40 protein-coding genes, 1 tRNA gene and 1 pseudogene are annotated in these 57,671 nt (G+C 53.3%); 18 read left to right on the plus strand and 24 right to left on the minus strand.

All coding sequences use genetic code 11. The features are described from left to right. The 18 genes from JK231_RS06090 to wbaP all read right to left on the minus strand — a co-directional run. A partial coding sequence (locus JK231_RS06090; RefSeq protein WP_211728210.1) for a methyltransferase domain-containing protein occupies nt 1-597 on the minus strand: 597 nt, incomplete at its 3' end. A 9-nt stretch (nt 598-606) separates the two neighbouring features. Next, a complete protein-coding gene (locus tag JK231_RS06095; RefSeq protein ID WP_211728211.1) occupies nt 607-1,905 on the minus strand; it encodes an ABC transporter ATP-binding protein in 1,299 nt (432 codons plus the stop codon). Next, on the minus strand, nt 1,902-2,699 hold the full coding sequence (locus JK231_RS06100) for an ABC transporter permease (RefSeq protein WP_211728212.1): 798 nt from the start codon (nt 2,697-2,699) through the stop codon (nt 1,902-1,904). The genes JK231_RS06095 and JK231_RS06100 overlap by 4 nt, the downstream gene beginning before the upstream one ends. Nucleotides 2,700-2,702: 3 nt before the next feature. Further along, a complete protein-coding gene (gene cpsG, locus JK231_RS06105; protein WP_211728213.1) occupies nt 2,703-4,079 on the minus strand; it encodes a phosphomannomutase CpsG in 1,377 nt (458 codons plus the stop codon). Nucleotides 4,080-4,093: 14 nt separating this feature from the next. Further along, the gene (locus JK231_RS06110) at nt 4,094-5,509 is read right to left on the minus strand and encodes a mannose-1-phosphate guanylyltransferase/mannose-6-phosphate isomerase (protein ID WP_211728214.1); all 1,416 of its coding nucleotides are present in this window, start codon (nt 5,507-5,509) and stop codon (nt 4,094-4,096) included. A 531-nt stretch (nt 5,510-6,040) separates the two neighbouring features. Next, nucleotides 6,041-7,054, minus strand: coding sequence for a UDP-glucose 4-epimerase GalE (gene galE, locus JK231_RS06115; protein ID WP_211728215.1), 1,014 nt, complete (start codon nt 7,052-7,054; stop codon nt 6,041-6,043). A gap of 44 nt (nt 7,055-7,098) precedes the next feature. Beyond that, a complete protein-coding gene (gene galF / locus JK231_RS06120) occupies nt 7,099-7,992 on the minus strand; it encodes a UTP--glucose-1-phosphate uridylyltransferase GalF (protein ID WP_166932058.1) in 894 nt (297 codons plus the stop codon). Between the two features lie 310 nt (nt 7,993-8,302). Next, entirely contained in the window at nt 8,303-9,643 is a 1,341-nt protein-coding gene (locus tag JK231_RS06125) for an MOP flippase family protein (RefSeq protein ID WP_211728216.1), read from the minus strand. Further along, on the minus strand, nt 9,640-10,863 hold the full coding sequence (locus JK231_RS06130) for a glycosyltransferase (protein WP_034824779.1): 1,224 nt from the start codon (nt 10,861-10,863) through the stop codon (nt 9,640-9,642). The genes JK231_RS06125 and JK231_RS06130 overlap by 4 nt, the downstream gene beginning before the upstream one ends. Before the next feature lie 3 nt (nt 10,864-10,866). After that, nucleotides 10,867-12,129, minus strand: a complete 1,263-nt coding sequence (gene wcaK / locus JK231_RS06135; protein WP_097116651.1) for a colanic acid biosynthesis pyruvyl transferase WcaK — start codon at nt 12,127-12,129, stop codon at nt 10,867-10,869. A 197-nt stretch (nt 12,130-12,326) separates the two neighbouring features. Next, entirely contained in the window at nt 12,327-14,537 is a 2,211-nt protein-coding gene (locus JK231_RS06140; protein ID WP_034825254.1) for a phage tailspike protein, read from the minus strand. A 179-nt stretch (nt 14,538-14,716) separates the two neighbouring features. Beyond that, a complete protein-coding gene (locus JK231_RS06145; protein ID WP_034824783.1) occupies nt 14,717-15,751 on the minus strand; it encodes a glycosyltransferase in 1,035 nt (344 codons plus the stop codon). An 85-nt stretch (nt 15,752-15,836) separates the two neighbouring features. Next, nucleotides 15,837-16,589, minus strand: a complete 753-nt coding sequence (locus JK231_RS06150; protein ID WP_160832702.1) for a glycosyltransferase family 2 protein — start codon at nt 16,587-16,589, stop codon at nt 15,837-15,839. Nucleotides 16,590-16,662: 73 nt separating this feature from the next. Further along, a complete protein-coding gene (locus JK231_RS06155; protein WP_166932054.1) occupies nt 16,663-17,580 on the minus strand; it encodes a glycosyltransferase family 2 protein in 918 nt (305 codons plus the stop codon). 219 nt (nt 17,581-17,799) lie between these two features. Next, complete coding sequence (gene wzc, locus JK231_RS06160; RefSeq protein WP_160832700.1) at nt 17,800-19,977, minus strand: tyrosine-protein kinase Wzc; 2,178 nt, start codon at nt 19,975-19,977, stop codon at nt 17,800-17,802. 12 nt (nt 19,978-19,989) lie between these two features. After that, on the minus strand, nt 19,990-20,424 hold the full coding sequence (locus tag JK231_RS06165) for a protein tyrosine phosphatase (protein WP_211728217.1): 435 nt from the start codon (nt 20,422-20,424) through the stop codon (nt 19,990-19,992). Between the two features lie 9 nt (nt 20,425-20,433). Next, nucleotides 20,434-21,564: a polysaccharide export protein gene (locus JK231_RS06170; RefSeq protein ID WP_153012318.1), complete on the minus strand. Its 1,131-nt coding sequence runs from the start codon at nt 21,562-21,564 to the stop codon at nt 20,434-20,436. Between the two features lie 298 nt (nt 21,565-21,862). Continuing rightward, nucleotides 21,863-23,296 carry an undecaprenyl-phosphate galactose phosphotransferase WbaP gene (gene wbaP, locus JK231_RS06175; RefSeq protein ID WP_160832698.1) on the minus strand — a complete coding sequence of 478 codons (1,434 nt, stop codon included), beginning with the start codon at nt 23,294-23,296 and terminating at the stop codon, nt 21,863-21,865. 791 nt (nt 23,297-24,087) lie between these two features. On the opposite strand from wbaP, the gene JK231_RS06180 reads away from it, so the two are divergent. Next, entirely contained in the window at nt 24,088-25,653 is a 1,566-nt protein-coding gene (locus JK231_RS06180) for a TerC family protein (protein ID WP_160832697.1), read from the plus strand. Between the two features lie 50 nt (nt 25,654-25,703). Here JK231_RS06180 and asmA read toward each other — a convergent pair whose 3' ends face one another. From asmA to udk, 3 genes are all read right to left on the minus strand, one after another. After that, nucleotides 25,704-27,506 carry an outer membrane assembly protein AsmA gene (asmA, locus tag JK231_RS06185; RefSeq protein WP_211728218.1) on the minus strand — a complete coding sequence of 601 codons (1,803 nt, stop codon included), beginning with the start codon at nt 27,504-27,506 and terminating at the stop codon, nt 25,704-25,706. 135 nt (nt 27,507-27,641) lie between these two features. Beyond that, entirely contained in the window at nt 27,642-28,223 is a 582-nt protein-coding gene (gene dcd, locus JK231_RS06190; RefSeq protein WP_034824828.1) for a dCTP deaminase, read from the minus strand. An 87-nt stretch (nt 28,224-28,310) separates the two neighbouring features. Further along, complete coding sequence (gene udk, locus JK231_RS06195; RefSeq protein ID WP_034824830.1) at nt 28,311-28,949, minus strand: uridine kinase; 639 nt, start codon at nt 28,947-28,949, stop codon at nt 28,311-28,313. A 229-nt stretch (nt 28,950-29,178) separates the two neighbouring features. Here udk and JK231_RS06200 point away from each other — a divergent pair, with 229 nt between their 5' ends. The 3 genes from JK231_RS06200 to yegD all read left to right on the plus strand — a co-directional run bounded on the left by JK231_RS06200 (nt 29,179) and on the right by yegD (nt 33,921). Beyond that, nucleotides 29,179-29,793, plus strand: a complete 615-nt coding sequence (locus JK231_RS06200; RefSeq protein WP_211728219.1) for a phosphatase PAP2 family protein — start codon at nt 29,179-29,181, stop codon at nt 29,791-29,793. Between the two features lie 148 nt (nt 29,794-29,941). Beyond that, on the plus strand, nt 29,942-32,506 hold the full coding sequence (locus JK231_RS06205) for a diguanylate cyclase (protein WP_211728220.1): 2,565 nt from the start codon (nt 29,942-29,944) through the stop codon (nt 32,504-32,506). Nucleotides 32,507-32,568: 62 nt separating this feature from the next. After that, a complete protein-coding gene (yegD, locus tag JK231_RS06210; protein WP_211728221.1) occupies nt 32,569-33,921 on the plus strand; it encodes a molecular chaperone in 1,353 nt (450 codons plus the stop codon). Nucleotides 33,922-34,051: 130 nt separating this feature from the next. On the opposite strand, the gene JK231_RS06215 is transcribed toward yegD, so the two are convergent. Beyond that, nucleotides 34,052-35,392 (minus strand): carbohydrate porin, encoded by a 1,341-nt coding sequence (locus JK231_RS06215; protein ID WP_034824836.1) that lies wholly within the window; start codon nt 35,390-35,392, stop codon nt 34,052-34,054. Between the two features lie 213 nt (nt 35,393-35,605). Beyond that, nucleotides 35,606-36,568 carry an aldo/keto reductase gene (locus JK231_RS06220; protein ID WP_211728222.1) on the minus strand — a complete coding sequence of 321 codons (963 nt, stop codon included), beginning with the start codon at nt 36,566-36,568 and terminating at the stop codon, nt 35,606-35,608. A 240-nt stretch (nt 36,569-36,808) separates the two neighbouring features. Here JK231_RS06220 and JK231_RS06225 point away from each other — a divergent pair, with 240 nt between their 5' ends. The 10 genes and pseudogenes from JK231_RS06225 (at nt 36,809) to yegS (ending at nt 51,086) form a co-directional block, all read left to right on the plus strand. Continuing rightward, complete coding sequence (locus tag JK231_RS06225) at nt 36,809-38,035, plus strand: MdtA/MuxA family multidrug efflux RND transporter periplasmic adaptor subunit (RefSeq protein WP_160832691.1); 1,227 nt, start codon at nt 36,809-36,811, stop codon at nt 38,033-38,035. Beyond that, nucleotides 38,035-41,157: an MdtB/MuxB family multidrug efflux RND transporter permease subunit gene (locus tag JK231_RS06230; RefSeq protein WP_211728223.1), complete on the plus strand. Its 3,123-nt coding sequence runs from the start codon at nt 38,035-38,037 to the stop codon at nt 41,155-41,157. The genes JK231_RS06225 and JK231_RS06230 overlap by 1 nt, the downstream gene beginning before the upstream one ends. Next, a pseudogene (gene mdtC / locus JK231_RS06235) lies at nt 41,154-44,222 on the plus strand (multidrug efflux RND transporter permease subunit MdtC). Before JK231_RS06230 ends, mdtC begins: the two are co-directional and overlap by 4 nt. A gap of 71 nt (nt 44,223-44,293) precedes the next feature. After that, nucleotides 44,294-44,527 carry a type II toxin-antitoxin system VapB family antitoxin gene (gene vapB, locus JK231_RS06240; protein ID WP_034824846.1) on the plus strand — a complete coding sequence of 78 codons (234 nt, stop codon included), beginning with the start codon at nt 44,294-44,296 and terminating at the stop codon, nt 44,525-44,527. Then, on the plus strand, nt 44,527-44,925 hold the full coding sequence (locus tag JK231_RS06245; protein WP_097116633.1) for a type II toxin-antitoxin system VapC family toxin: 399 nt from the start codon (nt 44,527-44,529) through the stop codon (nt 44,923-44,925). Before vapB ends, JK231_RS06245 begins: the two co-directional genes overlap by 1 nt. A gap of 16 nt (nt 44,926-44,941) precedes the next feature. Then, nucleotides 44,942-46,348: an MFS transporter gene (locus JK231_RS06250; protein WP_160868022.1), complete on the plus strand. Its 1,407-nt coding sequence runs from the start codon at nt 44,942-44,944 to the stop codon at nt 46,346-46,348. Next, nucleotides 46,345-47,736 (plus strand): two-component system sensor histidine kinase BaeS, encoded by a 1,392-nt coding sequence (baeS, locus tag JK231_RS06255; protein WP_211728224.1) that lies wholly within the window; start codon nt 46,345-46,347, stop codon nt 47,734-47,736. The genes JK231_RS06250 and baeS overlap by 4 nt, the downstream gene beginning before the upstream one ends. A 3-nt stretch (nt 47,737-47,739) precedes the next feature. Next, nucleotides 47,740-48,447: a two-component system response regulator BaeR gene (baeR, locus tag JK231_RS06260; protein WP_097116631.1), complete on the plus strand. Its 708-nt coding sequence runs from the start codon at nt 47,740-47,742 to the stop codon at nt 48,445-48,447. A gap of 139 nt (nt 48,448-48,586) precedes the next feature. Further along, nucleotides 48,587-49,954 carry a tRNA 5-hydroxyuridine modification protein YegQ gene (gene yegQ / locus JK231_RS06265; RefSeq protein WP_160833496.1) on the plus strand — a complete coding sequence of 456 codons (1,368 nt, stop codon included), beginning with the start codon at nt 48,587-48,589 and terminating at the stop codon, nt 49,952-49,954. A gap of 232 nt (nt 49,955-50,186) precedes the next feature. Then, entirely contained in the window at nt 50,187-51,086 is a 900-nt protein-coding gene (gene yegS / locus JK231_RS06270; RefSeq protein ID WP_211728225.1) for a lipid kinase YegS, read from the plus strand. A 520-nt stretch (nt 51,087-51,606) separates the two neighbouring features. Here the strand turns inward: yegS and JK231_RS06275 are convergent. Then, on the minus strand, nt 51,607-52,728 hold the full coding sequence (locus JK231_RS06275; RefSeq protein WP_058961411.1) for a Gfo/Idh/MocA family oxidoreductase: 1,122 nt from the start codon (nt 52,726-52,728) through the stop codon (nt 51,607-51,609). A 308-nt stretch (nt 52,729-53,036) separates the two neighbouring features. Here JK231_RS06275 and JK231_RS06280 point away from each other — a divergent pair. The 4 genes from JK231_RS06280 to JK231_RS06295 all read left to right on the plus strand — a co-directional run bounded on the left by JK231_RS06280 (nt 53,037) and on the right by JK231_RS06295 (nt 57,600). Next, nucleotides 53,037-53,112: transfer RNA gene (locus tag JK231_RS06280), tRNA-Asn, on the plus strand. Nucleotides 53,113-53,619: 507 nt separating this feature from the next. Next, nucleotides 53,620-54,630, plus strand: a complete 1,011-nt coding sequence (locus tag JK231_RS06285; protein WP_211728226.1) for a Zn-dependent oxidoreductase — start codon at nt 53,620-53,622, stop codon at nt 54,628-54,630. Nucleotides 54,631-54,803: 173 nt separating this feature from the next. Beyond that, the gene (locus JK231_RS06290) at nt 54,804-56,087 is read left to right on the plus strand and encodes an MFS transporter (protein ID WP_034824866.1); all 1,284 of its coding nucleotides are present in this window, start codon (nt 54,804-54,806) and stop codon (nt 56,085-56,087) included. Nucleotides 56,088-56,139: 52 nt separating this feature from the next. Beyond that, a complete protein-coding gene (locus JK231_RS06295) occupies nt 56,140-57,600 on the plus strand; it encodes a mannitol dehydrogenase family protein (protein ID WP_211728227.1) in 1,461 nt (486 codons plus the stop codon). The last annotated feature ends 71 nt before the right edge of the window (nt 57,601-57,671 follow it).

Genomic DNA, 57,671 nt, shown 5'->3' on the forward strand with positions numbered 1-57,671 from the left:
TGATAAGTGAGTTTGATATTCAGCAATAATTCTATAAAATTTGCAACTTTCAATTAATTCTTCAGGTTGCTCGGGGAGAGAGGGCCCCCAATAAAGTGGTTCCTCTTTCAACGCAAGTTCAAGTATTAATGCATGAACAGAGTCTGCCAATTTTGATAGTAAATTCCTGACTTTTTCAACGCCATGTTCATGGACTAAGTGGTGGAATACGCTTAAACCTATTACCAAATCATAATTTCTGGGCTCAATGTTATCAATAACATCTTCTATGCGCCCCGTATCGAATTCAACATTTAAGTTTTCGTTTTCTTCAGCTAGTTTACGGCAAACATCAATGTTTTTATCTAGAAAATCAATACCTTTAACTGTCGCTCCCTTATTTGCAAGACTCAGACTAAAGAAGCCCTGAGCACAACCGAGATCTAAAACTTTTAAGGGACGCCCTAATTTATTTGAGAGAGTTGTATAAACTTCATAAATAACATCAAGTCTCTCGTTACAATTACGAGAAACATTATCATCCCACTCAGGATGGCCGAAGATTGTTTGATAGACTTCAGGTAATGCTGTTATCAGGTCGTGTAGATTATTATTCATGCTTAAAACTTACCTTTTGTCATAGCTTTCGAAAGATGATTTAAGATCGATAATGCCCCAAAGTTTCATGGGTTTACTCACATGAATGATTATTGAATCATATCTTCGATCTAACGGAATCATTTCAAATTCAGGGTTACCTGACGAAACACCAAATGAAATTAAATATTGACCCTCATTCAAATTCATCGGAAATGTAAACCTGAATATTCTGACATCACCTTTTCTAACAGAAATATTTTCTTTTCCCTCAGAAGCTAAAAAGGAATTAGTACCATACAAAAAGAGGCCATCTAACGTTTTGATTAAGATTCCTGGAACAACATTATCATGATCATCTTCGAAAATGGTCTTGAAATATAAATCAGTTTCTTCATTGCTTATAATGTTTGAAGGGTAGCTTTTACCTTTAACCTGAATGTCATAATCTATTATTTTCGCCCCACCCTGTCCCCAGCGATATTCTTCTTGCCGGTATCCAGGTCGTGTATGAAAAATATCATTGTCGGATTCACTAATGAGACTGAGATTTATGGAGATATCGTCGTTAAGAGCTTCATTTTTTTCAATTAGTGACTTTCCAAAAAGCTCATCAAGATAGCGATTTGTCACTTCACGTGCAGATGCATCCAGAGCAATTTCGCCGTTTTTTAAGAAGATGGCACGATCACAATGTCTAACAATATCACCCGCGCTATGTGATACTAATAAAAGTGTTGTACCTTGTGACTTGAAATCTGCAATACGTGAATAACATTTTGCCTGAAACCTTGAATCGCCTACTGATAGAGCTTCATCAACAATTAATATATCCGGTCTCGAAGACGTAGCGACTGCAAAAGCTAGTCTCATTTGCATACCACTTGAATAAATGCGAACCGGTTGATCGATATAAGCACCTATATCAGCAAATTTTTCAATATCTGGCAACAAATCTGAAATTTCATCCCGACTTAGTCCCATCATCAAACCAGACATGAATACGTTCTGCCTGCCTGTAAAATCGGGGTGAAAACCCATTCCTAATTCAAGCAATGCTGCAACCCGTCCGGATATAGAAACAGTACCAAGTGTTGATTTGGTGGTGCCGGTTAACAACTTTAATAGCGTGCTTTTCCCAGCACCGTTAACACCCACAATCCCAACAGATTCACCTGGCGCTACATCAAATGAAATATTTTTCAGAACCCACTTTTTTTCATGGAGAGGTTTATTTTCAGGAAGAAATTTTTCAATCACCCGGCTCCATTTAGAAGAGTAAAACTTATATGCTTTTGATAGGTTTTTAACAGAAATACTTTTAGTCATAATTCATCCACAATATCAGCAGCATGTTTTCTAAACATGGCCCATCCCAATATAAATAAAGCAATTGAAATTATTGCCATTGGCCATAGAGTTACCCACTCCGGTGGTTGTTTATAAACAAAGATATTGTGGTAAGCTTTGATTATTGTTGCCATTGGATTATATACTAACGCACCCTGAACCCACTCAGGTAATGTGTTACTTACATAAACAATTGGCGTAAACCAAAACCAGAACTGTAATAAAATTGACGTTAGCTGCCCCACATCTCTCACGAATACATTCATTACACCTAAAATGATACCCACGCCAACTGTAAAAATCATTTGAAGGATTAGTACAGGCAACATGCTCAGAATTACTATCCCTGGAAAGTTGTCTGTTAAAACAAGAAATACCAAAAAGAGTGTGAATATAATTAGAAAATTTAGTATTGATGAGCACGTTACAATAATAGGAAGACATATACGTGGAAAACTTAACTTCTTAAGTATATTAGAATTGCTTAAAAAAACATTAATCAACCCGTTAAGTGTTTCTGCAAACAGCCCCCATGTTAAAACACCTGAGCATAGATAAATACTATATGCATAAGGTGATGACATATCCGAGAGCCTGGCACGCATAAGTTCAGAAAAAACTAATGTATAAACCGAAATCATGGCGACAGGTTGTAATACAAGCCATATCGCTCCCAGAAAACTGCTTTGATAGCGCGATTGGAAATCGCGCTTAATACTATCAAAAATAAATCCGCGGTAGCGATTTATTCCAGTTAATAAACCATTAATCATGCGTTATTCACCATTTAAAGCATCCATTAGCTCTGCAGTTTTTTCTTTCATCAATTTTGTACTTTCTACAGTTTCAACGTTAAGCCTTACGAGTGGCTCTGTATTCGATGTTCTCAAATTGAAGCGCCATGTTGAAAACTCCATACTGATCCCATCAGTCGTATCAACAGCAGCTCCCTGTTGAGTGTAGCGTTGCTTTATTTTCTCAATCTTTTCTTTAGCATTAGCGACTTTAGAGTTGATCTCACCACTGCATGGAAACGCCTTCATTCTTTCCGAAACCAGCCCGGATAGCGTCTCACCTTTCACCGCTAGTAGTTCCGCTACAAGTAACCACGGAATCATACCGCTGTCGCAATAGGCGAAATCTCGGAAATAGTGATGCGCGCTCATCTCGCCACCATAAACCGCATCTTCTTCGCGCATGCGCTCTTTGATAAAGGCATGACCGGTTTTAGACATTACCGGATTTCCACCCGCTTTAGTTACCACATCAATCGTGTTCCATGTCAGACGCGGATCATGAATGATTTTCGCACCTGACTCTTTCTTAAGGAACGCTTCGGCTAACAGACCAACGATGTAGTAACCTTCAATGAACTCAGCATTCTCATTAAACAGGAAACAGCGGTCAAAATCCCCGTCGAACGCGATACCCATATCTGCCTGGTGTTCACGCACTGCATCTGAAGTATCTTTGCGACATTCCGGTAAGAGCGGATTAGGAATACCGTTCGGGAAGTTCCCGTTTGCTTCATGATGCACTTTAATAAACGACACAGGCGCATTCGCCTGCTTAAAGCGTTTTTCAATTTCATCGATGATATGACCTGCAGCACCGTTACCTGAGTTGATCACAAGCTTCATCGGCTTAGTGAAATTATTCAGGTTGATGTAGCCCATCAGATGATCGACATAGGCGTCTAGCACAGAGATCTGTTTATAACTGCCGCGTTTATCCTCATCTATTGGAGCAAAATCATTGGCTTCTGCTAGTCGCTGAACGTCGCGCAGACCAGTGTCACCGCTTACCGGGCGCGCACCTTCTCTTACCAGTTTCATCCCGTTGTAGTTCATCGGATTATGGCTGGCCGTTACTTCAATACCGCCATCGATACCTAAATGAAATGTGGCAAAGTAGATTTCTTCTGTTCCGCTCATACCAATGTCCAGAACATGAGTACCCGCATCCCGCAGCCCATTTGCTAGTGCCAGCTTTAACGATTCGCTGGTCAGTCGGACATCACCGCCCACCACGATCGTTTTCGGGCGGATAAATTCGCCATAGGCGCGGCCAATGCGGTAGGCAATATCTTCGTTCAGTTCAGTGCCTAATTCGCCACGGATGTCATAAGCTTTAAAACAGGTCAGTGCTGCCATGATCGTGTCTGTCCTTACTTACTTGCAAACTGTTGTTTAATCAAAATGAGGTCGTCATCACCGAGGTATGAACCAGACTGGATTTCCAATAGCTCCAAAGGAATTTTGCCAGGGTTTTCCAACGTGTGCTGGTGACCAATAGGAATGAAGGTAGATTGGTTTTCGGTTAACAACAGGGTCTTATCCTGAATCGTCACCTTCGCGGTACCAGACAGAATCACCCAGTGTTCAGTGCGATGGTAATGCATCTGTAATTCGAAGGATTCACCCGGTTTCACCGTAATACGATTTACGTTAAAACGTCCGGTGTTAACGATAAGATCGCAACGTCCCCATGGCCAATAGGTTTCACGATGACGGCGATACTCACTACGACATTCTGCCTTCAGGAATTCGACGACACGTTTAACGTCCTGCACCTGATCTTTACGCGCGACTAGTACGGCATCTTTGGTGTTTACGATCACAAGATCTTCTACACCAATGGCTGCAACCAACTGGTCTTCACTGTTGATATAGCAATTTTTAGTGTTGTGCAGGAAAGTGTCGCCCTTCAGTGAGTTACCCGCAGCATCCTTCTCATTCACTTCCCACAGCGCTGACCATGAACCTACATCACTCCAACCCGCATCCAATGGTACAACCACAGCCGCGTCGGTTTGTTCCATTACTGCGTAATCTACGGATTCATCAGGACAAGCAATAAAATCTTCTTTATCAATACTGATGAAGTCGCTGCCTTCTTTCACGTTTGCCATTGCACGCTGACAGGCTTCAAGAATATCAGGGCGGAATTTTTCCAGCTCTTGCAGGTAACGTTTTGCGCGGAACATAAACATGCCGCTGTTCCAGTAATATTCACCGGATGCGAGGTAATCTTTCGCTGTTTTAAGATTAGGTTTTTCGACAAAGCGTTGTACGCCGAATGGGGCGTTCAAATCATCCGAAATCTGGCTTCCACGATGGATATAACCGTAGCCTGTCTCAGGACCTGTCGGCACAATACCAAAGGTGACTAAATGGCCTTGCTTGGCATATTTAGTAGCTGTAGTAATCGCCTGATGGAATGCCGCACGATTTTCAATGACATGATCTGCAGCCAACACCAGCAGTACAGGGTCATCCCCCTGCTCAATCGCATTCAGCGCAGCGAGAGCAATGGCTGGGGCAGTATTACGGCCAACCGGTTCAAGGATGATGTTGTGAGAAAGCTTGTTGATTTGGCGAAGCTGTTCGGCGACCAGGAAGCGGTGCTCTTCGTTACAGATAACCAAAGGAGCGCGTGCTTCAACTCCGGTTAAGCGGTTGACGGTTTCCTGCAGCATTGAGTGCTGCCCATGCAAACTGATGAATTGCTTTGGATATAGTTCGCGTGAAAGGGGCCACAAACGACTGCCGGTTCCTCCGGCCATAATTACGGGAAGTAACATTCCTCAACCTCTAATGTGTCATTTAAAACTGCTTTATCAATTTAGAGCGGGTTATTTTTTCAACGCATTATAAAAAACAGCCACGCTACCGCCCTTGGCTTGTAGCAACCAATATGCTGTGTAACAAGTCAATTTTGTGTGCTCCGCCTCTCTTACATGAGACGGGTAATTATTCGTCAAGCCTCAGCCAACACCAAAGCCAGCACAAATAATACATTTTGTGCTGATGAAATAACATGGTTATCGTCTTATGCGATTGTTACTAACCTTTATGTCACGCAAGCGTTTCGCTTAAATCCAACCCATTGACCTGATTCAATATAGTTTCTTTTACTGGCAGTTAATGCTCGAATTTCCTTAATGGACAAACAAGGGTATATGGAGTTCGAACATTAATCATCTCTATGGGGGTTTAGGAATAATCTGTGTCTAAAATCACTCGATTGATTAAAAAATAGGCACCCATAATGTTAGATAATTTAGCCATAAAAAAACCCGGCAGATGCCGGGTTTTGATCAATTCATCGAGAGTTACTTAAACCCATCCGGATTCTTACTCTGCCAGTTCCACGTGTCGCGCATCATCGCGTCAATCCCACGCGTTACCCGCCAGTCCAGCTCGGTGTTCGCCAGACTTGCATCCGCCCAGAACGCCGGCAGATCGCCATCACGACGCGGCTTAAACTCAAACGGAATCGCCTTACCAGAAGCCTTCTCGAACGCTTTAATCATTTCCAGCACCGAGAACCCTACCCCGCCGCCAAGATTATACGCCTTGTAACCGGTGACTTTCGGCAGATGATCCAGCGCCTTCAGGTGGCCTTCGGCCAAATCCACTACGTGGATGTAGTCGCGCTGTGCGGTGCCGTCTGGCGTGTCGTAATCATCACCAAACACGCCAAGCTTCTCCAGGCGACCAATCGCCACCTGCGCGATATATGGCAGCAGGTTGTTAGGGATGCCGGTTGGGTCTTCACCAATCTCGCCAGACTCATGCGCGCCAACCGGGTTAAAGTAGCGCAGCGCGATGGCTTTGAAATTCGGGTCAGCTTTAGCGAAGTCGCGCATCACGAATTCGATCATCAGCTTAGAGGTGCCGTAAGGGCTGGTGGTGCCACCGATTGGCGTGGTTTCCACGTAAGGAACCGGTGCATCGGCGCCGTACACGGTCGCTGAGGAGCTGAAGATAAAGTTCCACACGCCAGCGGCGCGCATCTCTTCCAACAGCACCACGGTGCCTGCCACGTTGTTCTCGTAGTATTCCAGCGGCATGCGCGTGGATTCGCCCACGGCTTTCAATGCTGCGAAGTGAATGACTGCCGAGATGTCGTTAGCCGCAAACAGGTCACGCAAGCAGGCGCGATCGCGGATGTCGCCTTTAACGAACACCGCTTTCTTGCCAGACAGCTTCTCCACGCGGTTAACCGCTTCGCGCGAAGCGTTGCAAAGGTTATCCAGGACTACAACGTCGTCACCGCGCTCTAACAGCGCCAGCACCGTATGGGAGCCGATGTACCCTGCTCCGCCCGTTACCAAAATAGCCATGTGTACTCCTTTAAACCGCGCAAGCGGCGCGGCATGAGAATGGATTATTTCGCCAGAATTTTCTGGATAGCTTCGCGGAAATCACGACCCTGTGCGTTGTTACGCAGACCGTAAGAAACGAATGCCTGCATGTAGCCCATTTTTTTACCACAGTCGAAGCTTGTACCCGTCAGCAATTGTGCATCTACCGGTTTTTTCTTGCTGAGAGACGCGATGGCATCGGTCAGCTGAATACGGTCCCAAGCACCCGGCTTGGTGTTTTCCAGCTCTTGCCAGATATCCGCAGACAGCACATAACGACCGACCGCAGTCAGATCTGAGTCCAGCTGGCCCGCTTCTGGTTTCTCAACAATGTTAGTAATAGTGCTGATGTCGCCAGGGTTTTCAATTGGCTGCTCGGTGGTCAGAACACCGTATTCGGTCAGGTCTTCGCCCGGCATGTGTTTCGCCAGCACCTGAGAGTGACCGGTTTCTTCGAAACGAGCCACCATCGCCGCGAGGTTATAACGCAGGTGGTCAGCGGTTGAGTCATCCAGCAGCACATCTGGCAGTACCACCACGAACGGGTTATCCCCGATCATCGGGCGTGCACACAGCACAGAGTGGCCGAGACCCAGTGGGTTCGCCTGACGCACGTTCATGATGGTTACGCCAGGAGGACAGATTGATTGCACTTCACTCAGCAGCTGACGTTTTACGCGCGCTTCAAGCAGCGCTTCCAGCTCATAAGTGGTGTCGAAGTGGTTTTCCACTGCATTTTTGGAAGCATGGGTGACCAGCACAATCTCCTTGATGCCCGCCGCTACGCACTCGTCAACGATGTATTGAATCATCGGTTTATCGACGATTGGCAGCATCTCTTTCGGGATAGCTTTTGTTGCAGGGAGCATATGCATACCGAGACCCGCAACCGGGATTACTGCTTTAAGCTTGGTCATATTTATTCCATTTCATGAAGTGAATACGTGGGGTCGATTATGCAGGATCGGCCGGTGCAGCAAGTATAATCTTTATCTGAAAATCCGACACTAACTCTCTGTCACGACATCAAAAATCGCCAAAACGCCTGGCTGCCGCTTCGCCTGAGACACGGAAAATGAACCGGCTAAACTGCTGAAAAACAGTGGGAGATTGATGGAAAAAGCACTGGGGATAAGACCATTGATTTGCAGAATGGATGAGGGGGATTTTGGCGCGGGCACTCGCTCAAAGCTCATACCCGCGCTGATAGCGTCGTTATCCTAAAACTTACAGCCAGCCCTCAAACCATTCCGGCATCACGAACAGATTGAAGTGATTCACCAGCATCATCAGGCCGACAAACACCACCGACACCGAAACCCACTGGCGGGCATACGGCATAAAGCGGATACCAATCACCGGCTTGATAAAGAACGGATGGGCGAAAGCAGAAATCAGCACCTGCGAGATGGAGAGCGTCAACGCCACATACAGCACGTTCGGCCAGATGTAGGTTGTCGCCAGTACCACGACCACCACCAGACTCGCTACAATATTCCAGTAAAACTCGACGTTAGTCTTGCCGTTCGCCTGGGAAATCGCGCCGGTTAAGCCCCCCATCGGACGCAGCATGCCGAACAGCAGCATCAGCGGAATCAGATGGTAAACCTGCTCATGCGATGCGCCATACAGCACGCGTACGATGACCGGAGAGAGAATGCCAATCGCCAGATACATCGCGCTGCTGAACAACATGATGACGAAGGTGCCTTTCAGGAACAGATTTTTCAGCTGCTCCGGATCGTGCTGCTTCTCGGCGAAACGCGGCAGTGCCAGACGGTTAATCACCGGCGATACCAGTTTCAGTGGCTGCAGAATCAACTCTTTTGCCAGCGAGTAGATCCCCAGCATCTCCGCGCCCATCACTTTACCCACAATCAGTGCATCCGCCTGGGTACGCAGTTGGTTGATGGTCTGAGAACCGAGCTGATAGATACCGTAACGCACCGCGCTGATGAAGGTCGCCCCTTCAAACTCCCACGTTGGACGCCACGACTTCTCCCCGAAGTAGATCATGCACAGGATGCGCGTTAAGGCATTGATGAACAGCCCAAGGATGGCCGCTGCCACCGTGAGCGAAGTGAAGTAGAGCATCGCCACGGTACAGATGAACGCGAACAACTTGGTGGCCATCTCAATCTTCGCCAGCGTCACCATACGTTTGGATTTCACATAGTGCGCCTGATACTGCGACAGATGTCCCAGCACGAGGAAGTTGAGGCTGGTGAGCATGATCAGCCCGGTCAATTCAGGCAGGTGATAGAACCACGCCACCGGGAAGGCAATTGCCAGCATAATCAAGCCGGTACACAAGCTGAGTGAGACGTTGACCCAATAAATCGTACTCTGCTGGCGGCGGTTGATGTCCTGGCGATGCACGATGTAGCTGCTCATCCCCATATCCTGCAACACCGTTGCCACCGCCAGAATGGCGTTGATAATGGCTAATAAACCCAACTCATGCGCTTCCAGTTTTCGCGCCAGAACGCTGAGCTGTAACACCTGCAGCAATGCCGCGAAGCAGGTACTGCCAAACAGCCAGACGGCCTGTTTTTTTAATCCGCTCACACCATGCGCTCCAGAATTTTAGCCAGCTCGCCATAAGCGATGTGCTGATTGAACTCGGTTTCCACTTTGTGTCGCGCAGCAGCCACGACCGGCGCGACATCGACATCACCGCGTGACAGACGCAGCAGCGTGTCAGCCAACTCTTCGGCATCGTTTTCGGAGACCAGCCAGCCGCTGACGTTGTTCTGAATCAGCTCCGGGATGCCGCTGTGATAGGTCGAAACCACCGGCAGCCCCACCGCCATCGCTTCCATCAACGCCACCGGAATGCCTTCCATGTCGCCATCGGCTGCGGTTTTCGACGGTAGCAGGAAGATATCAGCATCATTCAACGCCTGACGAATCTCCTCCTGCGGCTTGAAACCAGGCATAGTGACAAAGGCTTCCAGTCCGGCACGCGCGATGTGTTCACGCATCATGCCGTCCTGCTCACCGTTGCCGATGATGGTGAACTCGAACTGCCCACCGTTGTTGCGCAGAATTTCGCTGGCTTTTACCGCCACGTCTAAGCCCTTTTTCTCGGTCAAACGCGCGACCGAAACAATTCGCAGCGGCTGATGAAACGCCTCACGCGGCCTGAAGTTAAACTTCTCAGGCTCGATGCCCATGCGCGTCACGTGCACCTTCTCGCGTGGACAACCCATCTCAATCAGCTTGTTCTCCCACAAATGGCTGATGGGTAACATCAACTCGCTCTGTTTGAACAGGTTGACGTAATCGAGCTTGTGCTCTTCGAGAATGTGACGGCGCGAAATATCCGCGCCGTGGAACACCGTCGCCTGCTTGCCTTTCAGCACGCCGAGCTCACGCAGTTTGTTGGCCAGCGCACCGGCATAACCAAAGTGCACCAGAAACACATCCGCGGTGAAGGTTTGCTTCGCGTTAGCAACAATCGCCGGCAGCAGCAGCTTTTTCGCCTGCTGGCCGTAGCGGCCGACGTTGAGTGATTTGATTAACGCCGGCTTCGCGATTTTCGGCAGCATCAAACCAATGCGCTGCGTCAGCTTATCGAGATTCGAAACTTTCTCTTCCGGCAGTAAATAGTGAGTTTTCGCCGCCAGATTGTAATCATCGAACGCGGCGTGGCGATTGATCATATCGCCCGGAAACACGGAGATGATCTCCACGTCATAGCCTGCATCGATGAAATGCGTTACCTGATTGAGGACAAACGTCTCAGAGGCAACCGGAAAACGCATGGTGAAAAAGGTCAGCTTCATCACTTACCCCAGCACGTTGAGAATTTCTGCCGTAATGCGGTTACCAATTTCACGCTCCTGCGCCACCGCGGTGTCCACTTTGCGTTTCACGTTGTCGTAGTCCGCCAGTACGGTTTGTACTTTATCGATCAGCGAACCATCCATCAGGCTCTGCACGTCGGTGGCCATCTGCGGCAATCCAAGCTGTTTCATCACGCCGAGCGATTTGTGCTCATAGTTGATGGCCACGGCTGGGGTACCGAAGTTCATGGAAATGATGGCGGAGTGCAGGCGGGTGCCAATAGTCAGGTGACAATGGCTTAGCAGGATGCCGAGTTCGAGGTCGTTGAACTCGTCCATGATGACATGGTAATGATCGGGATTATCGACGTGATCACGCAGCGTCAGCGCGACCATGCGGTCGTCTTTGGCGTAGCTGTCGATGCCGGTACAGGTAGAGAAAGCCACCACCTGATAGCCCTCGGCAATCATCGCGTTGATGACTTTCCCAAAGGCCGCTTCGTACTCTTTCTGCGTCACGCCGAGACGTTTATCGAACGGTGCCAGTTCACGCACGGTGATGGCGATGGTTTTGCGTGCGCTGATGATGTTTTTCCAGTGTAGCAGGTTGTGGCTCGGATTCTCCACATCACGCGCTTTCACCAGGAAGGCGGTATCGACGCCCTTCTTCACGCGGCTGGTGGTGACGCCGTCTTGTTTCAGGCGATCGAAGCTGACCTCTTCACGCAGCACCAGGCTATCGACGCGATCAAACACGAAATTGGCCAGCGCATTCACGCGGGGGTTCTCAAAGGGTCCCACGGAGTGACCGACCATGTGCAGCGGCTTTTTCGCCATCAATGCACAGAGCGCGTGGTCAAACTGCGTCACACCATAAAGATCGACGAAGAACGAACCGCCCACCTGAATGATGGCGTCATACTGTTCCAGACTTTTGGTGAACTGCGCCAGATGGGGCGGCACAGAGAACGATTTGTACAGGCCACCCTTGCCCAGATGCGCCATCATGATTTCGGGCATCAGGCGGTTGGCCACTTTACGTTTAACGCTGCCCACCAGCCCTTTCGCTGATTTGCTGTTATGCAGAAACAAGGAATCCTGCTGGATATCCTGTTGCAATAAGTACCCGGAGCTTGTTGGATAACGACTGATCACATCAATATCGAGGTCGCCACGCGCAGACTGCAAAGAGTCGATCAGTCCACGTAAAATCGCGCCATCCCCACGATTTCCACAGGTATGGTTTCCCACCAATAAAATCTTCATAAACACTCCAGAAAAATTTTTTTAATTTTTTACAAGCCACGTCATTTCCTGCACGGGCAAAGTGAACTCTGTGTTAAAAAACTGCAATGGGAACAATGCCCAAAATAGAAAATCTGTCCTCAAACGGGCGACCTGCAGGCCGCTCCCAACCTTTCCCGGAGAGGGCGCAAACGGCTGCGCCCTCTCCGGTTACTGCATTACGACTTCACCGCAAAATAGGGTAACGCCACCTGTTCGCCGTTAATCACCACCGAGACAAATCCTTTCGGCTCACGCGTATCTACCTGCTCCGGTTTCAGCGCGCGCGAGGCCAGCAGCAGATCGCCCTGCTCGTTACCGCCTATACCCGCTTTACCGTTGTGCAGACTGAAGCGCTGCGGTGCTTGCTGGCTGCCGCTGGCAGGACTGCCCTGCGCCATGGTGGCATCCACACGCGCACAGCGTCCGGTAAGGAAGCGGTCCTTGGCGGTGCTTTTAATCAAAATAGCGGTGGTGGGTGTCCAACCAGCCAGCTTGACGAACACTTTCGTGTCCGTCTCTGAGCGCGGTTCAAAGCGGACATCCACCACGGGTGAACTGCCTTCGGCAGACCAGCTGGCTTCCGCATTTTTGGTTTTGCGTTGCAGATGAATAACCGCACGACCGCCGGTGCCTTTACCATCAATGACGTTCATTAAGGGCTGATTAGCCGTGCCATTATTGAATTGCGATTGACCAAACACCTCGATCTCCCAGCTGTCTCCCACCGTAGGTGAGTAGAAGTTGCCGAGTTCAAACCAGGTTTCCTGGTTGGTGTTATTCGCCAGGCGGAAGCGTGAGGTGATGTAGTTGTATTTCAGGCTGCCATCGATGGCGACACCGTAAGATTCCACGCGCGTTGATCCCATCTCCCAGATGTTGAGCCAACGCTCGCCTTCCATCGAGTTGTCGATCCAACTCCCCGCCTGCAGGTTGGTCTGGCGCATGTTCAGTCGCGAGTTGTGCGCAATCAGCGGATTTTTACAGTCTTCAATGCTGAGCGCATCGATAATCCACTGCCCATTGGAAATGTCACCGGGAAACTCACTGTGCTCGATCCAGCCGTTATGAATGATCGACTGGCTGCAACGTGGCAGATTCAACACCTTACCGCCTTTACAGTGCTGGGCGTTGAAGTTGGAAAGTTCAATCGCCGTGCTGTGATCCCAGGCGCCCGCCTTTTGGCCCGACCAACTGGCTTTGATCACATCACCGGTACAGGCATTGGCGTACCACTGGTCGATTTTACAATCCAGCGTATCCAGTAAGCTCAACGACACCCCGCCAACCTGATTGAGTCGCAGGCAGGCACCACGGAAAAATTGCCCGCCGGGACACGTGTTGCGGAACAGCCCCTGCTTATTCGGTCGCTTGTCGTTTTGACCGTTGAAAATCAGATTGGAGATTTCAGTCCAACGCGCGTTCACCTGGAACAGGAATTCAGAGCGACCGTCTGAAGTCAGCGTGGTCGCCGGGAAATAGCCAAAATTGACCATCGCGCCGGAGATACGGAAGTAGCGTCGTTCTTCATTACCGAAATCGCACTCGGTGACGAAGAAATTGCCTGCCGGGAACTGCACACAGATCTGCTGATTGGCATCAATTGACCATTGATACATGGCTTTTATCGCCGGTGCGGCATCGGTTTTGGCATCGGCAATAGCGCCAAAATCGAACAGCGTCAGGCGGTTAAAATCTTCAACCACGCGACGCCAATAGAAGCCTTTACCACTGAAGATAACGCCGCCATCATCTTTGCCGTCACCAAAAGCGCCAACGAATTCCCCGCCGCCCACTTCTAAGCCTTCATGCCAGCTTTTCAGCTTGATTTTGGCACCCGCGAACAGCGGACGCGTTTTCCTTAACTCCTCAACCGACGGGATTTCGCCAATCAGCTGATAGCCATTCGGCTGCGCCAGACGCTGGCTAAAGTTACTCGGATTCGGTCGTGAAACATCTGCAATCGAAAACAGCGTATTCCCTTGATCGTCTTCCACCACCATGGAGTGAGCAGGATTGGCGATCAACGCTGCATTATCGTGGATGAATTGCGCGAAGTTGCCCTTATTTAGCGCAATGGGCTGGCTGATTTGTGACACTTTACCGCTGGCATCGCGCAGGAAGACCGGAATCTGATTGCCCGCTTTGCTGGCATCCTGACCGGCCTGCCCGATCCACAATTTGCCCTCAAAGTTCTGCCAAAACTGTGGTGGCATGGTGTAGACATTTTCTGGCGTTAAAATTGGTACATCGCCCTGCGGTACGCTGGACGGATCGACAGCTTTCAAAGCCGGTTGACCACTTTTTGCCGCATAGCTGGAAAATGCGCTCACTGAGAGCGCGGCAACAATGGAGGAGGCTGCAGTTTGCAAGACTTCTCTTCTTTTCATGCTTTCAATCCCGTGGTCATGGGGCTGCGTAACAGCCATAAATGTGATCCCGGAGGCATTTAGCCGTCATACTTCACGCCACAGGGGCGTTGGCTGCCTACCTTCGCCCCTGTCACTTACTAGAGTAAGCTCACGGGGACTCAAGCACTTGCCGCCTTCCTGCGGCATGAAATATTTGGCTAAACCAAGGCTAGCCAGCTTTGTTTGATCTGGTTACCGTCAAACTTCAGCGCAGTTTCTTTGGTTTTTTCGCTCATGGCGTAAAACAGGCTATCGTCACTGGCCAGCTGTTCCATGCGCGCCAGGAACGTTGATTTGTCATTCATCGGCACCAGGAACCCATCTTCACCGTGATTGATAATCTCCTGCGGGCCGGTTGGGCAGTCATAAGCCACCACCGGCAATGACCAGGATTTCGCTTCGAGCAGCACCAGTGGCAAGCCCTCATAACGCGAGGTCATCAGCGCCATGTCGCTGTCACGGTAGTAATCGTTGATGTTGCTGACTTTGCCGACGAAGTTAACGCTATGGGTAATGCCCAACGCCGCAGCCTGATCGTGCAGTTGCTGACGCAGTTCGCCGTCACCCGCGATCACCAGCTTCCATTCAGGATGGGTTTTACTGAAGTCGGCCCAGATATCCAGCAGCAGGTCGAAGCCTTTTTGATTATCCAGACGCCCCACCGCCAGCGCCTGACGGCTGCGGCTTTGGCGCTGAAAGGCCTTGTACACCACCGGATTGGGGATCTGCTTGCTGGCGATATTCCAGCGGCTGAACACCTGATGATCTTTGTCCGTCAGCACGATGACCTGGTCGTAATAGCGCAGCAGCATCCATTTCAGCGCTTTGATCGGCTTGCTGAAGGAGTTAATCGCGATGTGTTCACAGGCGTAGGCTTTAAAGCGTTTTTTCTTCATCGCCATCAGGTTCCAGAAGGCGAACATCACGCTCAGGCGACCCATGCTGATCAGAAATACGCTGTCGAAGCCTTGCTGATGAATGCTTGCCACAGCGCTTTTAATCGGGTTGCTGTGCCCTTCAAAACTGACGATCTCTTTCACGCGATCGAACGGATAAAAGGTTTTGCCGTGTCCTTCCAGCGAATAAATGGTGACGGCGTGCTGCTCTCCGAGGCACTCCGACATGAAATTACAGATGTTTTCTGTGCCCGCGTAGGAGTAGGCATCCTTAATCACTAAAACAATCTTTTTCATAAAACGCTTTCCACCTCAAAATGTGAACTTAAGGCCCAACGCCTTCGTGCTGCTCACGTCGTAACAACACGAAGGATGCCGGGTCTTAACGATGCTTCAGGGTGAAGAGAACGCCGTTCACCATATACCAGCCGTAATAGTAATAGATTTTTAACGGATTGTTTTTATAGATAATTCTTAATAATTCGAGGTGCCATTTCGCCGCTTTATTCTTATTGCGCGAGAGTGAGTCGCCCAGCTCGTAATAGTTGACCAGCGTCTTCTGGATCACCCGAGCTTGCTTGTAGCGGAGGAACAGTTCGTAGAGGAACAGGAAATCTTCATGCCCTTTACGCTGGAAGAAGATGCCCTGAGGGGGACGGCGGAAACACACGGAAGAGAAGCAGACGCGATACTGCTTCTTCACGAAGTTTTCCTGCTGCAGATAGGGTTTGCTGTAGAGAATATCGTGGTCGGCGGTTTTGGTTTTGTAGTGATAATGCGTGATGACAAAATCATCACCCGCCGCGATCGCCGCAGTCTGTTCGGCAAGTTTATCGACGTGCCATTCGTCGTCACTGTCGAGAAACGCAATAATCTCTTCTTGCGCGGCACGCAGACCCACGTTACGTGTTTCCGCCGCACCGAGGTTGACTTCATTGTTAAGAATGGTGATGCGCGCATCAGTGCAGTGTTCGCGTACATAGGCCAGCGAATCATCGGTGGACTGATCATTTATTAAATAAAGATGCCAGTCGCTATAGGTCTGATTGACGATCGACTCTACCGCACGCAATACCGTTTTACGCGCGTTATACATCGGCATCACAATACCGACGGTGCCAACATGATTTGTCATTTGCATACCCGGAGTGTCAGGAACCAAAAAATTGCTCCCGGTGCGGGAGCAAGTGAAAATTTTATAAAGTGAATCAGGAGACGGCTCGCCCGCCAGAGAAGCGAGACTTCACCTTATCGAACAGTCGATTCAGGAAATAAGCCCGGTTATCACGGTTGGTCAGGAAGAAGTAGCGCGCGAAACTGAGGCTCGCCTGCAGTGATTTACCATCCATCTTGTAGCGCAGCGGCAGCTTGAACGCCTTATAGGTATGGACGTCACGTGCCGTGAGGTGCGGCTTCATGGTGTCCAGCCAGAAGAAGGAGTACTTCACCGACTCGCCTTTGTGTTTGGAACCAAATTTGGTCACCAGGTGATACGTTGCCAAAGGTTTATCGATCATCACGAACTCGTAGCCCATACGATCGGCGCGGATGCAAAAGTCATAATCCTGATGGCGAATGTAGCGTGCATCAAAACGGATTTTGTCGGCATCTTCGCGCTTCAGCACAATGGTGCTGGTCTGAATAAATCCGTAACAGCCGAACAGATACTCCGCCACGGTTTCGTTTTTGCCCGGCGGCTGCATCGGCATTACTTTCAGGAAGCTACCGTCCTGATGAATGTTTACCTGGCTGAAAATCACATAGCGCGATTTGCCCTGTGCCTCCAGTTTGCTAATGGTGTCGTGCACGGTCAGCAGCTTATCGGCAGCCCACTCATCATCGGCATCAAGGAAGCTAATGAAATCGCCTTCAGCCAGTTCAATACCCTTATTGCGGGCGCCCGCACCGTTCAGTTTGATCTGGGACAGTTCCAGCTTGATGTCCAGATCCTGATAACGCTCACTGCGTACGACCTGCGCCAGTTCGTCTGCATCAGCCGATTTGTCATCGACGATAATGACTTCAAAATTGCGATAGGTTTGCGCTTTGACACAATCTAGCGTCGTGACAATTGATTTCGACGCGTTGTACGCGGGAATTACAATTGAGAAGCGGATGTCCTGCATTGCCAGCACCTCTTAAACAGCTGTTCCAGATTTAACGGTAGCGCGGACAGACCTCAGAAAGGAATCGGCTGTGTTCTGAAAAATCATACCGTTATTTCTCTTTCTCATTGAGCTGCTGCGTTCCATCACGGAGGTTCCTATGAAAGTTTGTGCTGTGTGTATTTTCGCGGTTCAAAACGCACCATAAAAAGGGGCGGATAATCCGCCCCTGAGTGTTACTTAGCTTTTGGTTTCTTTGCCGTATTCGTAGTTGTAGTAGTCGTAGCCATAACCGTAGGCATTCGACGCTTTACGTACCACGGCGTTAAGGATGACGCCCTTAATCTCGATACCGTTCTGCGCGAAGCGCTTGTAGCTGACATCCAACTCTTTAGTGGTGTTGGTTTCGAAACGCGCCACCATCAGCGACGTACCGGCCAACTTACCGATGATGGAAGCATCGGTCACCGCCAGAATCGGTGGGGTATCAATCAACACCAGGTCGTAGTTCTTGCTCGCCCAATCCAGTAACTCACTCATGCGACGATGCATCAGCAGTTCAGACGGGTTCGGTGGTACCTGACCGCGTGGCAGGAAATCAAAACCGTACACGCCTTTCTGAATCATGGCCGGGGAGAACTCACTCTTGCCGGACAACACATTGGAGAGACCCATTTTGTTTTCCGAACCAAGCAGCTCATGGGTATAACCACGGCGCATATCACCATCGATGAACAGCACACGCTGGCCTGCTTTCGATACCAGAGTCGCCAGGTTGGCACAGATAAAGGTTTTACCAATACCCGGGCTGGCACCGGTAATCATCAGAATGTTGTTTTTGGCTTCCATCATCGCGAAGTGCAGGCTGGTACGCAGGCTGCGAATCGCTTCGATGGAGAGGTCGGTCGGATTACCCAACGCCAGCAGCGTATTATGTGGGTCACTCTTCTCTTTGTGACCACGACGCGCCAGGGCTTCGGTATCTTTCTTACGTTGCCACTCTGACAGCGGTACGCTGGCATAGACGTTCATGCCCAGCTCTTCCAGCTGCTCAGGATTCTCAATACCGTGATGGAACAGCGCTTTCAGCAGCACCAGACCCACAGAGAGAATCAGACCCAGAATAAAGCTGGCGGCAATAATCAACAGTTTCTTCGGTGCCACCGGGCTACCGGCGGTTTCCGCACGGTCGATGATGCGCACATCACCCACGGTACTGGCTTTACTGATTCCCAGCTCTTGCTGGCGATTCAGCAACTGCATGTAGATTTCCTGACCTGACTGCACATCACGTGTCAGACGCAGAATTTCCTGTTGGGTTTGCGGCATACCGGCAATTTTCTTGTTCAGTTTTGCCTGCTCGTCTTCCAGGGTTTTGCGTTTTTCCAGCAGCGCGCGGTAAGTCGGGTGATCTTTGGTGTAGAGCTGTGACACTTCAGCTTCTTTGAAGGTCAGTTCGTTCAACTGGCTCTGCACGCTAACGGATGAGTCGAGAGCCGATTTCGCTTCCAGCGACATATCCACCGATTCATTCTGGCGGCGATAGGCGTTGAGCTTGTTCTCCGCATCATCCAGACTGCTACGCACTTGTGGCAGCTGGTTGCGCAGGAACTCCAGGCTCTTCTCAGCCTGCTCAGACTTGCGGTCCACGTTCTGCAACAGATAGTTATTCACGATCTGGTTCAGGACGCGACTCGCCTGCTCTGGATCTTCATCCTGGAACTCAAGGCCCAGCACACCGGTGGTTTTACCTTTGTCGGCAACGGTCAGCGCGCCCAGCACGTTTTTAATCGCCTGCAGATCGCTCAGCTTAGTGACGTTGAAGCTGGTGCCTTCGTCAGCCTGAATGCCGCTGACCAGCATAGTGACATCACCGTGCTGCTCCATCTGACCCACACGACCTTTGAACAGCTCATCGCCATCTTTGGTAACGGTGTAAGTCTGTGGACCGGTCACTTCCAGCTCGACGGTACGCTTGTCGATGGAGCGTGGAATTTCCAGACGCGAGATAGCAATTTGCGCCGGCTTATTGCCCATCAGGCGAGATAAACCTTTACCAATAACCGGGAAGTAATTCTGCTGCACCACGGTGTCCAGACCGAGGTCATTAACCGTTTTACCCAGCACCATACGCGATTCAACAATCTGAATTTCCGTATCAGATGCTGGCGTGGTTGGCAGCACATCCTGCAATTCATTCAGAACAGAAGCCGTGTTTTTCTGCTCTACCTGAACCATGGCATCGGCGCTGTAAATAGGCGTTGCAAACAGTGTGTAGAGCGTTCCGGCCAACATGAAGAAGGCGGTAACGGCCACGATGATCCAGCGATGATCAATTAGCTGTCCCACAAGATGCGCCAGATCCCATCCACTCGAATCTTCCTTTGGCGCAGTCATAACCTTGTTTTTAATATTCATGGGTATTCCCAACTATCGGCTTAGTACGTTGACCCATTTCTGGGTAGCGTTTTCCAGTAACCCGTAGACCTCTTCAAAGGCCTCGCGACTTTTTTTGTACGGATCCGCAATTTCCTGCTGATTGAGCCAGTGCCCAATGAGCATGGTTTTTCCGCGTGCGGCTGGGTCGATGCGATTGACCTGCTCAACGTGGCGCTTCTCCATTACCAGAATCAGGTCATAGTCACGGCACATACTGGCCGTTAACTGCTGAGCATGATGGCCTTCCAGCGACACGCCATGTTCGGCGGCAACGTCGCTGGCGGTCTGGTCTGCCGGGAACCCCTTCAGAGCGCCTAGCCCTGCAGAAGCCACCCGAGTTGAAGGTAGCGCGCGTTGGAACAGACGCTCCCCTGTTGGGGAGCGGCAGATATTACCGACGCAGACGACTAACACGGACTTGATCATACTGAAACCTTAGTTAGACCAGTTGCGGAAACGCAGTGCTGCGGAGCTTGCATCGTCGATACCCACGATGGTTGGCAGCAGCCCAGAAATCACACGGTTCCAACGGGTAATTGGTGTGGCGGTGACGTAGACGATGTCGTACGGCTCCAGTTGGAATTCAGTCCCCATCACCATCGATGCCGCATCTTTGGTATTCAACTGATAGATGTTGGCGATCTTGGTGCGGTTGGCACCACGAATAGGACGAATAACGAAGACACCGGTAGCATCGGACGTGGTTTGATCCATACCGGCCGCATTACCCAGCGCTTCGGCCAGCGTCATGCCGCTACGGTCCATTTTCAGTGTGGATTGCTGTTTCACTTCGCCCATCACGAAGACTTTCAGGTCATCGTTACGCGGGACGTAGAGAATATCGCCCGGATACAGCAGATGGTTCTGGCTCAGGTCGCCGTTTTGCATCAGCGCCTGCAGCGAAATGCGCTGCTCTTTGCCCTGGTGCGTCAGCACCACGTTACGCCAGTCTGCATCGGCTGCTAAGCCACCTGCGGCGTTGACGGCATCAAGTACGGTCAACGGCACGTTAGTGATCGCCTGCTGGCCAGAGGTGGTCACCGAACCGGTCACGTAGGTTTTCTGTGAGCGGAAGGCTGCGACGTTGACATCCACCTGCGGGCTTTCAATGAACTGCGCCAGGCGGCGCGCAATTTCAGCGCGGATTTCCGTCACGGTGCGGCCGGCTACACGCACTTTACCGATGTACGGGTAGAAAATCGTGCCATCGGCCTGTACCCAGTTACCGGTGTCACTGGCGCTACGATACTGACCCGCTGGTGTGGTCAGCTCCGGGTGGTCCCATACGGTGACGTTCAGCACGTCGCCAATGCCCACGCGATATTCGTAGCTTTGAATTTCGGTCTGCAGTGCCGGGTTGGCCTGCGCAACCAGAGGCTTCGGACGCATCTGTTCAACCAGACGCGGCGTCAGCGGGAAGACGTTCACGTATTTATCGATGTCATAGTTGCTATCCTGTTGCTCAATGACATCTTTTCCGCTAGTGGAAAGGTGCGAACCTGGTTCAATGGTGCACCCGGAGAGAAAAGTTGCGGATACCAGTAAAGGTATCAATTTAATTTTCATTATCATCTGATTCTTCGCTATCAGTTAATGATTGATAGAGGCGAAAACGCCGCTGTGTAGCGTCTTATAAAAAAATAAAACTGACGGGTTAAACACTGAAACTGTGGGTCATTATCATGCGCTCCCTTGGTTTTATGTTGTCACCGTGCCCTGAGACGACATCAATTAAAGTCGGTGATTACCCTGCCGGCAAAGCACCGACTCTATTCAGGCTCGATAATGGCAGTTGTCAGTTAAGGCACTCCCAGCACCGGCATTTCAGACGGGGATAATGATTTCGTCCCCTGCCCTTCTACTCTCAATAAGCGCCATCGCGTTTCAGTACGACACCCACTGTCTTAAACAGGATCGCGATGTCATTCCACAGCGACCAGTTTTTGACATACCACGAATCGAAATAGACGCGCGTTTCATAGTCAACGTCGTTACGACCGCTAACCTGCCACAATCCCGTCATGCCGGGTTTCGCCATCAGGTAATAATCAACATCACCGGCATAACGACAGAGTTCGTCTTCAATCACTGGACGTGGGCCCACCAGGCTCATGTCGCCGCGTACCACATTCCACAGCTGCGGCAGTTCATCCAGACTGGTTTTACGGATGAAGTGGCCAACTTTGGTAATACGCGGGTCATTCTTCAGTTTGAAATCTTTATCCCACTCGGCGCGAGCGACCGGATCGGTGCGCAGGACTTCCTCCAGCACCTCTTTCGAGTTGATCACCATCGAACGGAATTTAAGGCATTTGAATTTACGTCCGTTCAGGCCGACACGTTCATGACCGTAAATCGGTGGGCCGCCATCGCGTCCAACCATAAAGCCGAGGACCAGCAGCGCCGGTGACAGCGCAATAATGATGCTGAGTGCGCCGACGATGTCGAAAGCACGTTTCAGGAAGCGCGAAGTGCGTTTCGCCAGATTATTGTTCACGCGCAGAATCATCACTTCATGGCTGAAGATGTAGGCCATGTCGGTACCATAAAGGGGCACGCCGCGCAGAGTTGGAATCACTGAGACTGAACGGCAGTTATGCATTGCCAGCATTTTCAGCCAGTTGTCACGATGCTGGCTCTGTTCAAACTCCACAGCCACGATGAACTGGGTTTCGCTGTGCGTCAGCTGCCACAGCTCTTGTTCATTGTGCAGTACCGGTACGCCAGAGATGCTGGCCTGCGGGCAACTGCCATCAACATCGAAGAACGCAATGACATCAAACCCCATCACCTCTTCGCTCTGCAGCGCCTGCCAGGCTTCTTCAGCATTACGGCTGCTACCGATGATGATGGTTTGTTTTTTCCACATACCGAAGTGATTCAGTACGCGTTTAGAGATGGCACGCGCCAGCGGAATTAATATCAACGCCAGAATCCAGGTGGTCACCCAGACAAAGCGCGACATCTGCCATTGCGATAATGCTGAAATTGACAAATCGATGACAGAGAAAATAAGAATGGTACGAAATATCTCTTTCAGCTCAAACCAGAATGGCTTGCGATAGGTGTAATGACGCAGGCGAACCCAGAACCAGCCTACGCAAATAATCGATAAACAAACGTGGGTGGCGATTTTTAAGTGCAGGTATTTTTCAGATATATCTGCCAGTGGAGAATCTGTGAACGAATTAATCACCGCCAGAGCAATAAACAATGCCGCGTTGAAACAAATTAAATCCGAGCACGCCAGTAAAATTTTAGTGAGGAGACTTTTATATGTAATTTGGTTATCGCGCATATTTAACTCTTTTATTTTATTTCCCTAATCCCTAACGCCTCTGCCCTGTGTAATAAATGAGCGATATATCCACTGCTAACGGGGAGGCAATCTGCGGCAAACGCTCCGGTGTTTATGCCAATTCTCTTTTTAGTAAAGCCAAAGAATTGCAATAAATACCAACAGATTAGTCTGACTTCCCTTGCCACGATTTAGCCCTAATCTGAACGGAGAAAAGCACTTCAGGCACGCTACCGCCCTTGGCTGTCGCTGCCAATACCGCTGCAATCGCATCTATTTTCATCGCACTCACTGAGATTATTCTTAGCCAGCGGCAGGCTAATCCCGTGCACGATCACAATTCATAACATTAAGAAGCTAAACAGCGCGCTATTAACAACTTCGGCGCAGACATTTACTAACACGTTGCTATACTAGTTATTACTGGCTTGTTTACAAGTAGGCCCCGTGTCCCCTGCACTATTTTAGGAAAAAGACTACCAGCCATAAGTATTGATGCCATCCCTTTCAGCCCATTCCTGCGTAAAATTCAGAATAATTCGATACTCACCTTCGGACTGCTTCGCATTAAAAACGTACGCTTGCGCGTGAATATTAGAATTAATCGTCACTATCACGATGCGGTGAAGTTTATCCATACATTCATCTTATCGACGAAATGTACCTTCTCAGAATATGCCTAAAACTCAGGGCAACAGGGTGACATCGCGCGATTTGCCTCATTTGTACCTTGCCTGCTGATTCACTATCATCAGACAAAACGCATTTTCAGACATTCAGGTGATGAAAGCATGATGGAGTGGATCCTCGATCCGTCGCTCTGGGCAGGGTTAGTCACGCTAATCGTTCTCGAGCTGGTGCTGGGTATTGATAATCTGGTTTTTATTGCCATCCTGGTCGAAAAGTTACCGCCTGCGGCGCGTGACCGGGCGCGCGTAATCGGTTTGCTGTTGGCGTTGCTGTTGCGACTGGTGTTGCTGGCATCGCTTTCCTGGCTGGTGACTCTCACGCAACCGCTATTTACCCTGTTCCAGCACAATTTCAGCGCCCGCGATCTATTGCTGCTCTCCGGCGGGCTGTTTCTTCTTTATAAAGCCACGACGGAACTCAATAGTCGTCTGGAAGGCAGCGACGAAGAGAGCGGTCAAAGTAAGAACGGTGCTAAATTCTGGCCAGTGGTCGCGCAAATTGTGGTGCTGGATGCCATCTTCTCGCTTGATGCGGTGATTACCGCTGTAGGCATGGTGAACGAACTGCCGGTGATGATGGCGGCGGTCACCATTGCCATTTTACTCATGCTGCTGGCGAGTAAGCCGCTCACGCGCTTTGTGAATGGTCATCCAACCATTGTGATTCTCTGCCTGAGTTTCCTGCTGATGATTGGCTTCAGTCTGGTGGCGGAAGGCCTCGGCTTTATTATTCCGAAGGGCTATCTCTACGCGGCGATTGGTTTCTCAATCGTGATCGAGATGTTTAATCAGCTGGCGCTGTTTAATCGCCGCCGCTTCCTCACCGCCGGACGCCCGCTGCGCCAGCGCACCTCAGAAGCCGTGCTGCGCATATTGCGCGGTGAAGCCCAGCGTGCCGAACTGGACGCCGATACCGCCTCATTGCTCAGCGACAGTGATGAAGGTGCGTTATTCAATCGCCAGGAGCGGCGCATGATTGCCCGCGTACTCGGTTTAGGGCAGCGGCACATCAGCAGCATCATGACGTCACGCCACGATATTGAGCACATCGATCTGGGTGAAGATCCCGCCGCGATCATGGCTAAGCTGGATAACAATCAGCACACCCGCATCCTGATTACCGAACGCGGGCACGATCCGCTCGGCGTGGTGCATGTGATTGATTTGCTCCATCAGTCGCTGCACAGCCATTCTCTCGATTTACGTGCTTTGGTGAAACAGCCGCTGATCTTTCCCGAACGCCTGACGTTATTGCAGGCACTGGAGCAGTTCCGCCATGCCCGCACCCATTTTGCGTTTGTGGTCGATGAGTTTGGATCGGTGGAAGGCGTGGTCACCCTGAGTGACCTGATGGAAACCATCGCCGGGAATCTGCCGAATGAAGGTGAGGAGATTGATGCGCGTTATGATATCCAGCCGTTGCCGCATGGAGGTTGGGTGGCGAACGGACATATTCCTCTGGAAGATTTGGCAGCCTATGTGCATTTGCCACTGGATGAGAAACGTAATTACCACACGCTGGCCGGATTATTAATGGACAGCCTGCAACATGTGCCAGAAGAGGGAGAAGAGTTACAGGTAGGGGATTATTTATTGCGCACGCTGCAGGTGGAAAATCATCGGGTACAGAAAGTGGAGATTGTGCCCGCGCCTGAGCTGGCAAGGTAACCAACGCCGTTATGCCCAATCAAACCAGGCATAACGGCATTTTACGTGGATTAAGGTTGTTGTACCGCAGGCTTTTGGCGATCCAGCCACTCGTTAAGGCGCGACTTCGCTTCACTCTGCAACTGCTGGCGCACCACATCGTCAACCGGCAGTGAGTACTGCAGGTTGTTCCAGCCACCGTACATCCGCAGTGGAATTGCCTGGCCATTGAGCAGAGTCGCTAACTTATCGTCGCCTTTCCAGCCGCGCAGCATCATATTGAAGGTGACGTCGAGCTGTTGGTTCACCACATCAACCGTGCCTTTGGTCTGCACTGCCAGCCGGTTACTGCCACCCTGCAGATCTGGCATGACAACCTTGCCCTGATTCAGGCTAATACGACCGCTCAGTTGCTGAATCCCCTGTTCGTCCGGCTCATCATTGGTCACGCTATTGCTCACGCGCGCCACGGCACGGCGCACCATCTGTTGCAGATTAAGTTGGGCGAGTTGCAGGTTGGTGGCCTCCAGCTCGGCATTCCCCTGCCAGTTACGCTTCGCTTCATCCACGCTCAGGCCCGTGCCGCTGAGATCGCCTTTCAGGGAGACCGTGCCCTGCAAACTCTCCGGCAGTTCCAGCGCTTTCATTAAAGGTGCAATGGCGATGTTTTCAATTTCCGGCTGCAGGGCGACTTTGGTCACCGGCTGGCGGATATCAATGCTGCCCGGGATCGAGAAGTGCCCATCGCCAATTTTCCCCTGCAGTTTGTTCAGGGTCATCAACCCTTCCTGATTGCTGGCATCGATCTGCAGATTGCTCAGCGTCAATCCGCGCCACACGCTGGAATCCGCATTCAGACTCAGCGTTAAATCCATCAGATTTAACGGCGAGTCAGCGTTGGTACGCGTGCGTGGTTCAGCAATCACCGGCGTGCGCGTCACGCTGGCGTGCTGTGGGGTGCTGTTGTCGCTGGCGGGCGCGCTGGCCATCAGATTATCAAGATTCAATGTCGTGGCGTGTAAAGCCAGATTGAGCTGCTGCGGCAACATTAAACGCCCTTCGGCACTGCCATCCAGCGTGCTGTCGTTGGCCGTCAGCTGCATCTTTTGCAACGAGAATTGCTGTTTATCGGCATTCCACTCACCCTGCCCGCTTAGCGCCCCTTTGATGCCCTGCGGCGGGAGGTTAGCGCCGTCCAGCGTGTAATCCATCTCTTCTATCTGCCCCACCAGCCGATGCGGATACTGCGCCACATTCATCTGCCCTTTAAGGTTGACGCTAACATTGCGCTGATTGCGTGAAATGCGCGTGGCGAGTTCGATGCTGGCATTTTTGCTGGCATCCTGATCGAGGTTGAGATTGAGATTACGGAAGTTATATTCATCGCCACCGGGCTGCTGCCAGATCATCAGACTGTCGGCGAGGCGCAGTTTAGCAATGTCGAATGACCAACCATTGGTGCGCGTCACCACCGGTTCCGCGTCCGTGGGCGCCACCGGTGAACCGCTCGGTTTCTGGGCGGCGCTATCAGGCGTGACGCGAATGACGGCATTTTTCAGCATCACCTGGCTGACGCTTAGCTGATGCGACAGTAGCGGCCAGAGGTTGACATCCAGACGCATATTTTCTGCAGTGACCATCGGCTGGCTGGCGCCAGGTGCGGTCAAGCTCATGCGCCCGGCGAGAATACTGAGTTGCGGCCAGACGTGCCAGCGCAGGCCACCACTGACTTCAAGTTGATAACCACTGCGCTGTTCTACCTGCTGTACCATATAGGTACGAAAGTCGTTGGGATTGACCAGCAACACCAGTGCCGTCATGCCCGCCACGACCACCACTAACAGGATGGCCAGCGTCGTTATCACTCTTCTCATAATCCCTCATCACCGTCATTCTTCATGCTGCAGCGGCGTTGGCTGCGTTCATTTACCCCAGTCACACACTGATGCCAGCTACCGGGGATTCACCCTCTTACCGCTTTGCCGCACGTTGAATCATTTAGGCGAACATCAGTCTTTGTCGATACGACTGGCATCGGCACCCTGCTGACCACGATATTTTGCATCTTCGCGGCGGTTATAAGGGCGTGCCGCTGGGCCAGACAACGGTTCAAAGCTCAATGCGCCAATCAACATGCCCGGACGCAGCGCCAGCGGCAGCTTACCGGAGTTGTAGAATTCCAGCACAATGCGGCCCTGCCAGCCTGGATCGATACGGTGTGCCGTCACGTGCACCATCAAGCCCAGACGCGCCAGCGAGGAGCGGCCATCCAGCCAACCCACCAGATCATCCGGAATCGTGACCGATTCCAGCGTCACTGCCAGCGCTAACTCACCCGGATGCAGGAAGAACGCTTCCCCTTCCGGCAGCACAATCTCATCGCTCATTACGCGATCCAGTGCGGCGCTGACTTCGTGTTTTGGACCACTCAAATCAATAAATGGCGCAGTGTGACCACTGAAGGTGCGGAACTGATTGCCGAGGCGCACGTCCACGGTTGCGCCATTAATGCGCTCAACCGGTGGGCGCGGATCAATCGCCAGTTTACCGTTGTCGAGCCAGGCTTCAATGTCGCGATCGCATAATCTCATCGCAGAGTCTCCATGCTTTAAGTGTAGCGAAAGGTCGCCACTGTTGTGACAACCTTCACGCGTCACGTCCATCCGGACGCAGTATTTTCAAAGATATTGGTTAATCTTGGCTTTGAGAATATCGATGGCGATGCGGTTCTTCCCGCCACGCGGCACGATAATGTCAGCGTATTGTTTGGAGGGCTCGATAAACTGCAGGAACATTGGACGCACGGTCTTCTGATACTGGCTCATCACCGAATCCATGGAACGACCACGCTCATTCACATCGCGCTTCATGCGACGCATCAGACAGATATCCAGCGGGGTATCTACGAAGATAGAGAAGTTCATCTCCTGACGCAGACGCGCATCGGTCAGCAGCAGAATGCCCTCAAGGATGATCACTTTTTTCGGCTTAAGATGAATACAGTCACTGGTGCGCGTGTGTTCAACGTAGCTATAAACCGGCAACTCAATATCCTGACCCGCCTTTAACGCGCGCAGATGCTGCAACAGCAGATCGTGGTCCATCGCGCTGGGATGGTCATAGTTGGTTTTCACCCTCTCTTCCATTGTGAGGTGGCTCTGATCTTTGTAGTAGGCATCTTCGGGGATCACACCGATATGCTCGTCACCGACCTGGTCACGGATTTCACGATAGAGCGTGCTGGCAATAAGACTTTTTCCGGATGCGGATGCACCTGCGATGCCAACGATCACGCACTGATGAGACTTGTCAGTCATACTTTTTTAAGACCTGATAACTGGAGCCAATTGAAGCCGAAACCGCAATGGGCCGATTGAGAGGGTTAGTTGGCGGCAATTATAGGTATTTCACCTGTTTGATGCCAGAGAAATGGGCCCGCCGCTTTTCAGAATATCCCCTTTTGCAGCCAGACGCTTAATCGATACACTGTTCTCCTGCCCGAGTTGAGTACCACTCAGGTTGACTCAATAAAGCCCAAGGAAAAATATGAGTTGGAAAACCCTGACCTATTTTGGTGACAGCATGTTGCTGATCCCGACCGCCGTGATTATCGCGCTGGTGTTGCCGTGGAAAAGCGACAACCGTCAAACCGTCTGGTATTGGCTGCTCGCTTTTGGCCTGGCGGGCTTGCTGGTCAGCCTGTCTAAAATTCTGTTTCTCGGGTTTGGCATTGGCAGCGCCAGATTTAACTTCACCGGATTCAGCGGCCACAGCGCCATGTCAGCAACGCTCTGGCCGGTGATGATGTGGCTGGTTTCAGGCCGTTTTCCGACCTTTTGGCGCACACTGACCATTGGTATTGGCTATCTGATCCCGATGATGGTCGGCCTGTCTCGCCTCGTGATCCACGCGCACTCCTTCAGTGAAGTGCTCACCGGCCTGATGCTGGGCTTTACGCTGAGCAGTGCATTCCTGTTGACACAGCGCCGCACCGCTCTGAAGGGCTTCAGCCTGGCGCAAGTGTGTGTCGCCCTGCTGGTGCCGCTGGTGTTGATGAGTCATGGCCGCGTGGCCACCACGCAGCAATTTCTTGAACGTTTTTCCGCCCATCTCGCCGGATTAGAAAAACCCTATACCCGCGCCGATCTGTTTCGCGATTAATCTTTTTTTGCCAGGGCCAAAACATTCATTGAATCAGGGCTAAACTAGATTCTGCGCAGACATCTGATGCAGATGTGCTAGCATGCAAAACAGAGAATGATTGGCGCATTTTTCGACCTGTAACGAATGCGCGCTGCTGGATTCGTGCATGACCCTCGAAATATTGACCTCACAGGATCGACCGCAAAGAAAATGGCTTAATGCTCTATTTTTGGGAGCATTAGCCTTTTTACTGACGCTGTTTTGTCTCGAACTTATCGTTGTAAGCGGACGTATTTCCCCGCTTTGGTACTCCACCGCCCTGATGACGGTGGTGGTTTTTCGCGCCCCCTCAAAACATGTTCCGTTGCTGCTGCTCAGCTGTGTGATTGGCACCTCGCTGGCCAATTTAATCGTCATTGGTCCGGCGCTGAGCAACCTTAAATTTGCCATCCTGAATATGCTGCAGGCCATTCTCGGCGGCCTGATGTTGCGCGCGCTGCTGGATCGCAGAAATCCCCTGAATTCGCTGCTCGATTGGGTGCGATTTGCCGTCTGCGCCGGGTTGATTGCGCCGCTGATTGGCGGTGTGGTGGCGGTCTGGATGCTGCAGGTGGGGCATCGTGCGTCGTTGCCCTTCTTTTCTACCTGGGTGATCTCCGAAGTGATTGGCGTGCTGGCATTCGGCCCCGTGCTGTTGTTATGGCCCAACAAGCCGCTGCGTCAATTAATCACCCCCGGTCGTCAGCTGGAAACGCTGCTGACACTGATCGTCACCCTACTGGCCAGCTATTTGTCGCTGCGTTTTCTGCCGTGGCCTTTCACCTTTATTGTGGTCATCCTGTTTTGGTGCGCGGTGCGGCTACCGAAGTTCGAAGCCTTTTTACTGTTCTTTCTCAATGCCAGTTTTATCTCCATTCTGCTGGCATTCAGTTTCGTTAACCTGGCACAGACCGGTCTGTTACTCGGCCAGGTCAGCAACTGGTTACCATTCCTGTTAGTGCTGCTACCCAGTCATGTGATGGCGCTGGTGATGGATGCGTTCCAGCGCGAAAAGCATCATATCAGCGAGAAGGAGACCCGCTTCCGCCATGCGATGGAGTATTCGGCGATTGGCATGGCGCTGGTGTCGCCCAATGGCGGCTGGCAGCAGGTCAATCAATCGCTATGTCACACGCTGGGCTTTCCGGCTGACGAGCTGAAAAAACTCACTTTCCAGCAGATTACCCATCCTGATGATCTCAACAGCGACCTGCAACAGCTGGAGCGTTTGGTGGCGGGTGACATCATGAGCTACACCATGGAGAAGCGCTATTTCCGCAAAGATGGCGAAATTGTCTGGGCGCGCCTCACGGTTTCTATGGTGCGCGATGCTGAAGACCAGCCGCTCTATTTTATTGCGCAGATAGTCGATATTTCTGAACTCAAACAGAGTGAACAAGTGAATCGCCGCCTGATGGAACGCATCACGCTGGCTAACGAGGCGGGCGGTATCGGCGTATGGGAGTGGAACCTGCTGAGCGGTGAGATGCTGTGGGACAAGCGCATGTACGAGCTATTTGCGCTCGGTCCGCATCAGGTGCCCACCTATGACGTGTGGTTGCATCTGATAGAACCAACAGAACGCGAAACGGCCGCGCTGATCGTGCAGCAGGCGATTGAAAGGCGCAGCGCTTTCCATATGGAATACCGTGTCAATCTGCCCAGCGGCTCGCGCTATGTGCGCACCGAGGCTAACCGCATTCTCAGCCAGGATGGTCAAATCGAACGCATGCTCGGCATCTGTCAGGACATTACACCACTGCGCGCGCTCAACGAAGCGCTGTTCCAGGAAAAAGAGCGTATGGCGATCACCCTCGATTCGATTGGCGAAGCGGTGATCAGTACCGACGATGAGATGCGCGTGACCTTTATGAACCCGGTAGCCGAAACCCTCAGCGGTTGGACACAGGATAAAGCGGCGGGTATGCCTATTACCGAGTTGCTGAATATCACGCGTGGTGCAAAAGGCCCCCGCGTTGAAAACCTGTTGCTCTGCAACTTGCCGGGCGCAAAAACCTCGCCCGACCTGGAAGAAGAGCTAGTGCTGCACACGCCGGATGGCGCGCAGGTGGAAATTCATTACAGCATTACGCCACTAAAAACCCTCACCGGCGCCAGCATCGGTGCGGTGATGGTTATTCAGGATGTCAGTGAATCACGCAAAATGATGAAACGCCTCAGCTACAGTGCTTCACACGATATGCTGACGCGGCTACCGAATCGCCATAGCTTTGAACAGCAACTCAAACGCGTGGTGAACGATGCTGCGGCCAACAACACTCAGCATGTGCTGGTGTTTATCGATCTGGATAAATTCAAAGCGGTGAATGACAGCGCAGGTCACGCGGCAGGCGACGCGCTGCTACGTGAACTGGCAGAGTTGATGCAAAAGCACCTGCGCAGCAGCGATCTGCTGGCGCGTCTGGGTGGCGATGAATTTGGCGTGCTGCTGCCTAACAGTGACGTTGACCAGGTGCGCGATGTGGTTCAGCGCATTGTCACCTCAGTCAACGAATACACCTTCCTGTGGCACGATCACCCTTATCACGTGGGCGCCAGCGCCGGTATCACGCAGATTGATCAGAACAACTGCATCAGCAATGTGGTGATGTCACAGGCGGATGTCGCTTGCTATAGCGCAAAACATGCGGGCCGTGGTCAATATCACGTTTATCAGGAAGTTCAAATGTGATCATTGCCAGCCCGCGCTGGCTGCGCTAAAGTCGCCCCCTTTTTTCTGGCATGGGGGATAAAATGTTCATTGGATTCGATTACGGCACGGCCAATTGTTCTATCGCAGTGAGCGATAACGATACACCGCGCCTGCTGACACTGGAGAAGGGTCAGCGCCTGCTTCCCTCCATGATTTGTGCACCCACGCGTGAAGCAATCAGCGAATGGCTGCACCGCCATCATCAGGTGCCGACACCGGATACAGAGGGTACCGCGCTGCTTCAGCGTGCTCTGCGCTATAACCGCGAAGAAGATATCGAAGTGACCGCGGCAAGCGTGCAGTTCGGCCTGACCGCGCTGCAACAATATATGGTCGATCCGGAAGAAGTGTGGTTCGTGAAATCACCGAAATCCTTCCTTGGTGCCAACGGCTTAAAACCACAGCAAATCGCCTTCTTCGAAGATCTGGTGTGCGCCATGATGCTGCACATTCGCCAGCAGGGCGAAACCCAACTCGACCGTCCGATTGAGCAAGCCGTGATCGGCCGCCCGATCAACTTCCAGGGCCTTGGCGGCGAAGAGGCAAACCAGCAGGCGCAGGGTATTCTGTTGCGTGCAGCGAAGCGTGCGGGTTTCCGCGACGTGGAATTCCAGTTTGAACCGGTTGCCGCCGGGCTGGACTTTGAAGCAACGTTAGAGAAAGAAACGCGCGTGCTGGTGGTCGATATCGGCGGCGGAACCACCGACTGCTCGATGCTGTTGATGGGTCCAGAGTGGCGCAATAAAACCGACCGCCGCGAAAGTTTACTGGGCCATTCAGGTTGCCGCGTGGGCGGTAACGATCTGGATATTATCCTCGCGTTCAAAACCCTGATGCCTTTACTGGGTCTGGGCGGTAACACGCAAAAAGGCACCGCCCTGCCCGCACTGCCGTGGTGGAACGCGGTGGCGATTAACGATGTTCCGGCGCAAAGCGACTTCTACTCTGCCGCGAGCGGTAAACTGCTGCGCGATTTGATTCGCGATGCAGAGCAAGGTGACAAAGTGGCGCACCTGCTGAAAGTGTGGCAGCAGAAGCTGAGTTATCGTCTGGTGCGTGCGGCGGAAGAGAGCAAAATCGCCTTGTCCGAATTGCCGGAAACCGAAGCGTCGCTGGCGTTTATCGCCCAGTCACTGCAGGCTGATATCAGCGCCACGCAACTGGAAGAAGCCATCAACCAGCCACTGGAGCGCATCCTGGAGCAGGTGCATCTGGCACTCGCCACCTGTGAAACCAAACCGGAAGTGATCTACCTGACCGGCGGCAGTGCGCGTTCGCCAGTGCTGCGTGCGGCATTGCAGCAGGCCTTGCCGGACACGCCAATTGCGGGTGGTGATGACTTTGGCTCAGTGACCGCCGGTCTGGCGCGCTGGGCAGAAGTGATGTTCCGTTAACCCGGTTGCAACCACTTTATTGCGCATTGTGCAGGTGATTGGTCCACTGCCCGATGCGCAATGAATTACGCCGGTAACAAGCACAAAAATGGCGGCCACCCTGGCCGCCATTTTCATCTATATCCGCGAATCAAAAATTAATATTCGCCGCAATGCCACCGACAAACGCATCTTTCACTTCACTCACTGCACCCGGTGCCACCACATACTGCAGGTTCGGACGCAGCTGCAGCCATTTGGTCAGCTGAGCGTTGTAATAGATCTCATAGTTATATTCCGAGCCATCCTGAATCGGCAAATAGGTCGGGCTGTTGAAGTCAGTTTCGCCGTTAGCGTTGTTCTGCTCACGCAGCGAACGGGTATAGGCGCTGTTAACGTGGATGCGCGCCGCACCGACACCGATTTCATCCTGTGGACGCGCATCAAACGGCCCTTTCCAGGTGAAGCTGATGGACTGATAGTTGTCGGTTTTCGAGGTTTTGTGGTCGTTCATCACTGCCTGTACCGTCACGCCCAAACCACGGCTGGCGTCACCGCCCTGCGCTGTCAGCTGCTGTTGCAACAGCACGTAGCCACCGTAGGCGTGATCCTGGCTCTGATAAGCGCCATCGCGCCAGCTGCCATAGTTATCGCTGTTGGCTGACGAGTAGTAATACCCGATACGGTAGTTACCCGGCAGTTTGTCGGCACCGAAAGTCGGTTTCCAGCCCAGTTCCACCGGCACCATATTGCCTTCGGAATTGCTGGTGTCGAGACGGAAGCCATCGCCGCGATCGTAGTTGGAACTGTTCTGGTTATAAAAGCCGACCTGGAAGAACACTTCCGGGGTGATGTTGAATTTCACACGGCCGCCCCACTGGGAAACCGGCCAGTTAAACCAGCGATCGCCACGCCAGTTACCCGCCTGACCACTACCAAAGGCCAGGTTCTGGAACTTACTGTCGAAGTTATCGAAGTCTTCACCGACAGTGACACGACCGGCTTTCAGGTTAACCGCGTCATCAAACAAACCTTTGCTCAGCCAGAACTGCGTCAGGCGCCAGGTTTGTCCACGGCCATACACTTCCTGCGTTGAAGAGAGCATGCCCGTGCGACGATCGGCGACCTGATCGGAGATGTTTTGCCCATTACGGTCAGTGATGGTCATCTGGAATTGCGCATCCTGCCAGTTCAGCAGTTTTTCCAGGTCAAAGTTGGCGCCAAACGCCCACTGATCGCTGTAACGCATGGAAGTGTTGGTATCCGCGCCGCCGCCGAGGTTAGAAGCGCTCTCCATGGTGTAGTTGACGTCGAATTTGATGCCGTCTTTTTCCAGCTGCGTTCGGGAACCACCCCAATCGCCGAACATGTAAGGTGAGTCATAGCTGAATGCATCAGCCGCCATTGCTGATGTACTCAACATCGCAAACATCAGGGTGCCCGCTGCCAGACGGGGCATATGCTGCACTGCTTTTTTTCTGTTCATGATCATTATTCTTTTGTGATGTAACGGGAAAGGGTCGAACAGAGGATAGTGCTGGCGCTATGTCAATTTTTGCAAATATGTGCGCACTCATTGGCAGGGTGATAGTTAATTAACGCAACTGTGACAAGGGTCTATGAATGAATATGTTTTTACAGAAATGGCATTTTTTGCATGGCAAAAAAACAAAATAAAGCGGGACGCCGTCGCGTCCCGTGAGGATTACGCCTTACTGGCGCTCGCCAGTTCCTCGATCTCTTGCTTACTCAACTCTAACTCAGTGGCTTTCACCAGTTCGTTAATCTGCTCCAGCGAGGTGGCACTGACGATAGGTGCGGTGATGCTCGGACGAGCAATCTGCCACGCCAGCGCGACCTGAGTCGCTGATGCATCGTGTGAAGCCGCCACATCCTCCAGCGCTTCGACAATGCGCTTGCCGCGCTCGTTAAGATACTTCTCGACGATGCCCTGCCCGCGTTTACTCTTGCTGGCATCTTCCGGCTTTTTGTATTTGCCGCTCAGGAATCCGCTGGCCAACGAGTAGTAGTTGATCACGCCGAGGCCATTTTTAACCGCCACCTGCTCCAGCCCACCTTCATACTCCTGGCGGTCATACAGGTTGTATTCTGGCTGTAGCGTTTCATAGCGCGCCAGCCCCTCTTTTTTGCTGATATCCAGCGCTTCCTGCAGGCGTTTTGCGTTGTAGTTGGAGGCGCCAATTGCACGCACTTTGCCTTCTTTAATCAGCGAATCAAAGGCTTTCAGTGTATCGACCAGCGGCGTATCCTGGTCGTCGCGGTGCGCCTGATAGAGATCGATCACATCGGTTTGCAAACGACGCAGCGAATCTTCCACTGCCTGACGGATGTAAGCCGGTTTTAGCCCGGTTTTCTCCGGAGACAGCTCCATCCCCACTTTCGTCGCCAGCACGATACTGTCGCGCTTGCCGCTTTTTTTCAGCCATTTACCAATGATGGTTTCAGACTCGCCCCCGTCATTACCGGGAGCCCAGCGCGAATAAACGTCCGCGGTATCGATAAAGAACAGCCCTTTTTCCACCAGCGCGTCGAGCAGTGAGAACGAGGTTTTCTCGTCGACTGTCCAGCCGAAAACGTTGCCGCCAAAAGTGAGAAGCGGAACCTGAATACCACTGTCGCCAAGCTGACGGGTTTTCTGTTGACTCATTTTGTTCTCCTTATTGAAACGAGACATGACTGCCTTTGAGCTTAGCAAAGGAAATCGCTGCGCTTATGCGTTTTCCTGCCAAAATGTTTACACAATATGAATACTTAGCCCGCTAGCGGAGATATTCTTAATTCCTTCAATTTTTGCCCGGCCCGGGCGTCTACAATCATTTCGTTTGCGAAACGGCCATTTTGCTTTCGCATTTGGGGAATACGAAACCGCTGGAGAGCACGCAAGCAGATGAACAGTCGACTGAAAACAAGCCTGATAACACTTGTCGCGATCGCCGCAGTCGCGGGCGGATATTACTGGTGGCAGCATCCTGCGGAACCGAGTAAGCAGCCGCAAGCCGAAGGCCAGCAGCATCATGGCCGCGGCGCAGGCGGCGCAAATCGCCGTCCTTTAGCACCGGTGCAGGCCGCTGCTGCAACGACCCAGAGCGTGCCCTACTATCTCAGCGGGCTTGGCACCGTCACCGCCGCCAATACCGTGACGGTTCGCAGTCGCGTTGATGGCCAGCTGATGGCTCTACATTTCCAGGAAGGTCAGCAGGTGGCAGCGGGTGCACTGCTTGCCGAAATCGATCCCCGCCCGTATCAGGTTGCGTTGATTCAGGCACAAGGCCAGCTGGCAAAAGATCAGGCCACGCTGGCCAATGCACGCCGCGATCTCAGTCGCTATGAAAAACTGGCGAAAACCTCACTGGTGTCGCAGCAGGAACTAGACACGCAACGCTCGCTGGTGAGTGAAACGCTGGGCACGATTAAAGCCGATGAAGGCAACGTCGCCAGCGCGCAGCTCAATCTCACCTACAGCCGCATTACCGCGCCGATCTCCGGTCGCGTAGGCCTGAAGCAGGTCGATGTCGGCAACTACATTACGTCCGGCGATACCACTGGCCTGGTCGTGATCACTGAAACCCATCCGATTGACGTGGTGTTTAGCGTCGCCGAGAACAACATCAGCCAGATCCTCAAGGCACAAAAAAGCGGCCAGCCGCTGATAGTCGAAGCCTGGGATCGCAGCAACAAAACCCTGCTCACCAGCGGCACCCTGCTCAGCCTAGATAACCAGATTGATGCCACTACCGGCACCATCAAACTCAAAGCGCGATTTGATAATCAGGATGACACGCTCTTCCCCAATCAGTTTGTGAATGCGCGTCTGAAAGTGGACACGCTGCAGGATGCGGTGGTGATCCCAACGGCTGCGCTACAAATGAGCAACGACGGTCACTTTGTCTGGGTGGTCAACAGCGAAAACAAAGTGAGCAAGAAGCGCGTAACGGCGGGCTTGCAGGACAGCCAGAAAGTGGTAATCAGCGCCGGGCTCGACGCCGGTGAGCGCGTGGTCACTGACGGATTGGATCGTCTGACCGAAGGTGCCACCGTTGAAGTGGTATCACCGCAAAGTACCGCCACACACAGCACACGCGCCGCCCAGCCTGCGCGCGGAGAGCGTCAATAATGGAGGTGATGCCTAAGGACAGCAGTGGCGGCCCGTCACGCCTGTTTATTCTGCGCCCGGTGGCGACCACGCTGCTGATGATCGCCATTCTGCTGGCGGGTGTGCTCGGCTACCGTTTTCTGCCGGTGTCGGCGTTGCCCGAAGTGGATTACCCGACGATTCAGGTGGTCACGCTCTACCCTGGCGCCAGCCCGGATGTCGTCACCTCCTCGATTACCGCCCCGCTTGAGCGTCAGTTTGGCCAGATGTCAGGGCTGAAGCAGATGGCATCGCAGAGTTCCGGCGGTGCCTCGGTGGTGACCTTGCAGTTCCAGCTTTCACTCTCTTTGGATGTCGCCGAGCAGGAAGTACAGGCGGCGATCAACTCTGCCACCAATCTGCTGCCCAGCGATCTGCCCAACCCGCCGGTCTACAGCAAGGTCAATCCTGCCGATCCACCGATCATGACGCTCGCCGTCACCACCACCAGCATGCCGCTGACCCAGGTGCAGGACATGGTGGAGACGCGTGTGGCGCAGAAAATTTCGCAGGTGACCGGTGTGGGCCTGGTGACGCTGTCCGGCGGGCAACGCCCAGCTGTGCGCGTGAAAATGAACACCCAGGCACTGGCCGCGTTAGGCTTGACCAGCGAGACGGTGCGCACCGCGATTACCAACGCCAACGTCAATTCCGCCAAAGGTAGCCTGGATGGCCCAACGCGATCGATTACGCTGGCCGCCAACGATCAGATGACCTCCGCCGAGGATTACCGCAAGCTGATCATCAGCTATAACAACGGTGCGCCAGTGCGTCTTGGTGATGTCGCCTCCATTGAACAAGGTGCGGAAAACAGCTGGCTCGGGGCCTGGGCTAACCGTCAGCAGGCGATTGTGCTCAACGTACAGCGCCAACCGGGTGCCAATATCATTGCCACCGCTGATAGTATTCGTACACTGCTGCCCTCACTTACCGCCACACTGCCCAAATCGGTAGACGTGAAACTGCTCACCGACCGCACCACCAATATCCGAGCATCAGTAGCGGATACGCAGCACGAGCTGATGCTGGCGATTGGTCTGGTGGTGATGATCATCTATCTGTTTCTGCGTAACGTGCCTGCCACCATCATCCCGGCCGTGGCAGTACCGCTGTCGCTGGTCGGGACGTTTGCGGCCATGTATTTCCTCGGCTTCTCGATCAATAACCTGACGCTGATGGCACTCACCATTGCCACCGGCTTTGTGGTCGACGATGCCATCGTGGTGATCGAGAACATCTCGCGCTATATCGAAAAAGGCGAAAAGCCGATGACGGCAGCGCTGAAGGGCGCGGGCGAAATCGGCTTCACCATTATCTCCCTCACCTTCTCGCTGATTGCGGTGCTGATCCCGCTGCTGTTTATGGGCGATGTGATTGGTCGCCTGTTCCGTGAGTTTGCTGTGACGCTGGCGGTGGCGATTCTGATCTCAGCCGTGGTGTCGCTCACGCTCACGCCGATGATGTGTGCACGCATGCTCAGCGCCGAATCGCTGCGCAAGCAGAACCGCTTCTCGCGAGCCAGTGAAGCGATGTTTGATCGGGTGATTGCCGGTTATGGCCGCTGGCTGACCCGCGTATTGCAGCATCCGTGGATCACACTGTCGGTGGCGCTCGGCACGCTGCTGCTGACGGTAGTGATGTGGATTGCTATACCGAAAGGCTTCTTCCCGCAGCAGGACAACGGCATTATTCAGGGCACCTTGCAGGCGCCGCAGTCGGTGTCGTACAGCAGCATGGCGGAACGCACGCGCGATGTGGCGTCGATCATCATGAAAGATCCGGCGGTGCAGAGCATGACGTCATTTGTCGGCGTCGATGGCACCAATGCGGCACTGAACAGCGCGCGTTTGCAGATCAACCTTAAACCGCTCAGCGAGCGTGATGACCGCATTCCCGCGGTACAGAAACGCCTGCAGCAAGAGATTGATAAAGTGCCTGGCGTCTCACTGTGGCTGCAGCCGGTGCAGGATCTGACTATTGAAACCCAGGCGAGCCGCACGCCGTACCAGTTCACGCTGCAATCGGGCTCGCTGGAATCACTCAGCACCTGGGTACCGAAGCTGCTGGCACAACTCAATAGCTTACCGCAGCTGCGTGACGTCAGCAGCGACTGGCAGGATCAGGGGCTGGAAGCCTTTATCCGTGTCGATCGTGACAGTGCCAGCCGCCTCGGCATCACCATGGCGGATGTCGATAACGCGTTGTATAACGCTTTCGGTCAACGATTGATCTCCACCATTTATACTCAGGCCAATCAGTATCGCGTGGTGCTGGAGCAGAACAATGAGCAAACGCCGGGCCTGGCCAGTCTCGACGGTATTCGCCTGGCCAGTACGGACGGCGGCAGCGTGCCGTTGAGTGCCATCGCACAGATCGAAGAGCGTCATGCGGCGTTGAGCATTAACCACCTCGATCAATTCCCGTCAGCCACCTTCTCGTTTGATGTCGTCGAAGGCTATTCACTGGGCGAAGCGGTGAAAGCCATCAGCGCAGCCGAAGATCAGGTCGGCATGCCCGCCGAAATGATGACGCAGTTCCAGGGCAGCACGCTGGCGTTTGAAGCGGCGCTCACCAGTACCGTGTGGCTGATTATTGCGGCGGTGGTGGCAATGTATATCGTGCTCGGCGTGCTGTATGAGAGCTTTATCCATCCGATCACTATTCTCTCCACACTACCGACGGCGGGCGTGGGCGCGTTGCTGGCGCTGATGCTGAGCGGCAACGAGCTGGATATCATCGCCATCATCGGCATTATCTTGCTGATCGGTATCGTGAAGAAAAACGCCATCATGATGATCGACTTCGCACTGGCCGCCGAGCGTGAACAAGGCATGGCACCGCGTGAAGCGATCTATCAGGCCTGTTTACTGCGTTTCCGTCCGATTCTGATGACCACGATGGCGGCACTGCTCGGTGCCTTGCCATTGATGTTGAGCACCGGTGTTGGCGCAGAGCTGCGTCATCCGTTAGGTATTGCCATGGTCGGCGGCTTGATCCTCAGCCAAATCCTGACGTTGTTTACCACGCCAGTGATCTATCTGCTGTTTGACCGACTGGCCCACGCCACGCGCCGTCGCTTTAAGCGTTCCGAGGCGCAGCCGTGAAGTTCTTCGCGCTGTTTATCCATCGGCCAGTGGCGACCACGCTGCTGACGCTGGCAATCGCGCTGGCCGGTATTCTCGGTTTCCGTCTGCTGCCAGTCGCTCCGCTGCCGCAGCTGGATTTCCCGGTGATCGTGATTACCGCTTCGCTGCCCGGTGCGTCGCCGGAAACCATGGCTGCTTCGGTCGCCACGCCGCTGGAACGTTCGCTGGGGCGCATAGCCGGTGTCAGTGAGATGACCTCCACCAGTTCACTCGGCAGCACGCGCGTGATTCTGGTGTTCGATTTTGACCGCGATATCAACGGTGCCGCGCGTGACGTGCAGGCCGCCATCAACGCCGCCCAAAGCCTGCTGCCGACCGGCATGCCAAGCCGTCCGACCTATCGCAAAGCCAACCCATCGGATGCACCGATCATGATCCTGACGCTGACCTCGGATATTTATAATCCCGGTCAGCTGTATGATTACGCCTCAACGCAACTGGCGCAGAAGCTGTCGCAGATTCAGGGCGTTGGTGATGTCACCGTGGGCGGCAGTTCATTGCCTGCGGTGCGCGTCGATCTTAATCCGCAGGCGCTATTTAATCAGGGCGTATCACTGGATGCGGTGCGCACCGCCATCAGCAATGCCAACCAGCGCCGTCCGCAAGGGGCGATTGATGATGTGCAGCAGCGCTGGCAGGTACGTACCAACGATGAGCTGCAAACCGCCAGCGAATATCAGCCGCTGGTGGTGCATTACAGCAACGGCGCGGCGGTCCGCCTAAGCGATGTGGCTAACGTGCAGGACTCGGTGCAGGACGTGCGCAACGCCGGGATGACCAATGGCAAACCGGCCGTGCTGCTGGTGGTGCGCAAATCGCCGGATGCCAATATCATCGAAACCGTGGATCGCATCCGCAGCGAGATGCCGCTGCTGCATGAGGTGATCCCCGCCGCCATCGATTTACAGATCGCTCAAGACCGCTCCCCCACCATTCGCGCCTCGCTGCAAGAAGTGGAGCAGTCATTGATGATTGCGGTGGCGCTGGTGATTCTGGTGGTGTTTGTGTTCCTGCGCGACGGCCGTGCCACCCTGATCCCGGCCGCCGCCGTGCCGGTTTCGCTGATTGGCACCTTTGCCGCCATGTATCTGTGTGGATTCAGCCTCAACAACCTCTCACTTATGGCGCTGACCATCGCCACCGGGTTCGTGGTCGATGATGCGATTGTGGTGCTGGAAAATATCGCGCGTCACGTTGAAGCGGGGATGAAACCGCTACAGGCGGCGCTAACCGGCGTGCGCGAAGTGGGCTTTACCGTGCTGTCGATGAGTCTGTCGCTGATTGCCGTGTTCCTGCCACTGCTGATGCTGGGCGGCATTATCGGGCGCTTCTTCTCGGAATTTGCCATCACGCTGTCGGTGGCGATCCTCATCTCGCTGTTTATTTCGATTACGTTGACGCCGATGATGTGCGCCTACCTGCTGAAGCCGCAGGAAAAGCGCAGCCAGCCGCGCACGCGGGGTTTTGCCAAAGTGATGCTGAGCGTGCAAAACGGCTACGCGCGCTCGCTGGGTTGGGTGCTGAATCATGCCATCTGGGTGCTGATGCTACTGCTCGCCACCGTCGGGCTGACGGTGTATCTGTTTATCTCGATCCCCAAAACTTTTATGCCGGAACAAGACACCGGCCGCTTAAACGGTTTTATCTCGGCGGATCAGAGCATTTCGTTCCAGGCGATGCGTGGCAAGCTGCAGGACTTTATGAACATCATCAAAGCCGATCCGGCGGTGGATAACGTCACCGGCTTTACCGGCGGTTCGCGTACCAACAGCGGATCGATGTTCGTGTCACTTAAGCCGCTGTCGGAACGCAGTGAAAACGCGCAGGAGGTGATTGCCCGCCTGCGCACCAAGCTGGCGAAAGAGCCCGGCGCTAACCTGTATCTCAATGCGGTGCAGGATATTCGCATCGGCGGACGTGAATCTAACGCCAGCTACCAATACAGCCTGCTGTCGGATAATCTCGCCGACCTGCGTGAGTGGGAGCCGAAAATTCGTCAGGCGTTTGCCGCGTTGCCAGAACTGGTGGACGTGAACTCCGATCAGCAGGACAAAGGCAGCGAAATGGATCTGACCTACGATCGGGAAAGCATGGCGCGGCTGGGTATTGAAGTCTCGGCCGCCAATGCGCTGCTGAACAACGCCTTTGGTCAACGGCAAATCTCCACCATTTACCAGCCGCTAAATCAGTACAAAGTGGTGATGGAGGTCGATCCGCGCTACACCCAGGATATCAGCGCCCTCGATCAGATGTTCGTGATCAACAGCGATGGCAAAGCCATTCCGCTGAGCTGGTTCGCCAAATGGCAACCAGCTAACGCGCCGCTGTCGGTCAACCATGAAGGTCTGTCGGCCGCCTCAACGATTTCGTTCAACCTGCCGGAAGGTGTGTCGTTATCTCAGGCTTCAGCCGCCGTTGAACGCACCATGACGGCGCTCGGTGTGCCCTCCAGCGTACGCGGCAGCTTTGCCGGTACGGCGCAGGTGTTTGAGCAGTCACAATCCAACCAGCTGTATCTGATGCTGGCGGCGATTGCGGCGGTGTATATCGTGCTGGGGATTTTGTATGAGAGCTAAGTGCATCCGCTGACCATTCTTTCCACCCTGCCTTCGGCCGGCGTGGGCGCGCTGCTGGCGCTGGAATTGTTTAATACGCCGTTCAGTTTGATTGCGCTGATAGGGATATTGCTGCTGATTGGCATCGTGAAAAAGAACGCCATCATGATGGTGGATTTCGCGCTGGAGGCCCAGCGCAACGGCAATCTCAGCGCGCGTGACGCCATTTTCCAGGCCTGCCAGATGCGTTTCCGCCCGATTCTGATGACCACGCTGGCAGCGCTGTTTGGCGCACTGCCGCTGGTGCTGACCAGCGGCGACGGTGCCGAACTGCGTCAACCGCTGGGCATCACTATTGCCGGCGGCCTGGTGATGAGTCAGCTACTCACGCTCTACACCACACCGGTGGTGTTTCTGATGATGGATAAGCTGAGTCGGCGTAAAAAAGCGGCATTGATTACCGAATGACCATGCTATACACCTTTGCTACATAGCATAAAGCGAGTAAACTTTATCCAGTCACTATGAAGGAGGTTTATATGTCTCAAGGTACAGTGTTTACCAATAATCGTACGCAAAACGTGCGTATTCCTGCTGACGTGCGCTTTCCCGACAACGTGAAAAATGTCACGGTGCGTGCGATTGGCAAAGAGCGCATTCTCACACCAATAGAAAACGCCTGGGATAGCTTTTTCCTCGATGGCCCCAGCGTAAGCGATGATTTTATGAATGAGCGTGCGTCACAGGAGCAATCTGACAGGGAAGATTTTTAATGCATCGCTATATGCTGGATACCAACATCGTTATCTATGTCATCAAACGCCGCCCGATTGAGGTTTTGGAACGCTTTAATGCCAATGTCGGGCGCATGGTCATCTCATCGATTACGCTTGCTGAACTCGTTCATGGTGCGGAGAAAAGTGCTTTTCCTGAAAGGAATTTACGCACTGTTGAAGACTTTGTTTCCCGTCTGGACGTACTCAGTTACGACCAAAGGGCAGCATTTCAATACGGCTCGATTCGCGCTGACCTGGAAAAGAAAGGCACACCCATCGGTCTGAATGATTTACACATTGCTGCACACGCGCGGAGTGAAGCGCTAACACTCATTACCAACAACCTGCGCGAATTTTCACGGGTGAACGGGTTAATCAGCGAAAACTGGCTTTAATATAACGGTAATCTTCATGAACTCGCAAACCGCTACCGTGCGCTGGCAGCTGTGGATCGTCGCCTTCGGCTTTTTTATGCAGGCGCTGGATACCACCATCGTCAACACCGCCATCCCTTCAATGGCGCGTGACCTCAATGTCAGCCCACTCAACATGCATTCGGTGATCGTGTCGTATGTGCTGACGGTGGCCGTGACGTTGCCGATCAGCGGCTGGCTGGCGGATCGCTTTGGCGTGCGTAACATTTTCTTCTGCGCCATTGTGCTGTTTAGCATCGGTTCGCTGCTGTGCGCCTTCTCCACCTCGCTCGATCAACTGGTGATGGCGCGCGTGGTGCAAGGCGTCGGCGGTGCGATGATGGTGCCGGTCGGGCGTTTGACGGTGATGAAAATTGTGCCGCGCGAGCAGTACATGTCGGCGATGACCTTTGTGACAACCCCCGGGCAAATCGGTCCGCTGCTCGGTCCGGCGCTGGGCGGGATTTTAGTGCAATACGCCAGCTGGCACTGGATCTTCCTGATTAATATTCCGGTCGGCATCATCGGCGCGATTGCCACCCTGATGCTGATGCCGAATTACACCATGCAAACCAAACGCTTCGACTTCCTCGGTTTTGTGCTGCTGGCAGTGGGCATGGCGACCCTGACGCTGGCGCTCGACGGCCAGCGCAGCACCGGCGGCTCCCCGCTGCTGCTCGGCGCACTGATTCTGGTCGGCGTGTTCTCCCTGCTGTTTTACCTGATGCACGGCCGCAACAACGACAACGCGCTGTTTAGCCTGAAGCTGTTCGACAACCGCATCTACTCGATTGGCCTGCTCGGCAGCTTCACCGGACGCATCGGTAGCGGCATGCTGCCCTTTATGACACCGATCTTTTTGCAGGTGGGCCTCGGCTACAGCCCGTTCCACGCGGGTTTAATGATGATTCCGATGGTGCTGGGCAATATGGGCACCAAACGCGTGGTGGTGCGCATCGTTAACCTGTTTGGCTATCGCAATGCGCTGGTCGGGGCGACTATCGCACTGGCGCTGGTGGTGTTGCTGTTTCCGGCAGTGGCGCTGCTCGGATGGGTGTGGATGCTGCCAGTGGTCCTGCTGCTGCAAGGCATGGTGAATGCCATCCGCTTCTCCTCAATGAACACCTTAACGCTGAAAGAGTTACCGGATGATCTGGCTTCAAGCGGCAACAGCTTGCTCTCGATGATCATGCAGTTGTCGATGAGTATTGGCGTCACGGTGGCAGGCTTGCTGCTGGGTGCGTTCGCCCACGGTGCCGTGACCAACAGCGCCGCCGCACATCAAACCTTTATTTATACCTACCTGTGCATGGCGCTGGTGATTGTGTTGCCAGCACTGGTGTTCTGGCGCGTACCCAAAGATGTGAGTAAGAACGTGGATCTCAGAGGCAGGAGAAAAGCATGAAGCAGCCGTTGAAACTCGGCATTAGTGCCAAGTTGTTTGTGGCGATTTTTTCCACCTGCATGCTGGTGATCATCACCATGCACTGGGGCGTGCGCCTCAGCTTTGAGCACGGCTTTGTTGATTACATCAAGAAAGGCAATGAACAGCGTTTAACCCTGCTGAGCGATGCGCTGGCGGATCAGTATGAGCAGCACGGCAACTGGGATTTCCTGCGGAACAACGACCGCCTGATTTTCACCATACTGCGATCGATGGAGCAAAATCCCGGCAGCAGTTCGCAGTTGCCGCCACACGGCTGGCGCACCCAATTCTGGATTATCGATCAGCAGTATAAAGTGCTGTCCGGGCCACACTCACCGGTGCCGCCGGAAGGCACGCGGCGCAACATCACCACCAGCACCGGCAAAGTGGTGGGTTGGGTGATCGCCTCGCCCGCTGAACGACTGACGCGCAGCACCGATATCAACTTTGATCTGCAGCAGCGCCGCACCAGCTGGATGATCGTCACCCTCACCACGCTGCTGGCGGCGCTGGTCACCTGGCTGCTGGCGCGCGGCTTATTGGCCCCGGTGAAGCGGCTGGTGGATGGCACCCATGAACTGGCGGCAGGCAAATTTTCCACACGCGTGGAAGTGGGCAGCAGTGATGAAATCGGCCAGCTGGCGCGCGATTTTAACCAGCTCGCCAGTTCGCTGGAGAAGAACGAAAGTAACCGCCGCGCCTTTATGGCCGACATCTCCCACGAGCTGCGCACACCGCTGGCGATCATGCGCGGTGAGCTGGAGGCGATGCAGGATGGTGTGCGCAAGCTGACGCCGGAGGCCATCACCTCACTGCAGAGTGAAGTGGTGGTGCTGACTAAACTGGTGGATGATTTGCATCAGCTGTCGCTGTCTGACGCGGGCGCCCTCGCCTATCGCAAACAGCCGGTGGATGTGGTGAATCTGCTGGAAGTGGTGGCAGGCAGCTTTGGCGAACGCTATCGCAGCCGGGATTTGACGCTCACCCTTGCGCTGCCGACCAAAGCGGAAAGTTTTGGCGATCCGGATCGTTTGATGCAGTTGTTCACCAATCTGCTAGAGAATAGCCTGCGTTATACCGATGCCGGTGGCGAAGTACGGGTCAGCCTGCAGCAACACGGCGACTACTGGCAGTTACGCTTTGCGGATAGCGCGCCCGGCGTCGATGCTGAACATCAGGCACATCTTTTTGAGCGTTTTTTCCGTGCTGAAAGTTCACGCAATCGCGCCAGCGGCGGCTCTGGATTAGGCCTGGCGATCTGTAAAAACATTGTTGAAGCACATAGCGGCAGCATTTCTGCGGAGCACTCTGATTTAGGTGGACTGCAAATCGCGCTAAACTTGCCGTATGTTCCTCACCAGAAATAGCTTATGAGCCCGGATAATCACGATCCCCTGATTCTTATTGTTGAAGACGAACCGAAACTGGCGCAGCTGATGATCGATTATTTGCAGGCGTCCAACTATCGCACCCACCATATTGCCGATGGCAATGAAGTGCTGAACTACGTGCAGCACTCACCGCCGGATTTGATGCTGCTGGATTTGATGCTGCCGGGTCGCGATGGCTTAACGCTGTGTCGTGAAATCCGCCGTTTCTCCGAGCTGCCGATCATTATGGTCACCGCGCGCACCGAGGAGATCGACCGCCTGCTGGGGCTGGAAATCGGCGCGGATGATTACATCTGCAAACCGTTCAGCCCGCGTGAAGTGGTGGCACGTGTGAAAACCATTTTGCGCCGTGTAAAACGTTCGCCGGAAGAGGCGCAACTCGCCTCGCATCTGCTGATTGATGAAGGGCGTTTTCAGGCTAGCTGGCGCGAACAGCAGCTGGAACTGACGCCTGCTGAATTCCGCTTGCTGAAAACCCTGGCGCTGGAGCCGGGTAAAGTGTTCTCGCGTGAACAGTTACTGAATCATCTTTATGACGATTATCGCGTGGTCACCGACCGTACTATTGATAGCCATATCAAGAATCTGCGTCGCAAGCTGGAAAACCTCGATGCGGAGCAACCGTTTATTCGTGCGGTGTACGGCATGGGTTATCGCTGGGAAGCGGACGTCTGTCGCCTGATGTAGCGCTCGCTTGATGTAGATCAATTTACTTCAGCGACGGCCCTGCCTACAATTCCCCACCTTTTGCAGGGCCGTTTGATGCGGCTCATGCACCTGCCATCGCCGATGGCATGCTGACCTGACATCAGTGAGAATTCCCTTCATGTTTAAACCCGAACTCCTTTCTCCAGCGGGATCGCTGAAGAACATGCGCTATGCCTTTGCCTACGGCGCAGACGCGGTTTATGCCGGTCAACCGCGCTACAGCCTGCGCGTGCGTAACAATGAATTCACCCACGAAGTGCTAGCCAAGGGCATTGAAGAAGCGCACCAGCTGGGCAAGAAATTTTACGTGGTGGTGAACATCGCGCCGCATAACGCCAAGCTGAAAACCTTTATCCGCGACCTGACGCCGGTGGTGGAGATGCAGCCCGATGCGCTGATTATGTCCGATCCCGGCCTGATTATGCTGGTGCGTGAAGCTTTTCCGGAGATGCCGATTCATCTATCGGTGCAGGCCAATGCGGTGAACTGGGCGACGGTGAAGTTCTGGCAGCAGATGGGGCTGACCCGCGTGATTCTGTCGCGCGAGCTGTCGCTGGATGAGATTGCTGAGATTCGCCAGCAGGTGCCAGAAATGGAGATTGAGATCTTCGTACACGGCGCACTGTGCATGGCCTACTCCGGGCGCTGTCTGCTTTCCGGTTATCTCAATAAGCGCGATCCGAATCAGGGAACCTGTACTAACGCCTGCCGCTGGGAATACAAAGTGGAAGAAGGCAAACAGGATGAGGTGGGCAATATTGTCGGCTTCCACCAGCCGGTTGAGGTGCAGGAGCCCACGCTGGGCGTTGGCGCGACGACCGACCGTGTATTCTTGTTAGAAGAGAAGATGAAGCCCGGTGAAGTGATGAGTGCCTTTGAAGATGAGCACGGCACTTACATCATGAACTCAAAGGATTTACGCGCGGTGGCCCATGTCGAGCGCCTGAGCCAGATGGGCGTACATTCGCTGAAAATTGAAGGCCGCACTAAATCTTTCTATTACTGTGCTCGCACCGCGCAGGTTTATCGTCGCGCCATCGATGATGCGGCAGCCGGCAAGCCGTTCGATCCGGCGCTGCTGGAGACGCTAGAAGGTTTGGCGCATCGTGGCTATACCGAAGGTTTCCTGCGTCGTCATACGCATGACAGTTATCAGAACTATGAACAGGGTTTTTCGGTATCCGATCGCCAGCAGTTTGTGGGAGAGTTTACCGGTGAACGTCGCGGCGACTGGGCGCAAATTGCCGTGAAGAATAAGTTTTTGCTCGGCGATTCTGTGGAGATCATGACGCCGCAGGGCAATCTGAACTGTACGCTGGAATCGATGCAGAATGATAAAGGTGCAGCGGTAGATGTCGCGCCGGGAGATGGACATAAGGTGTGGATCCCGGTACCGGAATCGGTGGATCTGGCCTTTGCTTTGCTAATGCGAAATTTCACTGACGGCAACAGCACCTACGATCCGCACGGAAAAAAGCGCACATAATGAAAAGAAAGGCGCGAAGTTAGAACAGGATCACAGACCGCCGCTGCGCCTCGCTTTAGAATCCCGCCTGCTGCTAACGAGTAACAATAAACAGCAGGTAGTACCAGGACCCACCTCATTCACCCGCCCGGCTCCCCCGTGCGGGTTTTCTTTTTTTCATCGCCCGCCGATAAAGTTCCTCGCCCAGCTATGCTATAACCTCTGCATCGTATTTCGCCTCAAGGAACTGATTATGCAAAATAAACCACTGACGCTGCTGATCCTCAATGGGAAAGGCGCGGGCAATGAAGATTTGCGTGCGGCGGTGAATACGCTGCGCGATGAAGGTTTTAATCTGGCGGTACGCGTGACCTGGGAAAAGGGCGACGGTGACCGTTACGTGCAGGAAGCGGTGGAATTGCAGGCTGAAACCGTGGTAGCGGGCGGCGGCGATGGCACCATCAATGAAATCGCCACAGCGCTGGCGGCAGTGCCTGCAGAGCAGCGTCCAGCACTGGGTATTCTGCCGCTTGGCACGGCCAATGATTTCGCCACCAGCGTGGGGATTCCAGAGGAGATGGAACCGGCGCTGCGTCTGGCGGTGTTGGGTAAAGCCAGCGCGATTGATTTGGCGCGCGTGAATGGCGATCGCTACTTTATCAATATGGCGACCGGCGGCTTTGGCACGCGTATTACCACGGAGACGCCGGAGAAATTGAAATCGGCTTTAGGCGGCGTGTCCTATTTTATTCATGGTTTGATGCGAGTGGATGCGCTGAAGCCGGATAGCTGTGAGATCAGCGGTCCGGGATTTGAGTGGCAAGGTGATGCACTGGTGATCGGCATTGGTAATGGTCGTCAGGCAGGTGGCGGACAGAAGCTGTGTCCGGATGCGTTGATCAATGATGGGCAGCTGAATCTGAGCATCGTCACCGCGCAGGAGTTGTTGCCGACCTTGCTGCATTCACTGACGCGTAATGATGAGAATCCGAATATTGTCTCGGCGCAGTTGCAGTCGCTGAGCATTCGCTCACCGCACGAGATGACGTTCAATCTGGATGGCGAACCGCTGACCGGCAGCGAATTTGACATTGAGGTGATGCCAGGCGCGCTGAGCTGCCGCCTGCCGCCGCAGTGCCCGCTGCTGGCGTGATGTTAGTCGGTTAGATTCGGAAGAAATGCAGTCTGGATTGCTAGTGGTGATGCAGCCTGGGTTGCTGGTGATAACGCAGTCTGGGTTACTGGTGATAACGCAGTCTGGGTTGCTGGTGATAACGCAGTCTGGGTTGCTGGTGATAACGCAGTCTGGGGTCGCTTTGGGGCTGGCGGTCCTCGCGCCGCTGACGCGGTGCCTTCACTTCACTCGTCAGCCGGACGGACCGGCGCAGACGGAACATCCCTGTTCCGGCTGCGCCTTTCGCCAGCATCCATGCTGGCTCTCCTGGTTTCCTCATTCCGTTCAGCGCTGCGAAATGCCAGCCCCAAAGCGACCCCAGCCTGCTCATTAGCTTTAATGCGTGCTGTCAGAGGTGCTGCCTGTTAGACATTGCGCTCATTGGCTAACTTTGGCTGCTGCCAGAATCACTCTTTAGCAATATTCACTACCGGCTAAGAAGCTGCCCTAGCCTGCCCTAGCCTGCCCAACAGCTTGAATGCGTACTGTAAGAAGGGCGTTACACCTTCATCCAGCGACGCTCGACGGCGGATACTGCTACCGCTTCTAATACCTTCTGCACCTGCAAGCCTTCGGCAAAATCTGGCCACATACGATCGCCGGCTGCGATACCGTTGATCAAGTCACGGATCTCCACGGTTTTCTGATCGTTAAAACCAATACCGTGACCCGCTGATACGCAGAAGTTAGCGTAATCCGGATGGGCCGGGCCAGTCAAAATGGTTTTGAAGCCCTGACGTCCGGCAGGTTCATCATGGATATACAACTCCAGCTCGGCCATGCGCTCTTGGGTGTAGCGTAGCGTGCCTTTGGTGCCGGTGACCACGTAGGTGAGACCCATTTTGCTGCCACAGGCGATGCGTGAAGTCTCGAACACACCGTGTGCACCGTTTTTAAAGCGCAGTAACGCGCTGGCCTGATCTTCGTTCTCTACCGGCAGCAGACGTGAAGGGTCTTTCGGATCGGGACGCTGTTTAATCACCGTCATCATATCGCCGCTGACTTCTTCGATGTCGCCCACCAGATAGTGCGCCATGTTAACGATATGCGCCGCCAAATCGCCCAGCGCACCTAAACCGGCCAGCGCTTTCTGACAGTGCCAGTCGAGCGGGGTTTCCGGACGTGCCAGATAATCTTCGTTGTGGGTGCCGTAAAAATGAATCACTTCACCAATTTCACCACGCGCAATGATTTCACGCGCCAGTTGGCTGGTCGGGTTTTTCATGTAGTTGAAGCCCACCAGCGTTTTGACGCCTGCCTGCTGCGCGGCCTGCACCATCTCTTCTGCATCGGCCACAGACAACGAAAGCGGCTTCTCGGAATAAACGTGTTTGCCGTTGCGGATCGCTTCCAGCGCCATCTCTTTGTGCAGGAAGTTCGGGGCGCAGATGTCGACCACATCAATATTGGGATCGCGCACCAGCTCGTGCCAGTCGCCGGTTGATCTGGCAAAGCCAAAGGTCGCCGCCTGTTTCGCGGCCAGTTCAGGATTCACCTCTGCCAGCATTTCACGCACGATTTCGCCTTTCAGCGCAAAAACAGTGGGAGCCTGCGCGTAAGCTATGGCGTGACAACGACCAATGTAACCACTGCCGATCATTCCGATTCTGACTTTGTTCATGCTGCACCTGGAGTTGTGGGTGGGAATTGCTCTGGAATATATGTTTCGCTTTTGGCCGCCACAACGGCGAAATGAAATATCTGTGATCATACATGCGAGGTATCTGACAAAATCGACAAATCAGAATGTAATTTTGCATAACATTAGTGACTTGCATCACAAATCATCCTGTTATGGAGGGTGATTCAGCGCGCTAAGGCGGAGAAAATCGTAAAATTGACGCTTTATTCAGCAGTCAGTAAAAAATGTAGAAAAGGCCTTTGACAACCCAGAGCCTGCTCGTTACTATGCGCCCCGTTCCAAACGATTCCTCTGTAGTTCAGTCGGTAGAACGGCGGACTGTTAATCCGTATGTCACTGGTTCGAGTCCAGTCAGAGGAGCCAAATTCTTGAAAAGAGCAGCCTATCAGGCTGCTTTTTTTATGCCTGCAATTTGGGAGGCGATGAATGGAATAGTTGGGCGATGTCCTATCTAAAGTCATTGTCGGCTCAATCTGAAAATCTCAGCCAAACCTGCACATCTCATCACAGCCTGAACATCTCAAACCCAATTCTCCCCCAACATAGCTTGAAGACCTCATATCACTCTGAACATCGCAACCCACTCAACACCTCAACCCTGTTTGAATATCTTCGGCCTGCCTGGGATCTCACCCCAAACTGAAAGTCCCACATCTCAAATCTCTGCATATTTCAGCCCCACTCCAACTCCACTGCCCCATCTTCCAAACTGCCACAGTTCTTCGCTCCCTCTCCCTGCACTCTGTGACTCTCTTCACAACTCTTTAACGCCGACTTGTATGGTAGTATTAGCAAGCGTATTTTTCATTCATTGCATTCCCGTTGCTGCCAAATCCACCAATTAAGTGTGTATCTGGCAAGGAGTAGATGATGAAAAGTGTCGTAATTGTACAACCGGGTGAATTGGTAGTGGCAGAACGCGCATTGCCTGAACCAGCCGCAGGCGAAGTGCGCGTCAAAGTGCAGTTTGCCAGTATCTGCGGTTCAGATGTGCACATCTGGCACGGCCACAACCCATTCGCCAAATACCCGCGCGTGATTGGCCACGAATTCTTTGGCCTGATCGATGCGGTGGGTGAAGGCGTGGATGCCGCGCGTATCGGCGAGCGTGTGGCGGTGGATCCGGTCGTCAGCTGCGGACACTGCTACCCCTGCTCCATCGGTCGCCCAAACGTCTGTAAAGAACTGCAGGTAATCGGTGTGCACCGTGACGGTGGTTTCAGCGAATTTGCGGTGGCACCGGCGAAAAACGCTTTTACTCTGCCCGCTTCTATTCCGGACAAACTCGCCAGCCTGGTGGAACCGTTCACCATCGCGGCGAACATCACCGCCTTCCTCAAACCGCAGGCCAATGACGTGGCGATGATTTACGGCGCTGGCCCGATGGGCTTAACCGCCATTCAGGTGCTGAAAGGCGTCTACGGCGTGGAAAAAGTGCTGGTGGTGGATCGTCTGCCGGAACGTCTGGCGCTGGCGCAGGAAAATGGCGCTGATCAGGTGTTCAACAACAGTGAGATTCCGCTGGCCGCACAGCTGGAAGGCGTGCAGCCAACATTGATCATCGATGCCGCCTGCCATCCGACCATTCTGGCAGAAGCCGCTGCCCTCGCCTCTCCGGCGGCGCGTATTGGCCTGCTCGGCTTCTCCGGTGAGCCTTGCAGCATCACGCAGCAGGCGTTAACCAGCAAAGAGTTATCACTGTTTACCTCGCGCCTGAACAGCAATCGCTTCCCGCAGGTGATTGAGTGGATGGAGAAAGGTCAGATTCAGCCAGAGAAATTAGTCACCCACTATTTCCCGCTGGCCGAGATTGAAAAAGCGATGACGCTGTTCGAAAAAGATCCGCGCACCTGCTGCAAAGTGATTCTGCACATGGGTTAAGTTAATCTTCACACCAGGTGTCCTTAATCCGGTGCGTACCCGCCGGCCAATATAATAATCCTCTCAATGCTTCAGGCTGTATCAAAGCGGCAAGTGATTCAATCCCCGAAGGGGATGAGATTAAACAGGCCACACAGAAACAGATTGAAGCATGATAGGGAAACGGAGTTTCTATGTTAAAGAATCTACGCTGGACCCTCGTACTGCTGTTGTTCCTGGTTTATATGATCAACTACCTCGATCGTATTGCCCTTTCTCTGACTGTACCGCTGGTAGAAAAAGACCTGATGATCAACGCCGAACAGTTCGGCATGATTTTCGGTAGCTTCTTCTTTGGCTACGCGCTGTTTAACTTTATCGGTGGCCTGGCGACCGATAAATTCGGCCCGACTATCGTGCTCGGCACCGCCGTCGGTATGTGGTCGCTGTTCTGTGGCATGACCGCACTGGCGACCGGGTTCTGGTCGATGATGATTCTGCGCGTGCTGTTTGGCATGGCGGAAGGCCCAATCTGCGCCTCGGCAAACAAGGCCATCAACGGCTGGTTCCCGAAAAAACAAGCCGCTACCGCAATGGGCTTGCTGAGTGCCGGTTCGCCGCTGGGTGGCGCGGTGGCAGGCCCGATTGTGGGTTATCTGGCGTTGTCATTTGGCTGGCGTCCGGCGTTCGTGGTGATCTGTGTGATTGGCCTGGTGTGGATGGGTTTGTGGTTCTTCTTCGCCGCTGATAACCCGGCGCGCAGCAAAAAAGTCTCTGCAGAAGAGCGCGCGCTGGTCGAGAAACTGAAAGCGGAAGAACCGGCTGATGTCATCGATTCATCAGGCAAAGCGCACGGCATGGGTTACTACCTGCGTCAGCCGATTATTCTGGTCACCGCTTTTGCCTTCTTCTGCTACAACTATATTCTGTTCTTCTTCCTGAGCTGGTTCCCGGCTTATCTGGTGCAGGCACACGGCCTGGATATTAAATCCATGAGTATCACCACCATGATCCCGTGGATTGTCGGCTTCGTCGGCCTGGCGTTGGGCGGTTGGATCTCGGATAAGATTTTCAACATCACCGGCAAGTTGCTGCTGTCGCGCAAAATTGTTCTGGTGGTCTCGCTGCTGGCTGCCGCCATCTGTGTAGCACTGGCGGGAACGATTAAAGAGGTGAATTCCGCGGTGATCATGATGTCGATCTCCATCTTCTTCCTCTACATCACCGGTGCGATTTACTGGGCGATTATTCAGGATGTGGTGCACAAAAGCCGTGTCGGCAGCATCAGTGGCTTTATCCATCTGATTGGTAGCCTGTCCGGGATTGTTGGACCGATTGTCACAGGCTATATCGTGCAGCACACCGGTAAATTCGACAGCGCCTTTATTCTGGCGGGCTGTGTCGCCGGGATTGGTGCGATGCTGGTGCTGTTTGTGATTCGCAGCCCAAAGACCGTAGATAAACCGGTGTCCGCATAACAGATTGACCATAATGGGGCGCTCAGCGCCCCGTTTGCTAAAAGGAAAACGCATGTTAGAACTTGATCGCCTCCCCGCCGACGTCCAACGTCCCGCTTACGACCGCAGCCAGTTAAAAACCCGCATGGTACATATCGGCTTTGGTGCTTTTCACCGTGCCCATCAGGCGCTCGCGACCGATAAACTGGCAACAAAAGGCAGCGACTGGGGCTACTGCGAAGTGAATCTCAACAGCGGCGCACTGATCCAAGCGCTGCGCCAACAGGATTTGCTCTATACCCTCACCGAGATGGCCGATAGCAGCCTGCACACCCGCGTGATTGGCGTGGTGACGCAAGCGCTGCATGGCAAAGGCGACGGCATTGATGCGGTGATTGAGGCGATGAGCCAGCCGGATGTAGCGATTGTCTCGATGACGGTGACCGAGAAAGGCTATTGCTACATGCCTTCCAGCGGCAAGCTCAATCCGGATCATCCTGATATCGTGCATGACCTGAAAAACCCCACGCAGCCGCGTTCGCTGCCGGGCCTGATTCTGGCGGCGATTATCCGTCGCCGCGAACGTGGATTAACGCCATTCAGCGTGATGTCCTGCGACAACATGCCAGAGAACGGTCACGTCACGCGCAACGTCGTCACCCAGCTGGCAGAACGCCATAGCCACGAACTGGCAGAGTACATTCAAACGCACATCACCTTCCCCTCCACCATGGTGGATCGCATCGTTCCCGCCATGACCGATGCCGCATTTGATGCGCTGGAAGCGCGCTTAGGCAGCAGCGATCCGGTGGCGGTGGAAGCCGAGCCTTTCTTCCAGTGGGTGATTGAAGATAACTTCGTTAACGGCCGCCCGACGTGGGAAAATGCCGGTGCTGAGCTGGTCAGTGATGTATTACCGTTTGAAGAGATGAAGCTGCGCATGCTGAACGGCAGCCACTCGTTCCTCGCCTATCTCGGCTTCCTCGCCGGATACGAACACATCAGCGATTGCATGGCCGATAGCCACTTCCGCACAGCGGCACGCGCGCTGATGTTACAGGATCAGGCGCCGACGCTGCGTACTCAGGGCGTGGATCTCACCGCCTATGCCGACTCGCTGATCGCTCGCTACGAAAACCGCGCCATCAAGCATCGCACTTATCAAATTGCCACCGATGGCACACAAAAGTTGCCGCAGCGTTTGCTGGACAGCGTGCGCTGGCATCTGCGTAACGGCACCTCGTGTGACTATCTGCTGCTGGGTGTGGCGGGCTGGATGCGTTACGTGAGCGGTGTCGATGAGCAAGGTCAGGCGATTGAAATTCGCGATCCAATGAAAGAACAATTGGCGAGCATCGTTGCGCACAGTGATGAGGGTGCACAGCGCGTCGAAGCCTTACTGCGGATACAAGCGGTATTTGGCGATGATTTACGTTATCAGACCGCCTTTGTCTCACGCGTCACCGACTTGTATAACCAGCTTAATACCCAAGGTGCACGCGCGATGGTACAAGCCCTTGTGACACAGGCATAAGTGCCTTCACAAATGTGTAGCGCAGATGCAGCGTGCTGATTAGACTGAACCTTTCTCATCGGGCTGGCGTA

The organism is Pantoea sp. JGM49 (genome assembly GCF_018257655.1).
Taxonomy (GTDB): Bacteria; Pseudomonadota; Gammaproteobacteria; order Enterobacterales; family Enterobacteriaceae; genus Pantoea; species Pantoea communis.

Coding starts and splice junctions, on each gene's coding strand:
- JK231_RS06220 (WP_211728222.1), bottom strand. CDS start 36,568: ATGAGTCAACAGAAAACCCGTCAGCTTGGCGACAGTGGTATTCAGGTT.
- wzc (WP_160832700.1), bottom strand. CDS start 19,977: ATGAATATTAAAAACAAGGTTATGACTGCGCCAAAGGAAGATTCGAGT.
- JK231_RS06130 (WP_034824779.1), bottom strand. CDS start 10,863: ATGAAGCTGACCTTTTTCACCATGCGTTTTCCGGTTGCCTCTGAGACG.
- JK231_RS06145 (WP_034824783.1), bottom strand. CDS start 15,751: ATGAAAAAGATTGTTTTAGTGATTAAGGATGCCTACTCCTACGCGGGC.
- JK231_RS06170 (WP_153012318.1), bottom strand. CDS start 21,564: ATGAAAATTAAATTGATACCTTTACTGGTATCCGCAACTTTTCTCTCC.
- wcaK (WP_097116651.1), bottom strand. CDS start 12,129: ATGAAGATTTTATTGGTGGGAAACCATACCTGTGGAAATCGTGGGGAT.
- udk (WP_034824830.1), bottom strand. CDS start 28,949: ATGACTGACAAGTCTCATCAGTGCGTGATCGTTGGCATCGCAGGTGCA.
- JK231_RS06140 (WP_034825254.1), bottom strand. CDS start 14,537: ATGAAAAGAAGAGAAGTCTTGCAAACTGCAGCCTCCTCCATTGTTGCC.
- galF (WP_166932058.1), bottom strand. CDS start 7,992: ATGACCAAGCTTAAAGCAGTAATCCCGGTTGCGGGTCTCGGTATGCAT.
- JK231_RS06110 (WP_211728214.1), bottom strand. CDS start 5,509: ATGTTACTTCCCGTAATTATGGCCGGAGGAACCGGCAGTCGTTTGTGG.
- cpsG (WP_211728213.1), bottom strand. CDS start 4,079: ATGGCAGCACTGACCTGTTTTAAAGCTTATGACATCCGTGGCGAATTA.
- yegD (WP_211728221.1), top strand. CDS start 32,569: ATGTTCATTGGATTCGATTACGGCACGGCCAATTGTTCTATCGCAGTG.
- yegS (WP_211728225.1), top strand. CDS start 50,187: ATGCAAAATAAACCACTGACGCTGCTGATCCTCAATGGGAAAGGCGCG.
- baeS (WP_211728224.1), top strand. CDS start 46,345: ATGAAGCAGCCGTTGAAACTCGGCATTAGTGCCAAGTTGTTTGTGGCG.
- JK231_RS06250 (WP_160868022.1), top strand. CDS start 44,942: ATGAACTCGCAAACCGCTACCGTGCGCTGGCAGCTGTGGATCGTCGCC.
- JK231_RS06290 (WP_034824866.1), top strand. CDS start 54,804: ATGTTAAAGAATCTACGCTGGACCCTCGTACTGCTGTTGTTCCTGGTT.
- JK231_RS06155 (WP_166932054.1), bottom strand. CDS start 17,580: ATGCAGGACATCCGCTTCTCAATTGTAATTCCCGCGTACAACGCGTCG.
- JK231_RS06180 (WP_160832697.1), top strand. CDS start 24,088: ATGATGGAGTGGATCCTCGATCCGTCGCTCTGGGCAGGGTTAGTCACG.
- JK231_RS06245 (WP_097116633.1), top strand. CDS start 44,527: ATGCATCGCTATATGCTGGATACCAACATCGTTATCTATGTCATCAAA.
- yegQ (WP_160833496.1), top strand. CDS start 48,587: ATGTTTAAACCCGAACTCCTTTCTCCAGCGGGATCGCTGAAGAACATG.
- JK231_RS06100 (WP_211728212.1), bottom strand. CDS start 2,699: ATGATTAATGGTTTATTAACTGGAATAAATCGCTACCGCGGATTTATT.
- JK231_RS06150 (WP_160832702.1), bottom strand. CDS start 16,589: ATGACAAATCATGTTGGCACCGTCGGTATTGTGATGCCGATGTATAAC.
- JK231_RS06295 (WP_211728227.1), top strand. CDS start 56,140: ATGTTAGAACTTGATCGCCTCCCCGCCGACGTCCAACGTCCCGCTTAC.
- vapB (WP_034824846.1), top strand. CDS start 44,294: ATGTCTCAAGGTACAGTGTTTACCAATAATCGTACGCAAAACGTGCGT.
- asmA (WP_211728218.1), bottom strand. CDS start 27,506: ATGAGAAGAGTGATAACGACGCTGGCCATCCTGTTAGTGGTGGTCGTG.
- baeR (WP_097116631.1), top strand. CDS start 47,740: ATGAGCCCGGATAATCACGATCCCCTGATTCTTATTGTTGAAGACGAA.
- JK231_RS06165 (WP_211728217.1), bottom strand. CDS start 20,424: ATGATCAAGTCCGTGTTAGTCGTCTGCGTCGGTAATATCTGCCGCTCC.
- dcd (WP_034824828.1), bottom strand. CDS start 28,223: ATGAGATTATGCGATCGCGACATTGAAGCCTGGCTCGACAACGGTAAA.
- JK231_RS06285 (WP_211728226.1), top strand. CDS start 53,620: ATGAAAAGTGTCGTAATTGTACAACCGGGTGAATTGGTAGTGGCAGAA.
- JK231_RS06095 (WP_211728211.1), bottom strand. CDS start 1,905: ATGACTAAAAGTATTTCTGTTAAAAACCTATCAAAAGCATATAAGTTT.
- JK231_RS06215 (WP_034824836.1), bottom strand. CDS start 35,392: ATGATCATGAACAGAAAAAAAGCAGTGCAGCATATGCCCCGTCTGGCA.
- JK231_RS06200 (WP_211728219.1), top strand. CDS start 29,179: ATGAGTTGGAAAACCCTGACCTATTTTGGTGACAGCATGTTGCTGATC.
- JK231_RS06225 (WP_160832691.1), top strand. CDS start 36,809: ATGAACAGTCGACTGAAAACAAGCCTGATAACACTTGTCGCGATCGCC.
- galE (WP_211728215.1), bottom strand. CDS start 7,054: ATGGCTATTTTGGTAACGGGCGGAGCAGGGTACATCGGCTCCCATACG.
- JK231_RS06230 (WP_211728223.1), top strand. CDS start 38,035: ATGGAGGTGATGCCTAAGGACAGCAGTGGCGGCCCGTCACGCCTGTTT.
- JK231_RS06275 (WP_058961411.1), bottom strand. CDS start 52,728: ATGAACAAAGTCAGAATCGGAATGATCGGCAGTGGTTACATTGGTCGT.
- wbaP (WP_160832698.1), bottom strand. CDS start 23,296: ATGCGCGATAACCAAATTACATATAAAAGTCTCCTCACTAAAATTTTA.
- JK231_RS06205 (WP_211728220.1), top strand. CDS start 29,942: ATGACCCTCGAAATATTGACCTCACAGGATCGACCGCAAAGAAAATGG.